At 68.9% G+C, this 57,671-nt stretch carries 27 protein-coding genes and 1 tRNA gene (1 of these 28 running past the window's edge); 13 read left to right on the top strand and 15 right to left on the bottom strand.

Going from position 1 to position 57,671, the window contains the following annotated elements; all coding sequences use genetic code 11:
• The 3 genes from ACFU5M_RS01315 to ACFU5M_RS01305 all read left to right on the top strand — a co-directional run.
• Positions 1–67, top strand: partial view of a hypothetical protein gene (locus ACFU5M_RS01315; protein ID WP_379041948.1) — the final stretch only. Its footprint begins 584 nt before the window's first position; the window shows 67 of its 651 coding nt (coding positions 585–651); its start codon lies off the left edge, out of view; its stop codon occupies positions 65–67.
• Positions 68–119: 52 nt separating this feature from the next.
• Complete coding sequence (locus ACFU5M_RS01310; protein ID WP_379041946.1) at positions 120–1,046, top strand: NAD-dependent epimerase/dehydratase family protein; 927 nt, start codon at positions 120–122, stop codon at positions 1,044–1,046.
• A 211-nt stretch (positions 1,047–1,257) separates the two neighbouring features.
• A complete protein-coding gene (locus ACFU5M_RS01305) occupies positions 1,258–2,715 on the top strand; it encodes a serine/threonine-protein kinase (protein ID WP_379041944.1) in 1,458 nt (485 codons plus the stop codon).
• A gap of 68 nt (positions 2,716–2,783) precedes the next feature.
• On the opposite strand, the gene ACFU5M_RS01300 is transcribed toward ACFU5M_RS01305, so the two are convergent.
• Entirely contained in the window at positions 2,784–3,263 is a 480-nt protein-coding gene (locus tag ACFU5M_RS01300; protein WP_379041942.1) for a winged helix-turn-helix transcriptional regulator, read from the bottom strand.
• Between the two features lie 83 nt (positions 3,264–3,346).
• Here ACFU5M_RS01300 and ACFU5M_RS01295 point away from each other — a divergent pair, with 83 nt between their 5' ends.
• Entirely contained in the window at positions 3,347–4,582 is a 1,236-nt protein-coding gene (locus tag ACFU5M_RS01295; protein ID WP_379041940.1) for an MFS transporter, read from the top strand.
• Positions 4,583–4,676: 94 nt separating this feature from the next.
• On the opposite strand, the gene ACFU5M_RS01290 is transcribed toward ACFU5M_RS01295, so the two are convergent.
• Genes ACFU5M_RS01290 through gmd form a run of 8 tightly spaced genes read right to left on the bottom strand, consistent with a single transcriptional unit; the run spans position 4,677 to position 14,526 of the window.
• Positions 4,677–6,026, bottom strand: a complete 1,350-nt coding sequence (locus ACFU5M_RS01290) for a cytochrome P450 (protein ID WP_379041938.1) — start codon at positions 6,024–6,026, stop codon at positions 4,677–4,679.
• Between the two features lie 11 nt (positions 6,027–6,037).
• Positions 6,038–7,315, bottom strand: a complete 1,278-nt coding sequence (locus ACFU5M_RS01285) for a flavin-containing monooxygenase (protein WP_379041936.1) — start codon at positions 7,313–7,315, stop codon at positions 6,038–6,040.
• Entirely contained in the window at positions 7,312–8,880 is a 1,569-nt protein-coding gene (locus ACFU5M_RS01280) for a glycosyltransferase family 87 protein (RefSeq protein ID WP_379041934.1), read from the bottom strand. The genes ACFU5M_RS01285 and ACFU5M_RS01280 overlap by 4 nt, the downstream gene beginning before the upstream one ends.
• A 55-nt stretch (positions 8,881–8,935) precedes the next feature.
• Positions 8,936–10,114 (bottom strand): nucleotide disphospho-sugar-binding domain-containing protein, encoded by a 1,179-nt coding sequence (locus tag ACFU5M_RS01275; protein ID WP_379041932.1) that lies wholly within the window; start codon positions 10,112–10,114, stop codon positions 8,936–8,938.
• A gap of 4 nt (positions 10,115–10,118) precedes the next feature.
• Complete coding sequence (locus ACFU5M_RS01270; protein WP_379041930.1) at positions 10,119–11,303, bottom strand: class I SAM-dependent methyltransferase; 1,185 nt, start codon at positions 11,301–11,303, stop codon at positions 10,119–10,121.
• Position 11,304: 1 nt separating this feature from the next.
• On the bottom strand, positions 11,305–12,252 hold the full coding sequence (locus ACFU5M_RS01265) for a GDP-mannose 4,6-dehydratase (RefSeq protein ID WP_379041928.1): 948 nt from the start codon (positions 12,250–12,252) through the stop codon (positions 11,305–11,307).
• A gap of 1 nt (position 12,253) precedes the next feature.
• The gene (locus ACFU5M_RS01260; RefSeq protein ID WP_379041926.1) at positions 12,254–13,507 is read right to left on the bottom strand and encodes a class I SAM-dependent methyltransferase; all 1,254 of its coding nucleotides are present in this window, start codon (positions 13,505–13,507) and stop codon (positions 12,254–12,256) included.
• Positions 13,504–14,526: a GDP-mannose 4,6-dehydratase gene (gmd, locus tag ACFU5M_RS01255; protein ID WP_379041924.1), complete on the bottom strand. Its 1,023-nt coding sequence runs from the start codon at positions 14,524–14,526 to the stop codon at positions 13,504–13,506. The genes ACFU5M_RS01260 and gmd overlap by 4 nt, the downstream gene beginning before the upstream one ends.
• 86 nt (positions 14,527–14,612) lie before the next feature.
• On the opposite strand from gmd, the gene ACFU5M_RS01250 reads away from it, so the two are divergent.
• The gene (locus ACFU5M_RS01250; protein ID WP_379041922.1) at positions 14,613–15,371 is read left to right on the top strand and encodes a polyprenol monophosphomannose synthase; all 759 of its coding nucleotides are present in this window, start codon (positions 14,613–14,615) and stop codon (positions 15,369–15,371) included.
• On the opposite strand, the gene ACFU5M_RS01245 is transcribed toward ACFU5M_RS01250, so the two are convergent.
• The 6 genes from ACFU5M_RS01245 to ACFU5M_RS01220 form a co-directional block, all read right to left on the bottom strand.
• Entirely contained in the window at positions 15,349–16,074 is a 726-nt protein-coding gene (locus tag ACFU5M_RS01245) for an NAD-dependent epimerase/dehydratase family protein (protein ID WP_379041920.1), read from the bottom strand. The two genes, ACFU5M_RS01250 and ACFU5M_RS01245, sit on opposite strands and share 23 nt — an antisense overlap.
• A 118-nt stretch (positions 16,075–16,192) precedes the next feature.
• Complete coding sequence (locus tag ACFU5M_RS01240; RefSeq protein WP_040867020.1) at positions 16,193–16,609, bottom strand: hypothetical protein; 417 nt, start codon at positions 16,607–16,609, stop codon at positions 16,193–16,195.
• Between the two features lie 15 nt (positions 16,610–16,624).
• The gene (locus ACFU5M_RS01235; protein WP_379041918.1) at positions 16,625–18,622 is read right to left on the bottom strand and encodes a thioesterase domain-containing protein; all 1,998 of its coding nucleotides are present in this window, start codon (positions 18,620–18,622) and stop codon (positions 16,625–16,627) included.
• Positions 18,619–30,606 carry a thioester reductase domain-containing protein gene (locus ACFU5M_RS01230; protein WP_379041916.1) on the bottom strand — a complete coding sequence of 3,996 codons (11,988 nt, stop codon included), beginning with the start codon at positions 30,604–30,606 and terminating at the stop codon, positions 18,619–18,621. Before ACFU5M_RS01230 ends, ACFU5M_RS01235 begins: the two co-directional genes overlap by 4 nt.
• Complete coding sequence (locus ACFU5M_RS01225; protein WP_379041914.1) at positions 30,603–52,016, bottom strand: SDR family NAD(P)-dependent oxidoreductase; 21,414 nt, start codon at positions 52,014–52,016, stop codon at positions 30,603–30,605. Before ACFU5M_RS01225 ends, ACFU5M_RS01230 begins: the two co-directional genes overlap by 4 nt.
• 171 nt (positions 52,017–52,187) lie before the next feature.
• Positions 52,188–52,544 (bottom strand): winged helix-turn-helix transcriptional regulator, encoded by a 357-nt coding sequence (locus ACFU5M_RS01220; protein ID WP_379041912.1) that lies wholly within the window; start codon positions 52,542–52,544, stop codon positions 52,188–52,190.
• 142 nt (positions 52,545–52,686) lie between these two features.
• Here ACFU5M_RS01220 and ACFU5M_RS01215 point away from each other — a divergent pair, with 142 nt between their 5' ends.
• From ACFU5M_RS01215 to ACFU5M_RS01180, 8 genes are all read left to right on the top strand, one after another.
• On the top strand, positions 52,687–53,556 hold the full coding sequence (locus ACFU5M_RS01215) for an NAD(P)-dependent oxidoreductase (RefSeq protein WP_379041910.1): 870 nt from the start codon (positions 52,687–52,689) through the stop codon (positions 53,554–53,556).
• A gap of 221 nt (positions 53,557–53,777) precedes the next feature.
• Positions 53,778–53,996 carry a DUF2945 domain-containing protein gene (locus ACFU5M_RS01210; RefSeq protein ID WP_379041908.1) on the top strand — a complete coding sequence of 73 codons (219 nt, stop codon included), beginning with the start codon at positions 53,778–53,780 and terminating at the stop codon, positions 53,994–53,996.
• A gap of 19 nt (positions 53,997–54,015) precedes the next feature.
• Positions 54,016–54,345 (top strand): DUF3140 domain-containing protein, encoded by a 330-nt coding sequence (locus ACFU5M_RS01205; protein WP_379041906.1) that lies wholly within the window; start codon positions 54,016–54,018, stop codon positions 54,343–54,345.
• A 701-nt stretch (positions 54,346–55,046) separates the two neighbouring features.
• A tRNA-Leu gene (locus ACFU5M_RS01200) sits at positions 55,047–55,131 on the top strand.
• Positions 55,132–55,240: 109 nt separating this feature from the next.
• On the top strand, positions 55,241–55,699 hold the full coding sequence (locus ACFU5M_RS01195) for a hypothetical protein (RefSeq protein ID WP_379041904.1): 459 nt from the start codon (positions 55,241–55,243) through the stop codon (positions 55,697–55,699).
• A complete protein-coding gene (locus ACFU5M_RS01190) occupies positions 55,696–56,781 on the top strand; it encodes a tyrosine-type recombinase/integrase (RefSeq protein ID WP_379041902.1) in 1,086 nt (361 codons plus the stop codon). The genes ACFU5M_RS01195 and ACFU5M_RS01190 overlap by 4 nt, the downstream gene beginning before the upstream one ends.
• Complete coding sequence (locus ACFU5M_RS01185; RefSeq protein WP_379042127.1) at positions 56,778–57,095, top strand: hypothetical protein; 318 nt, start codon at positions 56,778–56,780, stop codon at positions 57,093–57,095. The genes ACFU5M_RS01190 and ACFU5M_RS01185 overlap by 4 nt, the downstream gene beginning before the upstream one ends.
• Positions 57,077–57,283, top strand: coding sequence for a WGxxGxxG family protein (locus ACFU5M_RS01180; protein WP_379042117.1), 207 nt, complete (start codon positions 57,077–57,079; stop codon positions 57,281–57,283). Before ACFU5M_RS01185 ends, ACFU5M_RS01180 begins: the two co-directional genes overlap by 19 nt.
• Positions 57,284–57,671 lie beyond the last annotated feature (388 nt).

Raw genomic sequence — 57,671 nt, 5'->3', positions numbered from 1 at the left:
CCTGATCGGCTGGGTCGGCTGGGCGGCCTGGATCATCGCCTGCAGCGTCGCGTTGCTGGGCCGGTAGCGCCGATGCGGTGCTCGAGCATCGACACTCTCGTTCGCACTAGGATCTGGTCATGAAGGTCTTCGTCGCGGGATCGACCGGCGCGATCGGACGATATGTCGTCGCGGCATCGGTCGAAGCAGGCCACGAGGTGACGGCATTGGTACGTACCGAGGAGAAAGCGGCCGCGGTGCGCGCTCGAGGGGCGAGACCGGTCACGGCGTCGTTGTTCGATCGAGACCAACTGAGCGCCGCGATCGCCGGGCACGACGCCGTGGTGAACATGGCCAGCGCCCTGCCCTCGGTCGCACAGTTCATGTCCGACCGCGCTTGGCGCAGAAACGAGCATGTTCGCATCGACGGGTCGACGGCCCTGGTCGATGCCGCACTGGCCGCCGGTGTCGACCGGCTGATCCAGGAATCGATCAGCATGATCTACCCGGACAGCGGGTCCGAGTGGATCACCGAGGACGTCCCCGCCGACCGCTACCCCCGCGCCCTGTGCAGCATCGCCGCCGAGGACAACGCCCATCGCCTCACAGCAGCGGGCGGAAGCGGAATCGTGCTGCGCTTCGGTGTCTTCTGCGGCGTCGGCGCCGCCCACAGCGAACAGATGCTGGCCATGGCCCGCCGCCGCATCGCGCCGGTACTGGGCCGCGCCGACGCGTACACCTCCACGATTCACCTGACCGACGCGGCCGCGGCCGTCGTCGCGGCGCTCACCGCCCCAGCGGGCACCTACAACATCGTCGACGACGAACCGCTCACCAAACGCGAGTACGCCACCGCCCTGGCCGCGGCCGCGGGCAAACGGCCCTGGCTGCGTGTCCCCGGCCGGGCCGCGCTGCTCGGCGGTCACCGGCTCACGTCCCTGACCCGATCACTTCGAGTGAGCAACAGCCGCTTTCGTGCCGCCACCTCCTGGTCTCCGCGCTACCCCAGTGCCCGCGAGGCGTGGCTGGCTACCGCCGCTCCTGGCAGGGGCTCGTCCGAGGTGTAGGACCCGCGGGTCGAGCATTCGGCCGCTCCTGAAGCCGCCGCGCCGGAGGGCGGCGCGGGCGTCGACCGGCGGCGCGGCTCCAAGGGTCGTCAGGTCGCCAGGTCGTCACCGGCTCGGTGACGCGGCCCACCGGAGGGCAGCCGGACCTCCGATCCGGAAGCGGATATGCTGCCCTCGGTCCGGGTGGGCTGTATCCAAAGGGGGCCGAAAGATGTTGGGGCAGCACGAGTCGTTCGCCGGCTACCTGATCGAGGGAGTACTCGGGCAAGGCGGTATGGGCACCGTCTATCTGGCCCGCCACCCACGGCTGCCGCGACTGGTGGCGCTCAAACTGCTCAATCGCGCGGTGTCGGAGGACGAAGAACTGCGCAGACGGTTCGAACTGGAAGCCAATGTCGTCGCTCGCCTGGAACACCCGGGAATCGTCGGCGTCTACGATCGCGGCAGCCAGGACGGGCACCTGTGGATCTCCATGCAGTACATCCGCGGCACCGACGCCGCCCGGCTCGACCAGCGGACCACACGCCCGGACCAAGTGCTGCAGATCGTCGGCGATACGGCCAAGGCCCTCGACTACGCGCACGGTCGAGGCGTGCTGCATCGCGACATCAAGCCGGCCAACATCCTGATCGCCGAGGCCGAAGCTGGTCGCGAAAGCCGTGCTCTGCTCACGGATTTCGGTATCGCGCGGTTGCTCGACGCGGATACCAAGCTCACCGCCACCGGGACATTCACCGCCACACTCGCCTATGCCTCACCGGAGCAACTGTCCGGCGAGGCGGTCGATCACCGTGCCGATCAATATTCCCTCGGCTGCACCCTCTACACGATGCTGGCCGGGCAACCGCCCTTCCCCTCGACCAATCCCGGTCAGATCGTCGCGGGACACATCGCCAAGCCGGTACCGCGGCTCAGCGATACCCGTCCCGAGTTGCCACGGCAGCTCGACGACGTGATCGCACGCGCGCTGGCCAAACATCGCGACGAACGATTCGCCGGCTGTGGCGACTTCGCGGCAGCCGCCGTGGCGGCCTTGCGTGGCGACACTGCCCACGTGCCGCCCGCGCCGGCCTTCGTCAACCAGCGCTCCGCCCACTCGGCGACGGCGATCGACCCTTGGCCGCGTTCGGCTCCGACCTTGCTGAACCAGCCTTCGGAGCCCAGGTGGCGCGCCGAGCCGCTGCCCCCGCTGCAACCGCTCACGCCCGTCTACGATCCGGCCCGGCCATCCGGCGTCATCCCCAGGATCGGTGCCGTCGTCGCGTTCGCGTTCGGTCTGGTCACCACCATGATCGTCGCCAACGGAGTGGTCGAGCTGGCAACTCGGCGCACCACGCAATACGGCCGCCCCCAGACGTTGCGTGATGTCGCCCTGGATGTTCTCGCTCCCATGACGATCTGTACCGCGATGTCGCTGCTGCTGCTCGGTGGCTCGATCGCGCTGTTCGCGCGCAAGCGCGCGGGGCGCATCGCGGTGGCACTGGGTACCGGGATCCTCACGCTGGTCGCCTTGGTCGGAATCGGAGCCGGCCTGGTCGGCGACAACCGCCGCAGCGACGTGATCTTCGCCGGCACGATCTTGTCTTTCGCCGGAACGGGACTGCTGTGCACGGTGACCCCTCCGACCGGCCGCTGGCTCGCCGACAAACGTCCCAGGAACCGGCCATGAGTACGACCACCCGAAGGTTCTGGTGACCGCACCGCACAACGGATTCGGCGTAGTCGCGGTGCGGCCCATCACGCGTCGGCCACCGAGGTGTCGTGTGCGCCCACCTTGCGGACGTGGGTGTTCGCCGCGGTGACGGCCTCGCCCTTGTGGTTTTCGGTGCGCAGTGGGGCGACGGGGCGGCCGTCACGGTCGACGAGTGTCGAGTGGGCTTCGTTGTCGGTGAAGGTGTGGCGTTCTCCCCATTGGCGCAATGCCACGACGAGAGTGAAGAGGTCTTGCCCGGCTTCGGTGAGCGCGTAGCTGTGCCGCTTGCCGCCCGGAGCGGTGCTCGTGGTGAGGATGTCGTGGTCGACGAGCCTGCGCAGGCGATCGGCGAGGATGTTGCGGGCGATGCCGAGCCGCTGCTGGAATTCGGTGAAGGTGGCCGCGCCGTCCATGGCGTCGCGCACGATCAGCAGGCTCCACCGGTCGCCCACGAGGTCGACGGTTCGCGCGACCGGGCAGGTGGGATCGGTCCACCCGCGGCCGGAACCGAGCGTCGGGGTCATGAGCATCCTCCAATCAGTTGCAATTCGAAACCATTGTTCCTTATTCTCGAATGGTTGCATATTGCTACTAATTGGGAGGTGTGGTGGCGACAGGAGTCACAAGGTCGCAGCGATTCGTCTTGGCGCTGGTGTGCGCAGTGGCCGTGTCGACGATCTATGCGATACAGCCGGTTCTGGCGGCAGCGGGCACCGGCCTGGGAGTGGCACGCGAGTCGCTGGGCGGACTGGTCGCGGCCGGGCAGGTCGGCTACTTCGCCGGCCTGATCCTGCTGGTCCCGCTCGGAGACGTGGTGAATCGTCGTTGGCTCATCACCGTGCACCTGGTCCTCACCGCCGCGGGAGCCGCGGCCGCGGCCGCGGCCCCGAACGGTGCCGTCGCGGTGACGGGGCTGGCGGTCGCGGGTCTGTTCGCGGTCGTGGTTCAGGTAACTGTCGCCTATGTCGCCGCGGTCTCCGCGCCGAGCGAGCGGGGCCGCAATATCGGCGCCGTCACCTCCGGTGTGGTGATCGGTATCCTCGGCGTCCGGGTCCTCGCCGGCGTCCTGGGCGACACGGTCGGCTGGCGTGCCGTGTACGCGCTGCTCGCCGTGCTCTGCGTGACTCTTGCCCTCATCGTCCGCGCGACACTCGGCCCGGACCGCCCGGCTTCCGGCGCACGGTACGCGCAGGTGCTGGCATCGATGCGGCGGCTCGCGCGCACCGATCGCTTGTTTCTGAGCCGGGGCCTGATCGCGTTCTTCCTCTTCGCGTCCTTCGGAACCCTCTGGAGCGGGCTCGCTCTCCCCCTCGGCACCGACCCGTGGAACCTCGGCACCACGCAGATCGGCCTGTTCGCAGTGGCGGGCCTGGCCGGAGCTCTCGGCGCCGCCCGCGCGGGACGATGGGCCGACGCCGGGCACGCACAAGCGATTACCGGATCCGCACTGGTGGCGCTCACCGCCTCCTGGTTGCTCATCGCGCGGATCGAAACAACGCTGTGGCTGCTCGCCATCGGCATCGTTGTGCTCGATTTCGCCGTCCAGGCAGTACATGTCGGTAGCCAGCACCTGCTGACCACGGCGCATCCGCACCGCGCCAGCAGCGTCATAGGCGCCTACATGGCCTTCTATTCCCTCGGATCCGCCCTCGGCGCGATCACGACCACCTGGGCCTACAGCACCTGGGGTTGGCCGGCCTCCTGCTGGGCCGGCGCGGCCTACTCCCTCTGCGCACTTGTTGTGTGGGGACTGGCGCAGGTCACCGGTATCACCCGGCGCAATGCTGCTGACTCGCCCGGTGCTCGAGCGGAGTGCCGCGACACGGCGGGACTGCCATGCTGACCAGCAGCCATGCGCGCCATCACCGACGCGCCCGAATCGCCCGCCCCCGACCGGCGAAGTGTCCCGAACTCGGCCGACGAGGAGCGGATACCGTTCAGGTCGTCACAGCTTCCGTGACACGGCGGACCGGGCGGATGCGGATGCCGGATTCCGGGCGCAGGTTGACCGAGGCCAGCGGCACCACCGGGTGGGTGTCGTCGAGTTCGAGCCGGAAACGCTGCACCGTCATGGCCAGGATCAGCACCATCTCCGTCATCGACATGTCCTTGCCGAGGCAGATGCGCGGGCCGCCGGAGAACGGGAAGAACGCGAACTTGTGCCGCTCGGCCACGGCCGCGTCGGTGAAACGTTCCGGACGGAAGGCCTCGGGTTCGTCCCACAGCCGCTTGTCGCGATGGATGTAGTACATGCACAACGTGACTCGCGCGCCCGCGGGCACGTGGTAGCCGCCGATTTCGTCATCGGCGATGGGGGTGCGCTCGACGATCCAGGCGGGCGGATACAGCCGCATCGTCTCCTCGATCACCATGCGGCAGTAACTCAGCTGCCCCAGATCCGCGAAGGACGGGGTGCGGTCGCCGAGCACGGCGCGCACCTCCTCGGCCAGCTTCTCCTGGATCTCGGGATGGGTGGCCAGCAGGTAGCACGCCCACGACAGCGCGTTGGCCGGGGACTCGTGACCGGCCACGAGCAGCGTCTTGATCTCGTTGAGCAGATCCTCCTCGCGCATGCCCTGACCGCCTTCGTCGCGGGCGCGCACCAGCGCGGTGAGCACGTCGGTGGTGTCGCCGCCGCGGCGGCGCTCGTCGATGAGATGGCGCACCACGTCATCGAGTTCGCCGACCTTGCGCGCGACCCGGCGAGCCTCCGGTGTCGGGAAGGACTGCGGCAACTTCACCGGCGCGTTCACCCGCTTCATGATGAACGCGAACGCCGCGCGCATCGCGTCGGTCACCTGACTGGTGTCGGTGGACAGATCGAGACCGAACAGGATCCGGCCGGTCACCGCGAGCAGCAGCTTGACGTAGTCGTCGTAGATGTCGCGGAACTGTCCGGCCGCGGTGTCCCAGCCATCCAGCATCGCCGCGGCGCTGCCGGTGATGTCGTCGGCGAAACCTTTGACGTGCGAATGGGAGAACGCTGGGGAGATCAGCTTGCGCTGGGTGCGCCAGTACTCCAGGTTGTTGGTGGTCAACTGCCCGTCGCCGAGCAGGATGCTGAACTCGTCGTAGATCGGGCTCTTGCGGTAATTGGTGTAGTTGTCCTTGAGCACGTACTCGGTCATCGCGGGGTCCGCGACGAGGTAGACGAGCATCGGGCCCGCCTTGACCCGCACGACGTCACCGTAGCCCTCCAGCAGCGCGCCCACCGTCGTCAGCGGGTTCTTCGCGAGTTTCGGCAGCATGCGTCCGGTCTCCACCAGATTCGGCCCGGGTGCTTTCATGGTCCGACCTTTCACTTCAGCAGCTTGGCGTGCTTGCGCAGCTGGTTCACGTAGTCCTGTTTCTCCACCACCAGCGGGTACTGGTCGGCGTGGTAGAGCCGCAACCCGGCATACAGGTCGGGCTGGCGGCCCTGGGTGGCGCGATCGAAACGTTCGACCCGCCGCGGATCGCTCGCCTTGGTCCGCAGGTACTCGGCGACCAGCTCGGCTTGCTTCTCGTAGACATCCCAGTGCGAACCGATCGGCCGCACCATCCCGACGACGAACAGGTCGCGGGCGTGCGGCGGAAAGATGTTGAGGTACAAGCCCGGCCGCAGGCTGTCGCCCGACCAGTTCAAGTGGGTCCGGTCGACGACGGGATAGTTCGGCACGAACCCGGTGGCCAGCACCACCAGATCGACCTTCTCTTCGGTGCCGTCGGCGAAGGTCACCCGGTCGTCGTCGATCGCGGTGACATCCGGTTTGGGCGTGATGTCGCCATGGGTGTAGTGGTGGTGCAGCTGGTCGCCGAGCATCGGGATGACGATGCCCTCGGTGAAATCGGGCACCGGGAGTCCGAACGTGCGGGAGCGGCCGCGCAGATACGAGAACAGCCGCTCGAAGGCACGCTTGCGCAGCGGACGCCACATCTTGCCCTGCAACATGCTGTCGGTCGGGCGGCCCAGCATGTACTTGGGCATGCAGTAGAACCCGCGCCTGCTGCTGTGCAGGGTCAGCGCGGCGTTGACCGCGCAGTCGGACAGGATGTCGGCGGCCGACTGCCCGGCCCCGATCACCAGCACCCGCTTGCCGAGCACCTGTTCGGGATGCCGGTATTCGCTGGAATGCAGTACGGGCACCGTGCCGGAGCCGGGGATGTCGACGCGCCGCGGGGTGCGGTCGTGTCCGGTGGCGACGACGACCCCTGCGTAGCGGCGCTCGGATCCGTCGGCCAGCGTGACCGTCCAGCCGTCCTCCCCCGGTTCGACGCTCCGCACCGAGGTGTTCAACCGGATGCGCGGCCACAGGTCGAAGGCGTCGGCGTAGGAGTGCAGATAGCGCAGCACGAGTTCGTGCCCCGGATAGTCGGGATAGTCCTCGGGCATCGCGAACCCCGAAAACGCTTGCACGCCTTTGGAAGCGATGACGTGCGTGTTGTGGCTGACCGGTGAGTCCGGACGACGTGCGTCCCAGATCCCGCCGATTCCGTCGGCCGCCTCGAGCACCTCGAAATCCAAATCGTGCGCGGCGAACTCGCGCGCGGTCGCCAAACCGGCCGCGCCCGCGCCGATCACGCAATAGGTGCTCATGCCGCGCCGACCCGTTCCGTCTGCGGGGAGTCCTCCCGCGACGGGGCCGGTTCCGGATCGGTGCCCGAACTCGCCCGCCAGGCCACCAGGAAGCAGGCGACGTAGATGAGCGTCTGTGCGACCAGCGTGAACCAGACATTTTCGTTGTAGACCGCGATGATCAGCCAGGCCACGGTCAGCAGGGCGACGGTGCGTTTGCCGCCGCGCATCAGCCCGGCGTGCACCGCCAGCATCCACACCGCGCCGACCGCGATGTACACCCACGGCCCGAACGGAGCGCGGAACGACGCCAGCGTCAGCACCGCCAGCCATATGGCCAGCTGCTCCGCGCGCACCCGTGGCCCTTCGGCCCCCGCGGACAGCCGCCGGTGGATGCGAACGGCGGTGACCGCCACCAGGATCAGCAGCAGCAAGGTGTAGATGTTGGTGATCACCCGTGCGGGCCCGACGGGATCGCCGATGTCCCAGCCCATGATGTTCGCCTTGTACGGCAGCCCGAACGGCGAATAGTTGACCAGTTGGTTGGCTCGCTCCACCAGCACGAACTGGTGGAACTCCCCGCTGGCCAGCCGCTGCCAGGTGCCGTCGGACAGAAATTGCCGCCACGGCTCCCAGCCGAATATCGCCAGCGTGAGCAGGGAATACAGTCCGCAGAACGCGGCGGTCCACACCGCGGGACGCCAGCGGCGCTGGACCAGCAGATAGACCAGCAGGATCGCCGGGGACACCTTGGCGATGATCGCGAACGCCAGCGCCGCGCCGCCGAAGATATTGCGTCGCAGCTGGAACAGGACCATCGCGCCCGCTCCGCCGACATACAGCACCAGCACGTGGATGTTGCCGATCTGCAGGGTCGCCAGGGTCGGCAGGCTGAGCCACACCACCGGGGTCAGTGCCGCCAGCACCGCGCCCTGCCTGCCGCCGATCCAGCGGGCGATGGCGAACATGGCCAACAGCACGATCGCCACATACAGCGAGTAGTACAGCGCGCGCAGCGTGGCGAAGTCGTGGCTGAACAGCAGCAGCAACCGGGGCAGCAGCAGGAACGGCGGCGGGTAGAGGTAGGCGTCGCGATCCTGCGGCGTCACCGCGGGCAGTATCGAATCCGCCTGGGGCGATTCGTAGCGGTGGCGGTCGTAGAGGCCGGCGGGGTCGTGCTCGGCCATGAGCGCGCCGCTGATGTAACCGGACAGGTGGGATTTCTCGACCAGGAAGTCGTCGTCGGCCGACAGTGAGGCGTCCACGTTGTCGGCGTCGAGCATGAACTGCGTCAACCGGGCCAGCACCGCGACCACGAGCAGGATGACCACGCTCCACAGCACCCGCACGACGATCGATCTGGCACGCACCGCCTCTCGCCACTCGGCGGGCACCGCCGGCACGAACAGCACGAACAGCACCGCCGCGCACACGAGGCCGAGTACGGCCGTCACCGGCCCGGGTAGGCCGGTGAGCGAGAGCACGATCATCACGACGGGAACGAGAATGCCGACGACGAACACCGCGTACATCGTGGCGAAGTAGTCGAGCGAACCACGGAACCTGGTCCATGTCCTGGATATCATCTGCAACCTACGGCTTTCGGTTCCCGCGCCGCCCGGTCCGGGCCGCGCGGATGGTCTATCTGGTCGCTGCTGCGGCGCGCTCGGCCAGCAGCGGAACCACCTGGGACACCACCTCGCCCGGGCTGGGCGCGGCGCGCAGGTCGGCGCCGATCTGTTCGGCGGAGGCGCGGAAATCGGGTTCGTGCAGCAGCGTGCGGATCGAGGTGGTGAGTGCTTCGATGTCGCCTTGGCCCGCAGGGGACTCCGCGGCCAGCCCGGCCCCGGTGCGCACCAGGCCGCGGGCGTAGTCGAACTGGTCAAACATCTGCGGCAGCACCAGCTGCGGCAATCCGAACCAGCCCGCGGTGAGGCCGGTGGTCGAGCCGCCGTGGTGCACGAGCAGATCGCAGCTCGGGAGGAACAGGGTGAGCGGGACCTCTTCCACCACCCGGACGTGGTCGGGCAGTGCGCCGACGCTGACCCGGTCGGGCGCCGACAGCGCGACGACGACCTCGGCATCATCGAGGTCGCTCAGCGCCGCGAGGACCGATTCCAGCGGCCGCGGACCGGTCAGGCCGAGCGTGCTGCCGCCCATGCACACCGCGATGCGCTTGCGGCCGTGCTCGTTGCGGTGCCACGGCGGCAGCGCGCCGGTGCCGTTGAACGGGACGTAGCCCAGCGGGGTGCCCGGCGCGGCGTCGGGCGCTTGTAGCCGCGGCGGGCAGATGTCGAGCACGGCGACCGGATCGGCCAGCCGGGTGCCCGCCTCCTCGGCGAGTGCGGCGGTGCGTTCGGCGAAGGGCCCGCCGGTGGGGTCGATGCCCCAGCGGTGAACCAGGACCGGGAGGTCGAGCCGCGCGCCGAGGGCTCGGCCGATGGTGGCCAGCGGGTCGGTGAGGATCACGTCCGCCTGCCAGTCGGCCGCGACCGTGGCGAAGGTGTCGAGATACTGGCGGGCGTGGTTGTGCCAGTTCTGTGCGGCGACCTGCCACAGGCCCTGCCCGCTGGAGTGGTCGCGGTCGGCGAACAGCGGAAGCGGGAACATGCCCGGATTCACCTGGGTGCGCAACTGGTCCATGGGCACGTTCAGCGCGGTCAGCTCGACGGCGTCGAGTCCCGAGCGCAGGGCGGTGGCCGTCACGTCGTTCCGCGAGGCGACCAGCACTTCGTGGCCGGCCAGCCGCAGCGCCCAGCAGAACGGCATCATCGCCAGCAGGTGGCCCGACGAGGGCACCGGCACGACAAGAAACTTCATCCGATCACTCCTTCGGCTTCATCCACTCCATCGGATTGGTGTGCCGAGGCACCCATGATGGAGCCGATTGCTCGGCGTTGCGGCGTTTTTCGATGACCACGATGTTGTGGTAGAAGTGCAGCGCCCCGATCCATTCGTCGAAAGCGCCTGCCGCGCGGCCGGATTCCTTCTCGAATTCCTGGTGGTGCAAGGCGTCCACCAGGGTTTTCAGGTAACCGACGGTGGTGGCCGGATCGTCGGTGGCGGTGCTGCTGCCGCCCCAGCCCGACCAGTAGGAGGTCTGGGTGTCCTCCACCACGTACAGCCCGCCGGGCCGCAGGTGCGCGAACAGTGCCCGGAACGAGGCGATCACGTCACCGCTGATATGGCTGCCGTCGTCGATGATGATGTCGAACGGGCCCAGCGAGCTGCCGAGCTCCTCCAGGAACGCCGGATCGCCCTGATCGCCGCGCAGCGGTTGCAGGCGCGGCTCGGCGATGCCGGACTTGTCGAAGTAGTCCAGTCCGAACACCAGTCCGCGGCGGAAGTACTGCTTCCACATTCGCAGTGACGCGCCGCCGACATCCGGCGCGGTGTATCCGCCGATGCCCAGTTCGAGGATGCGCACCCGACTGTCGCGCAGCGGTGCGAAGTGCCGCTCGTAATGCTCGGTGTACCAGTGCCCGCCCCACTTGTCCGAACCGAAGTGCAGCGACAGCGCGTTGAGGTCGTAGTGCTGCGCGCGGCACGCGGTGACGATGCGGTCGGCGGCGACCGCGGCGGCGTCGCGGGCCAGCCGCCACGGGTCGTCCGGTGCGAAACTGCCCGGCCCCGGCTCGTCCTTGATCGCGATGGCGCGAGTGCCGAGGGCGGCGTCGGGCGGGCCGTAGACCGCGCGCAGCAGCTCCACCAGATCCTGCCGCACCAGCAGCCACGGATCCTCCAGGGTGCCCGGCGCGATCGCGGGCTCGTCGGCGCCGAAGGTGATCAGATAGTCCAGCTGTTTACCCTCGTGGGCCAGCTCGAACACGGCGGTGACCGGTTGTCCCGGCTGGGAGCCGTGGCTCGCGCGCCAGGCGATCTCTTTCAGCACCGCGTCGGCGACGGTCTCGGTGCCGATCTCACCGATCCGTGCGGCGGTCTCCTCGTAGACGCCATCGGCGACGGAGATCAACTGGGCGGCAAGGACATTCTCGTCGTTCAGGGTCACGTCATCCATCCGTTCCGCCGGTGCGCACCGGCTCCGATTCCTGCACCGGGTGCACGCCTTCGGCCACGAGCATGGCCCGCACCATGCCGTGGAAGTCCACCGAAGGTCGCCACCCGGTCCGCTCGCGCAGCCTCGTCGCGTCGCCCACCAGCGGCTGCCTGCTGCGGGTGAGCATCGAGGAGCGTTCGCGGACATGGTCTTTCCAGTCCAGTCCGGCCATGCCGAACGCTGCCGCGCAGAACTGCGCGACCGTATGGTGTTCGCCGGTGCCGACGACGAAGTCGTCGGGCTCATCGAGGGCCAGGATCCGCGTCATCGCCTCGACGTAGTCCGGCGCGTATCCCCAGTCCGCGCCGGCGTCCAACCTGCCCACCTCCAGCACGCCGGTCTCGCCGCGCTGGATCCGCGCGACGGCGCGCACGATCTTGCGGGTGACGAACTTCTCGGCTCGCAAGGGTGATTCGTGGTTGAACATGATGCCCGCGGCCGCGAAGACGCCGCGGGCGCGGTAGGCGCGGCAGGTCAGCAAGCCCGCCGCCTTGGTGACTCCGTAGATCGAGTCCGGTCGCAGCCCGCTGTCCTCGTCGCACACCGCGGCGCCGTCGGAGCCGAAGACATGCGAGGAGGCTGCGTAGAACAGGCGGGTGCCGGTGCGGTGACGATCGATCGCCTCCGCGAAATACTGCACCGGCAGCGTGTTCACCCGGTGGGAGGCGCGGGCCAGCTCGTGTGGGTCGCCGTGGTCGTCCTGCGAGGAGTGCTGCACCGCCGCCAGCAGATACACCTGCGTGGGGCGCTCGGACGCGACCAGCCGCTGCACGGCGCCCGCGTCGGTGATGTCGACCGGGCCGTCGCGGCCGATCCGCAGCACTCGCTCACCGCGTGCGGCGAGCAGGTCCGACAGCAGTCTGCCGTCCTGCCCCGCCGCACCCGTGACGACGATGGTCATCTCACACCACGTCCAGGTCGGGCAGCGGGAACACCAGCCGCCCACCCGCCGCGCGGAAGGCGCTCTCCCGCTCCAGCATCATGGTGCGGAAATGCCAGGGCAGCACGAAGAACTGGTCGGGCGCCATGGCGCGCGCCCGATCCTCCGACACGATCGGGATCGCGCTTCCCGGAGTGAACTTGCCGAACTTGTCGTCGTTGACCTCCGCGATGCACTCCAGGTCCTCCGGACCGATCCCGCAATGCTGCAGCACCACGTTGCCTTTGGTGGAGGCCCCGTAACCGAGCGTGCGCAGACCGGCCTTGCGGGAGCGGTCGAAGAAGTCCCGGACCTGGTCGCGATGCTGGTCGACCCGCTTGGCGAAGTCCACGTACGGCTGCGCGGTGTGCAGTCCGAGCGCGGACTCCTCCTGGCGCATGCGATCCAGCTCGGCGGCATCGGCAGGTGACGGGGCACCCTGCTTGCCCAAGGTGAGCGCGAAGCTGCCGCCGTTGACGGCATTGCGTTCCACCTCGAGCACCACGAAACCGCAGCGCCGCGCCATCCATTCGATCTGGTCGAGGGTGTAGTACTCCAGATGCTCGTGACAGATGGTGTCGTAGGAGGTCGTCGCCAGCATCGCGGGTAGATAACTCTGTTCCAGCACCCAGATGCCGTCGTCGGTGAGGCTGTCGTACACCGCGCGCATGAATTCCAGCGGCTCGGGGACGTCGTAGAACATGGCGATCGAGGTGATCACCTTGGCTCGTCGCCCCTCCAGCGCCGATTCGACCAGTTCGCGGGTGAAGTACCCGGTCACCAGCCGCACGTGCGGCGGATAGAACCGGCGGAATTTCTCCCCCAGCGGGTCGATGCCCACGATCGTCGCCGACTCTTCGGGGTAGGCGCGCAGCAGCGTCGCGTCGTTGCTGCCGATGTCGATCACCACATCATCCGGCGACAACCGCGCCCGCTGCCGGATCCGCGCCACCCGGTGGGCCAGATGGTCGATCATCGATCTATTCAGACCGGAACGGTATCCGTAACCGGGGGAATACATTTCGTCGAAATCGGCCGTGTGGCGCAGCTGTACCAGCCCGCACTCCTCGCCGCCCGCGGGCACACAGCGCACCAACTCCAAGGGGTAGCGCGGCACGTCGGTCGGGTCGGAGGCCGGGAACACCCCGGTCAGCGCCATCGTGCCGAGGTCGACCACCGTCTCGAGCCGGGTGTTCCCGCACACCCGGCAACCCTGCACCGCCACTGTTTGCGTCACACGTTCTCCATATCGTGGGCGACCATCAACTCGACCAGTTCGGTGAAACTCGTCCGGGGCGACCACCCGAGCTTCTCGCGCGCCTTGCTCGGGTCACCGGTGAGATGATGAACCTCGGCGGGCCGGAAATAGGTCGGATCCACCTCGACCAGCACCCGCGAGGTGCGCCGGTCGATCCCTCGCTCCGCCAAACCGGTTCCTTCCCAGATTAATTCGACTCCCGTGGCGGAGAAGGCGGTCTCGCACAACTCGCGCACGCTGTGCGTCTCGCCGGTCGCGATCACGTAGTCGTCGGGTTCGGGCTGTTGCAGCATCAGCCACATCGCCTCGACGTACTCCTTGGCGTATCCCCAGTCCCGGCGGGCGTCCAGATTGCCGATGAACAGCTTGTCCTGTTTGCCCTGCGCGATGCGCACCGCTCCGCGGGTCACCTTGCGCGTAACGAAAACCTCGCCACGCCGGGGTGATTCGTGATTGAACAGGGTGCCGTTGACCGTGTACATCCCGTAGGCCTCGCGGTGGTTCACCGTGATCCAGTACGCGTACAGCTTCGCCACGGCATACGGCGAACGCGGATGGAACGGTGTGTCCTCGCTGAGCGCCACGTCGTGCAGTCCGCCGTACAGCTCCGAGGACGAAGCCTGGTAGAACCGGGTCGCGATGCCGGTTTTGCGGATGGCGTCCAGGATGCGCAGCGTGCCGATCGCGTTGGTCTCGGCGGTGAACTCCGGGATCTGGAACGAGATGTGCACGTGCGACTGCGCGCCCAAATTGTAGATCTCCGCCGGGCGCACGTCCTCCAGAATCCGGTTGAGACTGCTGGAATCCATCAGATCCCCGTAGTGCAGGAACAGCCGGCGTTGGGAATGCGTATCGGGATACAGGTGATCTATGCGGTCTGTATTGAAATTCGACGCACGCCGGATAATCCCGTGCACCTCATATCCTTGCTGCAACAGGAATTCTGTCAGATAAGACCCGTCCTGGCCGGTGATACCGGTTATCAGCGCCTTTCTCATCAAACCTCCAACCCCGAGACTAACCGGTGGCCAAAAAGCGGGCAATACCTATCTTTCGGTCGCCGCCGGTATTAGAATTCGATTGCATGAGCGCGGCCTCCGATAAAACTCTGGTAATGATTCCGACGTACAACGAGCGTCGCAACGTGGGCCCGTTGCTCGCTCAGATCCTGGAACAAGGCACCGATTTCGATGTCCTGTTCGTCGACGACAACTCCCCGGACGGTACCGGAGATCTGCTCGATGACCTGGCGCGACAGTACGCACCCCGCATCCACGTGCTGCACAGGGCAGGGCGCCAAGGCGTCGGCTCCGCGCATCAGGCCGGAATCCGCTGGGCCTACGCGCAGGGATATCGGCACATCATCACGATGGATTCCGATTTCGCGCATCCGCCGTCGTATCTTCCGGCACTGCGTGCCGCTGCGGCCGGTTTCGATGTCGTGGTCGGATCGCGATATCTGAAAGAGGACAGCCTTGCCGACTGGACTCCCTTCCGCAAGATCCTCACCCGGGTCGGGCATTTCCTCACCGTGACACTGCTGCGGATGCCCTACGATGCCACCGGCGCGTTCCGATACTACCGGCTGGACTCCGTTCCGGTGACGGCTTTCGATCGGGTTCGTTCGACCGGATACTCCTTCTTCTTCGAAAGTCTCTACATTCTCGCCGCCAATGGCTTCCGGATCGAGCAGGTGCCGATCCACGTCCTCAACCGCACCGCGGGCGCGTCCAAGATGCGCACCCGCGACGTCGCCACCAGCGTGCGTTTCCTGCTGGTGCTGTGCGCTGAGAAATATTTGCGCCCCAGCAGGCACAGCCTCAATCCGCCTGTGCACCGCTGACCCTCCGCCCGGCCAGCCAGTCGATCACCGCCGCCGCCTCCGGCCAGTCCGGGCCGGTGGCGGTGACCGGGAACTGGTCGTCGACATGATCTTTGGCGAACTCCGATCGTGATCCCACCGCGTCACGCACCTCGGCCAGCGTCACGGTGGTGCGTGCGCCGACCTCACGCAGGCCGGTGTCCTCGAGGTGGGCGGCGATCCAGCCGGCGCACCAGTGCACCGGGGCGAAGCTCTGCCGCGAGCGGCCGCTGGCGAACACCGGACGGTCGGCGGCCATGTCCGCCAGCACACCCTTGCGGTAGTCGCCGCCGTACATCGGGCCGAGCCGCACGACGAGAGTGTCCGGCCCGGAACACAATTGCTCGGCTTCCGCGCGATGGCGGCCGTAGGCCGTGTCCAGTTGGGTACGCGCGGAAATACTGCTGATCTGCACGAATCGGTCCCAGAGCCACCGCTCGCGCAGCAGGCGCGTCTTGTCCACCGTCTCCTGGCGGTCGGCGTCCGGATGATGCTCGGCCCAGTACCTCTTCGACGGGCAGGCGGTATTGATCAGCACGTCGTAGCGACCCGCCGTGCGGTGACGTTCGTGATCGGCACGCCCGACCGCCGCCACCTCCCACCGTCCGCTGCTCTCGAGCGCTTCGACCAGCGCGGCGCCCACATACCCGGCTGCGCCGACCACGGCTACACGTAATCGGCTCACGCGCAGTCCTTTCCGGCATGTGAGCCGGCCGCTACGGGCCTCCGCGGCCGCACGCCGTGCCCGCTTCGGCGCTCGGACCGCCGGCGGCGGACGTATCCCGGTCGTCTGATCGCACCGCTCATGCGCCGTTGCCTTCCAAGGTGTGCGGCAACGGCGCCACCTGCACGATCGGTGGATCGCACTCGTCCCACGGCTTGGTCAGCATGGCGATGAACGTCAGTGGGGTGATCGAGTACACGGTGTGCATGACCCCGATCGGCGTGCGCGTGCAGATGCCCTTCGATACGTGGATGAACTCCTCCGGGCAGTCCGGATCCTCGTGGTCGTCCTTGGTCACCAGCACGCCGTTGCCCTCGACGAACAGCAGGTACTCGACGAAGTGCGGGTGGTAGTGCAGGCCGCGCACTTTGCCGGGGTGCATGTAGATCAGGTTGAACTCCAGCAGGGGTTCGGGCGGGACCCAGGTGAAAATGCCGCCGCGCCCGTCGCGAACGGTGTCGAGGTTGCACGACGGGGTGAGGACTTCGACCTTCATTACTGCATCCCTTCATCAGGCGGATACCGCGTCGGGGCGGACAGCGGCGAGCTTGTCCGCGAGCGAGCCGAGCAGCGCTGCCCGCTGCTCGGTGAGGAAGAAGTGGCCGCCGGGCAGCAGCTCGGTGGAGCGCAGTCCGGGCAGGACGTCGCGCCAGGCCTCCAACTGGGTGACCGCCACCTGGCGATCGTCCCGGCCGCCGAACAGGTGGGCCGGGCACGACGGAGCGGCCGCGGGAGTGAAGCGGTAGTCGTCGAAGATCTCGAAGTCGCTGCGCAAGGCGGGCAGGAACAGTGCCATCACCTCCGGGGTCTCGCGCACCTCCGGCGGGATTCCGCCGTAGTGGCCGACCGCGGCGACGAACTCGTGATCCGGCAGCTCCGACAAGCGCCCCGGCCTGGGCAGGTGCGGGGCCACCGCGCCGCCGAGGAACAGCGCTTGCGGCGCGATCGGATCGGGAAGGCGGCGCGCCACCTCGTAGGCGGCCAGCGCGCCGAGGCTGTGGCCGAAGAAGGCGAACGGGAGATCGGTCAGCGGCAGGACCCTCGTCAGCGCGGCGTCGACGAGGTCGGTGAAGCGGCGGATGGGTGTCTGCGCCAGATGCCGCTGCCGGGCGGGCAGTTCCACCACACACAGCTCCACCCAATCGGGCAGCTCGCGCCGCCACGGCGTGTAGGCGGCGGCTTTACCGCCGGCGAACGGCCAGCAGAACAACCGCAGGCCAGGGGTGCCCGCCGTCTTGCGGTGGATGATCAGTCCACCTGTCTCGGTGCGGCGCGCCGATCTGGGGGCGGCCGCGAGTTTCTCCGAAGCCGGAACGCTCTCGACCGCAGGGCGCGCCGGTTCGATGGCCGGCGATGGTGTCTTCGAGTGCAGCGTGCTGTCGTCGACCGCAGCGCTTTCCGGTTCGAAGGCGGGCGACGGTGCGGCCGAGCGCGGAATGCTCTCGACCACAACGCGTTCCAGATCGAAGGTGGACGACGGTGTCTTCGAGTGCGGAGTGCTGCCGACCGCCGCGCTCTCCGGTCCGAAGGCAGTCGCTAGTGCCCTGGAACTCGGAAAATCCTCGGCAACAGCTGCTGTCGGATGTGCTCCGCCGTACAGGGCACGTAGATCGCCCACCGTCGCGATCCGGGTTACCGGGACATCCAGGGTCGCGAAGAACTTCGATAGTGGCGCCGACGGACCGACCTCGTAGCAGGGGGCGCCCGAGCGCAGTAACACGCGCATGTTCGCCGTCCAGCGCACCGGCGCCGAGATCTGGCGCACCAGGTGCTCGGCGAGGGTTTCGGGCCGGTGGAACTCCCCGGTGTAGTTCGAGGTCACCGCGACCGCGCGCTCGGTACGCATCCGCGGTGCGCAGTCGGCCAGATGTCCGGCGAATTCGTCCTCGATGCCGCGCATCCACCGCGAGTGGAACGGTGCGCTCACCCGCAGTGGGACGAACCGCAACTCCGGTAGACGTCCGGCCAAGACGACGCGCGCTGCCGCGATCGCGTCGCGCGCACCGCTGATGACGAGCTGATCGGTCGAATTGTCGTTGGCCACCTCCACGCCCGCCTCGGCCACCAGCTCCGCCACCCCGCAGCCGGCGATACCCGGCAGGATCAGCGCCGCCATCGCGCCTGCCCCCTCCGGCACCGCGCGCTGCATCAGCGCGCCGCGTGCCCGGACCAGCCGTACCCCGTCGGCGAGTTCGAAGACGCCCGCCGCCACCAGCGCGGCATACTCGCCGAGACTGTGCCCGCCGAAAGCCACGGGCAGCACACCGAATTCGGTCACCAGCACCCGATACGCGGCGATCTCCATGGTCAACACACACGGCTGGGTGTACTCCGTGCGATGCAACCGCGGATCACGCTCGGCACAGATTCGCAGCAGATCCTCGCCCACCGCGGCGCTCGCCTCGGCGAAAGTCGCGCGTGCGAGGGGGTATTCGGCGCAGAAGTCCGCACCCATCCCGGTGCGCTGGGCGCCCTGCCCGGGGAAGACGATCGTGCACTCGGCGCTCAACGCAGCACCTCCGCGGCGGGCTCCGCGCCGCGCGGTGCGGGGATGTATCCCACCTCGGCGCAATGCGCCAGATACACCCGCACCAGGTCCTCGGTGGGCGGACAGTCGATGCCCGCGGCGCCGAGCACCCGCCGGGTGTAGGCGCAGTCGGCGTAGGAGCTCTCCTCGTAGTGGATCGTGCCGAACAGCTCGATGCCGTACTTGAACATCTCCAGGGTCTGGCTGTCGTAGACCTCGTCGGTGCCCAGCCGGTAGATCTGCCGGTCGGTGGCCCTGCGGTGGAATTCCTCCAGCGGCACCAGATCCACCTCGTACCCGGCGCGCTGGACACAGCGGACCACGTCGTAGTAGCGCCGGATATCGGGGTTGGTCAGGTGATAGGTCTCGCGGTAGGTGGGGCGGCGCAGGGCGATGTGCACGATCGCGGCGCTGACGTAGTCGACCGGGGTGATGTCCCAGTGCACCGGCGTCAGCATCGTCTCGCCGGTCTCGATCATCGTCTTGAGGATGTCGTAGTACGCGCCTTTGACGCTGACCTCGGAGAACGGGTACCGGCCGGTGCGGCTGTCGCCCATGATGTTGCCGGGGCGCACGATGTCCCACAGCAACCCGTGCTCGCTCGCCGCGCGGATCAGCTTCTCGGACTCGTATTTCGTCTGCTGATAGGGCAGATGGTCGTAGCCCTGACCCAGTTCGAGATCGCGCTCGGTGAACGGCGGGTTGTTGAAGTTGAGCCGATCGCCCAGCGCGCTGAAGCTCGACACGTACACCAGGTATCTGCCCCGTGAGCGCAGCGCGAATTCCACCGCGCGACGGGTGCCTTCGACGTTGATCGGGGCCAGCGCGTCGTAGAAGGTGACCAAGGTGGTGCGGCCCGCGGCGTGGATGGTCAGATCCACCTCGTCGGCGAGCTTTCGCCAGGTGTCCTCGTCGAGGCCGAGCCGTTCGCAGGCGACGTCGCCGAGCACGGTGGTGACGCGTTCGGCGAAGGCCTGCTCGAGGGTCGCGTCCGGATCGTAGGTGCCCAGGAAGTGCTTGATCCGCTGCTCGGCCGCGGCCACGGTCTTGCCGCGCACCAGGCAGGTCACCCGCACGTCGGTGCGCGTGAGCAGATCGTGCAGCAGCTTGCCGCCGAGCACACCGGTCACGCCGGTGATGAAGACCGACCGCACCGGAATAGGGGCGTCCATGGTCACCGCGGGGATGTCCGGCTGGGTCGCGGTGGCCGTGGTGACGGAGGTGGGACGCGGGGCGTCCTGTGCCGCGCCGCTGATGATGCCCTCGGCCACCAAGTAGTGCGACAAGGACGCGATGGTCGGATACAGCTCGGTCGATTCCGCCGGGATCTTGACGTCGTAGTGCTTCATCAGCCGGTTGAGCATCCGGACGGTGGCCACCGAGTCGAACCCGAAGTCGGTGAAGTCCGCGTCGAGGTCGAGATCGGCCGGATCGGTCTTGGTCAGATCGGCGAAGATGTCGCGGATGTGCTCGACGAGCCGATCGTGTAACGCGCTGTCGAATTCGTCGCCGGCCGGCTCGGTGGCGGCCGATTCCAGGGCGACCGTGGGTGTCTCGACCGGTTCGGTGGGCGCCGGTATGTCTCGGTGCGCCGCTCCGTTCGTGGCGTGTCCGTTGCGGCGCTCTGCCGAGGGCGGCTCGATCTCCCTTGCGACCATCGTTTTCGCGACCAGGTGCGCGGCCGGGTGGGTGCGCCGCTGATAGTCCTCGGGCACGATCCAATACCTGCGCCGCGCGAACGGATAACCGGGCAGGCTCACGATCCGGCCGAACGGCCGCTCGAAGCCTTGTTCCCAGTCCACCGACCATCCGCCGGCCCACAGCTCGGCGACCCGCGGCAGATTGCCCGAGCGCAGCAGTGCGGCCACCTCGGCACGCTCGGCGTCCGATTCGCCGGGCAACTCGTCCAGGTCGCGGTGCGTGCGTGCCACACCGCGGAACACCAGCAAACCTTCGGCCGGGGCGGGGGCGCTCGAATCGGCTGTGCTGTCGAGCAATTCCACGAGTTCGGCCGTGGAGGTGGCCACCACCGCGAGGCGATGCTCGAACGTGGCCCGGCCGACGGCCAGCGTCCACGCCACATCGGGCAGACAAAGCGAATGATCGCGTAACCGGTCGGCGGTGCGGGCGGCCAGCTCCGCGAGCCGGTCGGCGTCGCGCGCGGACAACACCACGATCCTCGGTTGCCCATCTTCGGTGGTCGGCGCGACGGGCTCGGCGTCGGTGAGGATCAGGTGGGCGTTCGAACCCCCCGCACCGAACGAGCTGACGGCGGTGATGCGCGGCTTGCCGTCGGTGGGCCGCGACCAGGGCGTGGGGCGGTCGATGACGTGGAACGGTGACCCCGCGAAGTCGATTCCCGGGTTCGGCGGGTCGCTGTGCAAATTCGGCGCGATGGTGTCGTGGCACAGTTGCAGCAGGGCCTTCACCACCCCCGCCGCGCCCGCCGCCGCTTCCAGATGCCCCACGCTGGATTTCGCCGAGCCGATGCCGCAATAGCCGCGCTCGGCCGTCGAGCGGCGGTAGGCCTTCGTCAGTGCCGCGATCTCGATGGGATCACCCAGTGCGGTGCCGGTGCCGTGGGCTTCCACATAGCCGATGTCGCCCGCGTCGACGCGCGCCGCGGTCAGTGCCCGGCCGATGAGGTCGGTTTGAGCGGCGGGGTTGGGGACGGTGAACCCGTTGGTGCGCCCGCCGTGGTTGAGCGTGCTGCCGCGGATCACGCCGTAGACGCGGTCACCGTCGGCGCGCGCGTGCCGCAGGGGTTTGAGCACAAGAGTGACCACACCCTCGCCCGGCACGTAGCCGTCTCCGCCCGCGCCGAACGACCGGCAGCGGCCGTCGGTGGAAGCCCAGCGGCCGTAACCGAGCAGCAGGTACTTGCCGGGATGGATCGACACGTTCACCCCACCGGCCAGGGCATAGGCCGCTTCGCCGCGGCGCAGGCTCTCACATGCCAGATGCAGTGCGGTCAGCGATGCCGAGCACGCCGTGTCGACCGCGAGACTGGGGCCGCTGAAACCGAAGTGGTACGAGACCCGGTTCGCCACCGCGAAGTAGCCCGAGATCGGCACACCGACGAATGCCTGGTATTCGGCGTATCCCACTCCGGCGAAGACTCCGGCATCGGGCAGGCCGCGGGCCGCGGCGCTGCGGCGCACCCGATCCGGCGAGTAACCCGCGTCTTCCAGGGCCGCCCAGGAGGTTTCGAGGAACAACCGTTGCTGCGGGTCCATCTCCTCGGCGTCTTTGGGGGTGATGCCGAAGAAACGGGCGTCGAATTTGTCCACGTCGTCGAGGAACCCGCCCCAGCGGGCGTAGGTGGTACCAGGTTCGTCAGGGTCCTCGGACAAGTATTCGCGGTGATCCCAGCGCTGCGGCGGGACCTCGACGATGCAGTCGCGGCCGGCGACCAGGTTGGCCCAGAACTCCTCGACATCCCCCGCCATCGGGAACTTGCCCGCCATGCCGATGACGGCGATGTCACCGGAGTCGTGCACGTCGCCGGGGACCGGCTCGGCGGATTCGCCGGCAGTGTGATCGGGCGCGATCGTGTGGGACTCGCCGGGTGCACCGACGGAAACCGGCGGAACGGGGGTCGGCTCGGCGGTGACGGCACCCAAGCGCGGCGCGTGCTCATCGGCGAGATAACCCGCGAGGTCGCGGACGGTCTGGTACTCGAAGAACAGCGTGCTGGGCAGTGGGCCGAAATCGGTTTCCAGCCGGTCGTTCATCTTGCTGATCAGCACCGAGTCGATGCCGTAGTCCTGCAACGGAATGCGGGTGCGGATCCGTTGCGGGTCGAGTCGGCAATACTCGGCGAGCAGACCTTTGAGGTAGGTTTCGGCGGCCTGCCGCGGTGCTGCGGAGCCCGCCGACACAGGTTCGGCGTCATGCGCTGCGAAACCAGGCGCCCGGTGGTCGCCAGTCTGTTGGCGGGAGCTGTCGCCCTGCGGCACATCCGCCACTTCGGCCACGGCCGAGCGTCCTTCGGCGTCTCGACTCGCGTCCGGTACCCAGCACCTTTGCCGGTCGAACTCGTAACCGGGCAGATGAATACGGCGCGCGGTCGGGTCGATCCAGCCCGCGTATGTGACATGCCCACCCTCGACCCACTGCCGCGCCGCCGCTACCGGGTCGTCCAGCACGATGGCGCCGGCCCGGTCCGTGGACGGGGCGTCGATCGTTGCGGTGAAGACTCCGGCCGGACGGTCGCCCTCGGCGAAAGCGGCCAGCCGAGCCGCGATCGCGTCCACCGAATCACCGACCACGGCGAGCCGATGCTCGAATTCGCCGCGCCCGGACGCCAGCGTGCGCGCGATATCCGCCGGCACCAGCTCCGGATGCGCGGCCAGGTGCCTGCGCAGCGACCGTGCCATCCGGGTCAAACTCGTCGCGCTGCGGGCCGAGAGCACCACCGGCTGCGGGCCGCCCGGCACATCGCGGCGGGCTGTAGTCGGCTCCGGTGCGCCGTCGACCACCAAGTGCGCGTTGGTGCCGCTGAAGCCGAAGGAGCTGATCGCGGCTCGCCGTGGTGTGTCGTTCCACGCGCGCAGCTCGGTATTGACGAAGAACGGCGACTCGTCCAATCCGAGCAGCGGGTTCTCCGAAGCGACGTGCAGCGAGGCAGGCAGCTGTCCGGCGCGCATGGCCAGCAGCACTTTGAACAGGCTCGCCATGCCCGCGGCGTGCGAGGCGTGGCCGATGTTCGACTTCACCGAACCCACCGGAATGGCACCGACCGCGCCGGTATAGCGCCGGAAGGCGGCGGTGAGCGCCTCGATCTCGATCGGATCACCCAAACGCGTTCCGGTGCCGTGTGTTTCGACATAGCCGATGGTGGATGGATCGATCCCGTTGTCGCGATACACCGCCAGTTCCAGCTCGGTCTGCGACCGCACGCTCGGCGCGGTGATGCCATTGGTGCGGCCGTCGTGGTTGACGCCGATCCCGCGGATCACTCCGTGGATGGGGTCGCCGTCGCGTTGGGCGGCGGCCAGCGGCTTGAGCACCACCACGCCGACGCCCTCGGCGATCACGAAACCGTCGGCGTCGGCATCGAAGCTCGCGCAGCGGCCACGCGGGGAAAGCATGCCCATCGAGGAGGCGAGCAGGTGGTATTCGGGCGTCACGAACACCGCGACGCCTCCGGCGAGCGCGAGCTCCGACTCCCCCGAGGCGAGGCTGCGGCAGGCCTGATGCACCGCGACCAGCGCCGAGGAACAGGCAGTGTCCAGCCCCAGGCACGGACCGGTGAGATCCAGGTGATAGGCCACCCGGGCGGGCAGAATGGCTGGGCTGTTGCCGGTGAACATGTGGTGGGAACCGGTTGTTGCACGGTTGCGCAGCAGGTTGGCGTAATCCGACCCCGGCGACCCGGCGAATACGCCGCACCGCACACGCCGCAACGACTTCGGATCGATAGCGGCGTCTTCGAGCGCGCGCCAGCTGTGCTCCAGGAACAACCGTTGCTGCGGGTCCATGTAGTCGGCTTCGGCGGGCACCAGGTCGAAGAACGCCGGATCGAACTCCTCGACACCGTCGAGGAACCCGCCCCACTTGGAATAGGTTTTGCCCGATGTCGCCGGGCCCGGCCGGAAGTAGTCGGCGATCGGCCAGCGTGACCCGGGAACCTCGGTCACCGAGTCCCGACCATCGGCGAGATTGCGCCAGAACTGCTCGGGATTCGCCGCGCCGGGGAACTGCCCGGACATGCCGATGATGGCGACGTCCATCGATGCTGACCTCTCGCTGGGCCGCGCGGCCTGCGCAGCGACGGTTCGGGTGCCGGGCGACATAGTCGAGACGGGAACTGCGCGGGCGGGCATATTCGCTGCCGCTGTGCTCGTCGCCGTGGCGCCTTGTTCGGCCAGATGAGCGCTGAGCAGCCGTACCGATGGATGGTCGAACACCACCGTGGGGCGCAGTGCCGAGCCGTAGCGAGCGTTGACCCGGTCGATGATCTTCACCGCGAGAATGGAATCGACCCCGTACTCCGACAGCGGCAAGTCAGGACGCACCTCGCTACGCGCCACACCGAGCCCGTCGGCGACGATCGCGACGAGTTCGGTCTCCAGCTCCGCAGCATTGCCGGGCTGCGAGGATGCGCTCACCGTGGCGAGCCGCGGCGCGGTGACCGAAGATTCGGCCTGCCCACCGGCGGCCGGCTCAGCGGCGACCGCTGAACGATGCCGCGCGGCGGCAGCCGGCTCGGCCGCGAAATGGGATTGCGTGGCGGGAGCTGGTTCGGCTGCCACCCCAGGGTGGAACTGCGCACGGGCGGCGAGGTTCGGGGTGACCTCGAGATAGGGCTGCGTGGCGGTGGCCGGTGCGGCGACAGCGGGCTGAGCAGGCGCGGCGGCGGGTTCAGCGACAGCGAGCCGAGCAGGCGCGTTGGCGCTGACCGCGGCCAGCAGCCGGAAACTCGGCTCCGCGTCCGCGGACAGGCCGGGCCCCCACGCGCGGACTCCGGAGAATCCCGCCGCCGACAGCGCGGCCCGCCATTGCGGCTCGGTCGACAACGGAGAGTGCGGGATACGCGCCTCGGGGTCGCGGTAGGCGTGCCAGCCCTCCAGCAGCCCGAAGGTCAGCGCGAGCACCTCGAGGTCCGTGGTCGCCTCGGTGAACGCGAGCACCCCACCTGGTGCCAATAGCCGCCGGATGTTGCGCAGGGTGTCCTCGATCGACCGCGTGGCGTGCAGGACGTTGGCGCAGAGCACCAGGTCGGCTTCGTGCTCGGGGAACCCTTGCACGACCGGATCGGCTTCGATGTCCAGTACCGCGAAACGCAGGTTCTCGCGCGTGCCGAAGGTGCGCCGTCCGTGCGCGAGGAAACTGTGCGAAACGTCGGTGTAGTGATAGTCGAACGCGATCCCGCGCCCGGCGAGCGTTTCGAGTACGGCATGCGTGGAACCGCCTGTCCCCGCGCCCACTTCCACTATCCGCAGCGGTCGTGTATCACCGGGCCGCTGCGCTACCGCCGACACCAATTCGGCGAGCAGGCCGTTGGTGAAGTCGTAGGCGGCGTTGCCGCGGTATATCGCGCTCACCAATCCGAGGTCGCCTCCGGGGAACAGCACCTCCGTCGCGGACAGTTCCCCGCGCAGTACGCGCGGATACGCGGCCAGACAGGCGTCCAGCAATGCCACGTACGGTTCGGTTTCCGGGAAACGTGCCAGCAGGTCGGCGCGCATCCCGCTGGTGCCGGGTGGCGGGCCGGGGACCACGAGCCGGTCGTCCTGCCACCGCACCAGCCCGTGGCGCCGCAGGATATGCAGGCAGCTGGTGCGCAGACGGGCGAATTCCGGCCGCACACCCAGGCGCGCGTCCACCGATTCCGCGGTCCACTCCCCCGCAGTGAGCCCCATGCCGGTGAGGGTCGCGAACAGCAGCATCGCCGCGTAGCGGCCGAGTTCCGCCTTGCCCGGCTCCACGATGCCCGTACGCCGCAGCGCCGCCTCGAACTGCCGCACCGTAGCGTCGAAACCCGAGCGCGGCGGCGCGATGATCCAGTAATCGGTGCGCTCGAAGGGATAGCCGGGCAACGGGATTCGACGCCGCGGCCCGCCACGTCCACGCCAATCGACCTCGGCGCCCGCGACCCACCGGCGGGCCAGCTCCTCCGCACCGGTCGCCGGGGCGAACAGCGGCGGCTGGGTCTGCGCGTCCACGGTTCCGGTGACCACGGGACCGAGCTGGTCGGTGCGGAACCGGTCGAGCGCGTCGGCCACCTCCACCGGAGACGACGCGACCACCGCGAGACGGTGCGCCAGAGCGGGCCTGCCCACCTGTAAGGTGCGCAACGCGTCGAGGAAGTCGGCGGGATCGAGGGTGCGCAAGTGCCGCGCCATGGTCTCGGCGTAGCGGTGCAGCCGCTCCTGCGTGCGCGCCGACAGCACGAAGACCTCGGACTCGCCCGTCCCGGCCGAAGGGACCCGGTCGTCCACGAATTCCGCGAGCACCACATGGGCGTTGGCGCCGCCCGCGCCGAACGCACTGATGCCCGCGTGCCGCGCCACCGCGACGCCGTCGACGATGCGGCGCGGCCACTCCTCCAATTCCCGTGGCAGGTGGAACGGCACCGAGTTGAACGCGATGGCCGGGTTGACCTGTGCGGCGTGCAACGTCGGCGCGATTCGGCCGTGGCGCATCTGCAGCAGCACCCTGGTCAGGCCCGCGACGCCCGCGGCCGCTTCCGTATGGCCGATGTTCGACTTCGTCGACCCGATGGCGCGGGAGCGGCCGTTGCCGCCGGATCTGCCGAAGGCCGCCGCCAGTCCGGCGATTTCGATCGGATCGCCGAGCGGTGTCCCGGTGCCGTGTGCCTCGAGGTAGTCGATCGCGTCGGGATCGACCCCGGCCGCGCGCAGGGCCTCGCTGATCACCTCGGCTTGCGCGCCGGGATGCGGCACGCTGTATCCGGAGGTCTGCCCGCCGTGGTTGACCGCGCTGCCGAGAATCAGGCCGTGGATGGTGTCGCCGTCGGCGCGAGCGGCCGACAGCGGCTTCAGATACAGCGCGCCGACCCCTTCGCCGGGGACGTAGCCGTCGGCGGCGGCGGCGAAGGGCCGGCACCGGCCGCTGTCGGACATCATGCCCAGGCTGTGCAGCAGCAGGAATTTGTCTTCGTGCAGCAGCAGATTCACCCCGCCCACGATCGCCGCGTCGCATTCGCCGTCGAGCAGGCTGCGCCGCGCCAGATGCAGCGCGGTCAGTGACGCCGAGCACGCGGTGTCCACGGTGAGGCTCGGGCCGCGCAGACCGAGGGTGTAGGAGGTGCGGTTGGCGATGGACGACGGGATGGAGGCCACCGCCACGGGATCGCCTTCGCGGGCGGCCGCCACACCGAGCAGCCGGTAGTCGCTCCAGGTGGCGCCCACGAATACCCCGACGCGGCGTTCCCGCACGGCCGGATCGGTGTGGTGGTAGCCGGCATGCTCCAACGCCGCGTACGCCTGCTGCAGGAACAAACGCTCCTGCGGGTCCAGCAGCGGCGCCTGCACGGGCGGGATCCGGAAGAACCGAGGGTCGAAACCGCCCACGTCACGGAGGAACCCGCCGATCATCGGTGGCGCGCCCGGAGTGTCCCCGGCGGCGGTGAGCCACCAGCGTTCGGCGGGAACGGGGCGCACCGCGTCATGTCCGTCCCGCAGATTTCGCCAGAAATCCTCGATGTTCTCCGCGTCCGGGTAGCGGCCGCTGATGCCGACGATCGCGATGGGCTCCTCGACAGGCGCACGGTGCTCATCGACCGCCACGGGCTCCGCCACAGGGGCGGTGGGTCGGGCTGCCGGTTGTAGTCGTGCCCGCAGTGCTTCGGGCTCGCCCCATAGCGCCGCGAGTTGTGCGCGGTCGAGCGTGGCACACGACAACAGCAGGTCGAGTCCGGTCGCGGAGGGCAGCAATCCGGCACCGGCCCGTCGTAGCGCGGCGATCTGCTCGGCGGGCGGACGCATGCCGCCCTCGCCCCACAGCGGCCAGTTGATGCTGATCGCGCGGCTTCCGGCACGGTCACGCTGTTCGGCGAAGACGTCCAGATAGCGGTTGGCCGCCGCGTAATCCGCTTGCCCGGGATTGCCCAGCACCGCGGAAACCGAGGAGAACAACACGGTCAGGCGGGCCTCCGGCAGCGCCCGTGTCAAGTGTCCGACGCCGTAGACCTTCGGCGCCAGAACGGATTTCGCGTCGTCGCGGCCGGTGCCCGACAGCAATCCGTCGCGCAACCGTCCCGCACCGTGGTAGAGCACGTCGACCGGTCCGAACGTGGCGTGGGCTATCGCGGCGACGCGTTCGGCATCGGCGGCCACCGACACGTCGGCGCGCACGTGCACGGCTTCCGCGCCGAGGTCGCCGAGTTCGGCGAGCAGACCGGCGGCCGCCGCATCGAGCGGACGGCGCGACACCAGGACCAGCCGGGCGCCGTAGTCGGCGGCGAGGCGGCGGGCCAGCTGCTGCCCGATTCCGCCGAATCCTCCGGTGATGACGACCACCGACCCCGCGCGCAGCACCGCGTCGCCGGAACTCGGTGTGGCGTCGGTGAGCAAGCGTGCCCGGCGGATCTGGCGTCGTCCGCCGTGGTAGCGGATCTCTGTGTCGGGGTCGCGTTCATCGATGCCCAGCTCGGCGGCCACGATGTCGCCGAGCGCGCCGGCGGGGTCGCGCTGCACGGCCCGCAGAAGCGGATGCGGCTGCTCGAGCCGCAGCGTGCGTGCCAATCCGCCCAGGAGTGCGCAACTCGATTCCCCCATCGGGGTAGCGGGCGTGAAAGCGAGCACCCGGCGCACCGGTGACTCCGGTACCGCCGCCGCGCGCAGCAAATCGCGCAGCGGCAGGTACACCCGTTCGATCAACGTCCGCGGGTCCGTGGCCGTTTCGGGCCACAGATACAACGCGGCGTCGAAGTGCAGCCGCCGGGCTGCCAGCTGTGTGACCAGCAACTCCATGTGCTGCGAGTTCGCCGGGTCGACAACGAAAGCATCTACACCGGAGAGGAATTCGCTCCCCGGCCGGACCCGGACGACGGTGGCGGCCTCGCTGTGCTGGTAAGGGTGCTCGGCGGTATCGAAGACCAGCAGATCGGCCGGTTCACGCCGCGGATGCGTGGTGGTGTCGGGTTCCCAGTCGAATCCGAAGGTGATCAGGTCGTCCGCCACCGCGGGGGCCGCGCCCGGGTCCGACGGTCGCGGGGCTGTGACCGCTTCCGCTGTCGGTCCGGCTGTGCGCCCACCCGTGACGGATCCTGTTGTGATCATGGTCGGCTCGTCAGGGGCAGTACCGGTGTCGACCTGCGCTCGGGTGTCATGGGGCCGGTAATTCGCGCCGACGGTGTCGGCGAGATGTCCGGCGAGTGCCTCGATGGTCTGGTACTCGAACAGCAGCGTCGGATAGAGCGTCTCGCCGACCCGCGCCTCCAGTTCCGCGGTCAGCCGCAGCAGGCGACCGGAATCAAGGCCGAGCTCATAGAATCCGACATTCGTGGCGATACCGGCGGGATCGGCGCCGAGTTCGCCCGCGACGAGAGCCGCCAGGTCGGCGGTGATGGCCGCACGTGGGTCAGCCGAGCCGACGGCCGCATGGGTGAGGGCGGTTGGTCGCCGAGGGAATTCCGGCTCCGGATGCCCGAGTAACCGCTGAATGTCCGCGCTGCCCCGCACACGCTTGGAGGTCAGTCGATAGCGCACCACCGGCGACCCGTCCCGGTCGTAGAGCACCACATCGGCTTCGAGCAGGTCTGCGCCGTGACCGCCGCCGCGGACCGCGGCCCGTACGAAGACCTCCTCGGGAGTGGCCCGCCAGGCGCGGACGTCACCGAAGTAGATCGGGATGAACGCGCTGTCGTCGTCCACGCCGAGCCGGTGCGGGTCGATGAACGGCACGATCGTGGAGGCATCCAGGAACGTGGGATGCAGCAGGAACCCGGGCAGATACGCGGCCGCCTCGGGGCCGAGACCCAGCGTCGCGGTGACCAAGTCGTCACGACGCTCGAAATGCCCGGTGGCGCGCATGAAGTCGCGGTGCTCGATACCCCGGCTGCCGCTCTGGGCGTACATCTCGGCCATCCCGCGCGCCTGCGACGACGCCCGGAACTGTCCCACCTCGACTCCGGGCGGCTCGGCAGCCGAATCCGAACGCAGCACAACACATTCCGCCACCGGTTCGATTTCCCCGACGGGTACGCCCGCCGTGTCCAGGCGCTGCACGTCGATGGCGATCCGGCCGGTCGGGCGATCGACCCGGAACGCGATGCGCACCGCGCCGTCGTCACCGAGGGCGACCGGGCGCTGGAACAACGCCTCCCGGATCGTCAGGTCGCCGGGCCGGTAGCCCGCGGCCGCCGCCGCACGCAGGATCATGTCGAGATACACCACGCCCGGCAGGATGCGAACCCCGTGCACCCGGTGATCACGCACCACCGGGTCCTCGGCCCGCAGGGTGGTGGCGAAGCTGTCCAGATCGATCCCGCTCATACCAGCGGCTCCACCCGCAGGAATGCCGGAGCGCTCGGCGTCGTCGGGACCACGATCCGCGGCGCGGGCTCCGTCGATGTGCTGGGGACCGTTTTCGGCAGCATGAAGCTCCTCTTGCGGAAGGCGGGTGGATCCAGGGGGCGGCGCGAAGGGCGGTGCCCGTCGGGTGCCTGCTCGATGACGAGGTGGGCGTTGGTGCCGCCGAAGCCGAACGAGCTGACGCCCGCCGCGCGTGGCCTGCCGTCGGTCGGCCGCCACGGGCGCAGCTCCCGGTTGACCCGCAGCGGCGAACCGGTGAACTTGAAACGCGGATTGAGGTTGTCGCAGTGCAGCGACGGCGGCAGCGCCGCATGGTGCACGGCCAGAATCGTCTTGACCGCTCCGGCGATGCCTGCCGCGGACAGCAGATGCCCGATATTGGTTTTCACGCTGCCGACCGCGCACGGCTCCGGGCCGCGCGACCGATCGCCCAGCACGGTCGCCAGCCCCTTCAACTCGATGGGGTCGCCGATCATGGTGCCGGTGCCGTGGGCCTCCAGATAGGACAGCGCGTCCGGCGACATGCCCGCCGCGTCCAGTGCCGCGGTGACCACCTCGATCTGCGCGCGCATGTTCGGGGTGGTGATGCCCATGGTGTGCCCGTCGTTGCCGATCGCCGAGCCGCGCAACACCGCGTAGACCCGATCGCCGTCGGCGAGGGCGTCGTCGAGCCGTTTGAGCAACAGCAGCGCCGCCCCCTCGCCGGGCACGAAACCGTCGGCGTCCTCGGAGAACGTCGCACACCGCCCGTGCGGCGAGAGCACACCCGCCGCCGACAGGGTGACGAACGGCATCTCGTCGAGCAGCACCTCCACACCGCCTGCCAGCGCGGCGTCGACCTCGCCCGTCCGCAGCGCCTGGCAGGCCAGATGCACCGACAACAGCGACGACGAGCACGCGCTGTCGAGTACGACATTGCCCGCGTGCCAGTCGAAGAAGTCGGAGATCCGCGCGGCGATGAAGTTCTGCCCGATGCCGATGACGGTGTGCCGGTCGGGGACCGGAATCCGGTTGAAGTAGTTCGCCGCCCGGCTGCCCGCGTAGACGCCGACCCGCTTGCCGGCCAGCTCGTCGCGGCGGTATCCGGCATCGGTCGTGGCCAGTACCGAGGTTTCGAGCAGCAGCCGCTGCAACGGGTCCATCTGCCAAGCGAGTTCGTCGGTGACGCCGAAATACTCCGGGTCGAACAGATCCATCCCGTCGACGAACCCGCCCCACTTGCTGTTGGTCAGTCCGGGCCCGCCGGTCGGGTGGAAGAATCTGGCGGGATCCCAGCGAGCCGGGTCCACCTCGCGGATGCCGGACGCACCGGCGGCGAGCAGCCGCCAGAATGCCTCGGGAGTGTCGCCGCCCGGCAGCCGGCAGCCGATGCCGATCACGGCGATCGGCTCGGCTGCTCGGCCACGGCGGTCGTCGGCGGCCCAAGTGGCCGTGGTGGGGCGGGACTTCCGGTTTTCCTCGGTCTGTGGCGAATCACTGGGCGTCCGCGGCGGATCAGCAGGCGGATTCGGCGCAGGCGCGAATCGTTCCGGGTACTGCTCGGTCAACAGACCTGCCAGCGCGTCCAGCGTCGGGAATTCCAGCACCAGCGCCGGGTCGAAGGGCTGATCGACGACCTGCTCGATCCGGCGCACGGCCGAGGCGATCAGCACCGAATCCGCGCCGTACTCCTCGAACCGTTTGTCGCCCTCGAAGCGGGCCGGAGACAGCTTCAACTCGTCGGAGAAGATCTGGAGCAGTTCCTGATACGCCGCCGCGGACCCGTTCGCTGCCACGAGCCCGTCTGCGGGCGCCGGCCGGTCCACCGGTGCGGATGACGTCTCCGGCGCGGGTCGGTTTGTGCGCGTCGAAAGACGCAGTGCCGCACCGTGATACGGGAGCACAACTGGTGTGGACAGTCCCAGCGCCATGTCGAGCAGTTCGATCCCCTCCGCGGCAGTCAGCGCCGGAAGGCCGGTGGTTCGGTAGGCCGCGCTGGTGACTTCACCGAACCCGGTGTCGCGGAACGACGGCCAGTTGACCGAGCGGAAATAGTCCCGTCCCGACGCGTGCTGCGCTTCGGCGAATCGGTCCAGATGCGCGTTGGCCATCGCGTAGTCCGACAGACCCACCGCCAAGCCGGGCAGTACCGCCGACACCGACGAGAACAACACGAAGAAGTCCGGACGGTCGGCGGCGAGCACGTCGGCGAGGACTGCCGTGCCCGCCAGCTTGGGTTCGAGCACGGTCGCGATGGCGTGGCCCGTCTTGCGCACGAACGCCGGACTCTCGTTGGAAACATTTCCCGCGCAGTGCAGCACGCCGCCGATCGGGCCCAGTTCGCGCCGCACCCGGTCGAAGAAGCCGGACAGCGCCGTCGCCTCGGTGAGACTGCCGGTATAGGTCCGCACCGCGACGCCGCGATCACGCAACTCGACCAGCCGCCGCACCTTGTCCGCCACTGGCCCGGATTCGGCGGCCACGCGGTCCCATTCCGATTCCGGCGGCAGCGAATCCCGGCCGAGTATCGCCAAGCGACGCGCTCCGCGCCCTACCAGCGCCGCCGCGAATTCCGCGCCGAGGCCGCGCGTCCCGCCGGACACCACATAGGTGCGGTTCGGGTCGACGACGAGACCATCGCGTGCGGACGCATCCGCCAGTTCGACGGCTTCGCGGATCCCGCCGCGATAGCGCACCCGCGGGCAGCCGTCCTCGGTGGCGGCGCACTCCGCACCCACGATCGCCAGCAATCGCACGGGATCGGCGCACACCGCGTCGCGCTCGGCGACCACATGGACGCTCCGCGTGCGCACGTCACGGATTTCCTCGGCGAGCGCGGCGACCAGACCGCCCAGCGGCGCGGATTCCGGGCCGTCGGCGCCGGGGTGACCCGCGGTGACGTGCACCAGCGCGAGCGAACCGGCGCGCGCCTCGATAACACCCTGGAACAGGCCCATTCGGCCGAGGTCGCCGGTGGGACGGCCTGCCGCTGGGGGAGCGAGGTCGCACACGTCGAGCACGCTGTCGGTATCGGGGTAGCGCGCCGCGAGCGCCCGGCCGAGAGCCGCGCCCGCGTCGAAGTCGTCGCGGTTCAGGTCGCCCGGCAGGTCCGACAGCCGAACCAGACGGCCCGGATCGCCCGCTGTGGCGGCGAGCGCCTCCACCAGGTGGTGCGAGGTACGTGCGTCGTACACGACCAAGGTGCGGCGGGCGCGCAGGTCACCGCTGGGCAGCGGAGCTTCCCGCCATACCGGAACCAGCAATCGACGTTCCGCTGACGCGGGTCGGGCGGCAGATGTGGACCATGAGTCCGACTGCGCCATCACGGGCTGCGTGGCGATTCGGTCTGATGAATTCGGCGGCATCGGGTCGCCGGACCCTTGCCCTGACACGGCATGTGGCATCGATTGCGGCGTGAGCTTCTCGCTCGACGCGGACCTCTGATCCAGCACCGGTTGCGACACCGTGACCGGCACGGTCTCGGGCAGCGATGAGCTGTCCGGTCTGGATCCGCCGCGCGTGGGCTGCGCGACGAAATCAGAACCCGGGGCGGACTGCCGGCTCGACGCGGGGGTGGAGTCGGGCACCGGCGCGACGTCCGGAATCCAGTACCGCTCCCGGGCGAAAGGATAGGTCGGGGCGGGAATGCGGCGTCGAGGTCCGGGATCGCGGACGGTGGCCCAATCCATGTCGCCGCCGTTGAGCCAGCGCGCGATCCGGGAGTCCTCCTCCGCGTCCCGGCACGACCTGGCGCCGGGTGCGTCATCGACCCAGGCGCGTACGGCGGCGCGCAGCTGGTCGATGTCGCGGGCGACGAACGCGGCGCGAGCGCTGCCCGCCTGACGGCCCACCTGCATGGTGTAGGCCAGATCGGCGAGGTTCGGTTGTTGCGCGGCGAGGAAACGGTCCAGCGCGGCGACGTACTCCGCCAGCCGCTCGCGGTCGCGCGCCGAGACCGGGACAACCTGCCCGCCACTGAACCGGGTCTGCGGCCTGCGGTCGACGTACTCTTCGATCACCACGTTGGCGTTGGCCCCGCCGGCTCCGAACGAACTCACCGTCGCCCGGCGTGGCCGCGCGGGATCCCCGCCGGGCCACGGCAGCGGCTCGGCCGGAATCCGGAACGGTGTCGCCGCGAAGTCGATGTTCGGGTTGGGCGCGGTGGCGTGCAACGACGGCACGATGGTCCGGTGACGCAGTTGCAGCAGCACCTTGGTCAGCGCCGCGACACCGGCCGCCGCCTCGAGGTGGCCGACATTCGACTTCACCGAGCCGATCGGTAGCTCGGACACACCGCAGCGACCGAAAACTTTCGCCAAACCGGCGATTTCGATCGGATCGCCCAGTGCGGTGCCGGTGCCGTGCGCTTCGATGTAGGACACCGACGCCGGGTCGACCCCACCGGCGCGCAGCGCCGAACGGATCACCGCCGCCTGCACGTCGGGATTGGGCACCGTGAACCCGTTGACGCGACCGCCGTGATTGATCGCGGTGCCCTTGATGACGCCGTAGATGGTGTCGCCGTCGGCTTCGGCGTCGGCCAGCGGCCGCAGCACCATCGCCCCGACGCCCTCACTGGCCACATACCCGTCGCCGCCTGCGCCGAAGGAGCGGCAGCGGCCGTCGGTGGAGGCGAACTGTCCCTGGCTGAGCGCGACGAACTTGTAGGGATGCAGCGACAGATTGACGCCGCCGACCACCGCCAGCCTGCATTCGCCGGTGCGGATGCTCTGGCAGGCCAGGTGCAACGCGGTGAGCGAGGACGAGCACGCCGTGTCCACCGCCATGCTCGGCCCCTGGAAGTCCAGGGCATGCGAGACGCGGTTGGGGATGCTCCAGAACGTCGACCCGGGCAGCGTGCCGCGCCCGAGCCGGGACTCCTCGGCCCCGAACATCTGGTAGGTCCCCCACATGACGCCGACGAACACACCGGCCTGCTCCGAACGCAGGCCGCCACGGGCCAGGTCGGCGCGGGAGTGGCCGGCGTCTTCCAGTGCGGCCCAGGCGGTTTGCAGAAACAGCCGCTCCTGCGGGTCCAGGATCTCCGCCTCACGCGGGGAGATGGCGAAGAACAGCGGATCGAAACAGTCGACGTCGTCGAGGAATCCGCCCCACTTGGTGTAGGAGGTGAACGGGTTGTGCCGGTCGGGAACGAAATAGCGGCTGTGGTCCCAACGCTGCGGTGGGATCTCGGTGACGCAGTCACGTCCCTCGACCAGCACCTGCCAGTACGCGTCGAGTCCGTCCGCGCCCGGGTAGCGGCCGCTGACACCCACGATCGCGATATCCCCTACCGCGTCGAGGTCGCCGCTGTGATTCGAGGCGGTGACCGGGTCGACCACGGTCGGTGTCGCGAACGAGTCGGCCGAGGCGCGTTGATAGACCGGTTGGTGTGCGAGCTGCCTGTTGTCCGCGGGCGGGCGTTCGACGGGGGCCGACGCACCGTGGGTGCCGGGACCGTCGGTGCGTACGGCGAATCCGTTGTCCGCCGCCTGCGGCCGAGTCCGGTCTGGTGGTGTCGAAGCGAGCACGTCGCGCATCGTGGGAGCGGGCGTCCGCGCCGCCGTTCGATCGGAGGAATCGCCATGGCTCTCGATCGACGGCGGCACGAACGGCTCGGTAGCGGATCCGAGCCGCACCAACAGGTCCACCACTGCGCGGGGGGTGGGGTACTCGAAAGCCAGCGTCGCGGGCAGGCGATGACCGCTGGAGCGTGACAGTTCGTCGCGGATCTCGAGGGCCGCGACCGAGTCCAGCCCGAGTTCGTGCAGCGGACGATCCAGGTCGTCACCGGGCGCCAAGCCGAGACAGCGCCGAACCAGGGCTTCCATCTCGGCGGACAGATCGGTTGCCGCGGAAATGTTCGCGACCTGCGCGACCGAATCCAGCAGCACATCCGGCACGTCGACGCCGCCCGTCTCCGGCCGCACGAGCGGCATCACGGTGACCGCCGCCGGTAGCACGGAACCGAGAAGGTGAGCGAGTGTGTCGAAGGCCTGTTCAGGTCGCAGCATGCCGTAACCACGCCGGGCCAGCCGCTGCACGGCGCCGCTGCTGAGCCGCTCGACCATCCCGGTGTCCGCCCATGGGCCCCACGCGATCGACAGCGCGGGCGAGCTGGCCGCATGGCGCGACTCGGCCACACCATCGAGGAAGGCGTTGGCGGCGCCGTAGCCGGACTGGCCGGGCAGACCGACCACTGCCGCGGCCGAGGAGAACAGCAGGAAGAAACGCAAGGCACGATCCGCGGTCAGCTCGTGCAGGTGCCATGCGCCGAACGTCTTCGGCGCGAGGACCCGTCCCACTCGTGTTGCCGTCTGCTCGGCGATCACCCCGTCATCGAGCACCCCCGCCAGATGCACCACGCCCGCCAGCGGAGGCAGCTCGCGGTCGATCCAGTCCAGCGTCGCCGCCACGGCGCCGCGATCGGCCACGTCGAGCGACCGCACCCGGATCCGCGCTCCTCGCCCCCGCAATTCGGCGATGACCGACTCCGCGTGAGCATCGGGTGCCGACCGTCCTGCGAGCACCAGCTCGGGCCGACCTCGGTCGGTGAACCAGCGAGCCAGCCGTAAGCCGACCCCGCCGAGGCCGCCGGTGATCAGCACCGTCTGCCCCGCTCCGGACGCAACCGCCGACTCGCCCGGCGCGGCCTCCGACGGCACGAGCCGCGGCACCCACCGACGCCCCTGACGCAGCGCGAGCTGACGCGGCGCCTCGGGCATGACGAGCGCGTCGACCACCGAGCGAATATCGTCCCGCCGATCGAGATCGAGGACTCGACACCCGATTTCGCGGTGCTCGAGCTGCGCACTGCGGGCGAAGCCCCACAGCGCGGACTGCTCGGCAGCCACCCGATCGGTGGGATCGACCCGTTGCCCGTGCCGGGTGAGCAGCCACACCGTGGGCTCTCCGGCCAGTGCCGCGGCCTGCACGAGATGCAGAGCGCCCACCACCAGACGTTCCGCGGCGACCGGCGCGGGGGCCTCGTCGGCAGTGAGCGCGACCGCCGAGACGATCCCGCGCAACGGTGTCCGTCCGTCGCTCACCGCGCCGAGCAGTGCACGCACCGCCGCGGGCACGCCCAGGTCGACTTCGAACTCGTTGTCGGCACGGAACGCGAAACCGGCTCCGGGCCGGGCGAGTACGCACTCCCCTCCAGCCAGGCGCAGGGTGTCGGCGAGTCCGTCGGTGAAATTCCCGGCCGCGCCGATGATCAGCCAACGCCCGGCCGCCGAGGCGGGTCGCGCCGAGCCGGTCTCCTGCCAGTCGATGCGGTAGACGTCGGTGACGATCCGCTCATCGGCCACATCGGACGGCTGCCCGCCCGAGTGCGGTGTGGGTGTCGGCATCACTCGCAATCCGTTGGCGACCAGCACCGGGCAACCCTCCTCGTCGAGCAGTCGAACATCGGCGACACACAGCTGTGGCGTCTGCTCGACGACGCGCACATGGCCGAATCGAACGGTGCCCGCCGCGACCTGGACGAGCACTTGGTCGATCGCGAACGGCACCCATGTCCGCTCCTCGGTGCGCGGCGCCATCGCCGCGTAGGTGGCTTGGAACGCCGCGTCCAGCAGAACGGGATGCGGCATGCCCGCACCGATATCGGTGTCGGAATCCGACAACGTGACCAGGGCTTCGTGCCTGCCGAAGCGCACGTCGGTGACCCGGCGGAACGCCGGTCCGTAAGGCAGGCCCGCTCGGGCCAGCAGTTCGTAGAACTCCGCTGCGGCGAGGTGATCCGGACAGTTGCCGAGGATGTCCGCCGGGCTGGGACCGTCCGCGATACGGTGCGTTCCGGTGTGCACATGGGCGCGTGCGTGCGTGCCGGAACCTTCGGTCGTCACCTGCACCGCCCACCCGTCGCCGATCGGCTCGAGATTCACCCGCACCGGCTGCGGGCGGGTCAGCGTGAGACCGTGAACGATCACGAGGTCATCGATCGCGACGATGTCACCGGCGAGGAGTTCGCGCGCGGCGTCGGCGATCGTCGCGACGAACCAGGCCCCCGGGACGACGACATCCCGATCGAGGACGTGATCGGCCAGATAGCGCGGGGACTCCGGCCCGAGCACCAGATCGAAAAACCCCGCTCTGTGTGGGTTCGGATACTCCGAACGGCCTTCCTGTTGCGAAACCGGAGCGTTTGCCGGGGGCAGCGAGCGGTTCGTTTGCAACGTGGCAGTACTGCTCGGGGCGTTCGGCGTAGCCGCGGGACGCGTCGGAACAGATGCGGCCGTGCCGGATCCGGGCTCGATCCAATAGCGTTGCCGCTGGAACGGATACGTCGGGGCGAGCACCCGCCGCCGACCGTGCGGCCGGTGCACCTGCTCCCAATCCACCGGCACCCCCGCGACATACAGCTGCCCGAGTGCCGTCATCATCGTCTCGCGATCACCGCGTCCCCGTCGCAGCGACGCGACGAACCTTGCCGAGTCGCCCAGCACTCGCCCGCCGAGCGCGGACAACGTCGGATGCGGGCCGATCTCGAGGAAGTCGCCGATCCCCAACTCGGCCATGGCTCGTATGCCCTGGGCGAACCGCACCGGCTGACGCGCATGGCGTGCCCAGTACTCCGCGGTGAGTTCCCCGGAACGCAGCGGCACCCCGGTGAGGTTCGAGACCAACGGGATCTCGGGGTCGGTCATCCGCACACCGGCGGCCGCCGCCGCGAGATCATCGAGAATCGGATCCATCGCCGCGGAGTGGAAGGCATGCGAGACGGTGAGCTCGGCGGTCCGGATACCGTCGGCCGACAGCTTCTCCCGAAGCGGATCGAGCGCGGATCGCGGTCCGGCGACCACTACCTGTGCCGGTCCGTTGTATCCGGCGATCGATACCGCGGAGTCATACCGTGCGACGAGCGGCGAAATCTGCTCGGCAGGAGCGTCGACAGCCACCATTGCGCCCCCGTCCGGCAGGCGCTGCATCAGCCGCCCACGCGCGGCGACGAGCCGCAAAGCATCCGCCATGGTCATCGCGCCCGCGGCGCAGGCGGCAACGTACTCCCCGACGCTGTGCCCGAGCACCGCCGACGGCGCGATCCCCCATGTCCGCCACAATTCCCACAACGCCCACTCGACGGCGAACAACACCGGCTGAGTGAATACCGTGCTGCGCAGCAGCTCTGGATCGTGATCGCCGTACATGGCGTCGATGAGCCCGATTCCGTGCGCGATCGGCCCCAGCACCGCGTCACACTGCCGCAGGGTGTCGCGGAAGACCGGCTCGGTATCGAACAGCTCGCGTGCCATGCCGGGGTACTGCGATCCCTGCCCGGTGAACAGCAGCGCCACCCTCGCGCGCGCTGTTCGCTCCACCCGGCCGCGGATCAACGTCGGCGGCCGGTCCCGCAGCTCTCGCGCCGCGGCGGTGCCGGTCCCGGCGACCACCGCGAGCCGCTCTTCGAAAGCCGTGCGGGCGGTCGCGGCGGTGTAGGACAGATCGCCGAATGGCATGCTTCCCGAGTCGAGTTCGTCTGCCCAGGTCTGGGCGCTCTCGGCGAGGGCCGTTTCGTCGCGTGCGGAGAGCACGAGCACCTGCGCGGTCGACGATTCCGGTCGTGGCGCGGGCGCCGGGTCGCCCTGCGCCAGGATGACGTGCGCGTTGGTGCCGCTCATCCCGAAGGAGCTGACCCCGATCGCCGGTTCGTGGCCGGTACGCGGCCAGTCCCGCGCTTCGCGTACGACCTCCAGCGGCAGGCCCGCCCAGTCGATCAGCGGGTTCGGTGTGTGGAAGTGCAGGCTCGGCGGGATCCGGTGGCGCTGCAACATGAGCACCGCTTTGATGACTCCCGCGACACCGGCCGCCGCCTCGGTATGCCCGATATTGGTCTTGACCGACCCGATGAGCAGCGGCTGCGTGCGGCCCACCCCGTACACCTCGGCCAGCGCGGTGGCCTCGATCGGATCGCCGAGGGGGGTGCCGGTGCCATGCGTTTCGACATAGTCCACCGCGTCCGGGCGCACGCCCGCCCGCTCCAGCGCGTCGGTGATGACGCGTTGCTGGGCCGGGCCGTTGGGCGCGGTGAGACCGTTGGATCGGCCATCGTGATTCACCGCGACGCCACGCACGACGGCCAGCACCCGATCGCCGCTGCGGCGGGCCTGCGACAGCCGGGTCAGCACCAGCACGCCGCAACCGTCGGCGCGGACGTATCCGTTGGCCTCGGCGTCGAACGCGCGCGACCGTCCGTCGGGCGACAGCGAGGCAAGACGGCAGAAACCGATGGTGGTCTCCGGAGCCAGCTGCAGGTTGACTCCGCCGACCAGCGCCAGATCGCAGCGACCCGCACGCAGCCCGTCCGCGGCCGCCTGCATCGCCACCAGCGACGAGGAGCATGCCGTATCCAACGTCATCGCCGGACCTTGCAGCCCGAGGACGTAGGCCAAGCGACCGGCCGCCACGCTCGGCGCGGAACCGATCACCGAGTAGGCGCCGATCGTCGTCGGCTGGGCGGCCCGCATCGGCGTAGCCGGATACTCGCTGAAACACAGGCCGACGAACACGCCGGTGCGGCTGCCCGCCAGCGTGCCGGGTGCGCGGCCCGAGCGCTCGAGCGCCTCCCAGCTGGTCTCGAGTAACAGGCGTTGCTGCGGGTCCATCGCGCGCGCCTCCGCCGCGCCGATGCCGAAGAACGCGGGGTCGAACTCGTCGACACCGTCGACGAAACCGCCCCAGCGGGTGTACATCGTGCCAAGCGCTGCCTGGTCGGGGTCGTAGTAGGCGTTGATGTCCCAGCGCTGTGGCGGCACCTCGGTGATCGCGTCCCGTCCCTGCCACAGCAGTTCCCAGAAGTCCTCCGGTGTGCGCACCCCGCCGGGGAAACGGCAGCTCATGCCGACGATGACGATCGGATCGTCGTCGGGCTGGTCGCTCTCGGACTCGGTTCGCTCGGACTCGGCTCGGTTCGAGATATGGTGAACGACAGTCTGTTCCGGTGATGACGACACCGAAAGTTGCGGCACGGGCGTGACCGGAGGTTGCGGTGTGGACGTGGCCGCAGGTTGCGGTGTGGACGTGGCCGGAGACTGCGGCACGGACGTGACGGGGAGCTGCGGTGTGGGCGTGACCGGAGGTTGCGGGGGCGTGACCGGAGGTTGCGGCACGGACGTGACCGGAGCCACGTCATCGACGCTTTCGCGCTCACCTGCGCTCGGCGCGTGGGCGCCTTTCCGGTGCAGGAACCGCGCGATGTCGCGCACGGTCGGATAGTCGAAAACCAGGCCAGCTGGCAGCGGCATACCGACCTCGGCGGCGAGAGCGGCGCGCAACTCCATTCCGGTGAGGGAGTCGACACCGGTGTCGTGCAGTGGCACATCCGGATCGAGCTCTCCCGGCCGATCGAGTACTCGCATCGCGACGCGCTGAACGAGCGCTTCCCAGGGGCCGACATCTTCGGACGCCATCCGCGTTCCCGATGCCCTGGTGGTCTCCGGTTCGGTCCGCGGCGGCGCGGCCGCGACGTGGGGTGCGCGGTCGGTATACCACCGTTCCGGCACGAATTCGAAGACGCCGGGAGCAGTGCTGTCGTGCCGCAGGAGATGCGTGAGCGCTGCGGCCGCATCGTCCTCGTACAGCGGTGGCAGACCGCGCCGCACGAGCCGCGCGGTGACGTCGGCCCGGTCGGCGGCCATGCCCACATCGGCGAACGGTCCCCAGCCGATGCTCAGCGCGGGCAGTCCCTCGGCACGCCGACGCCAGGCCAGCGCATCCAAGGCCGCGTTGGCCGCGGCGTAGTTCGCCTGGCCCGGGGTGCCGAGCACACCCGCCACCGACGAGTAGGTGATGAAGAGTTCCAGCGGCTGGTCACGGGTGAGTTCGTCGAGGTGACGCGCTGCGTGGTATTTGGGTCCGAGCACGGTCTGGAACCTGGTCCAGGTCTGCTCGGTCACCACGCCGTCGTCGAGCACTCCCGCGCAGTGGATCACGCCGCGCAGTGGCGCGAACCCGGATTCCGCGATGCCGCGCACCAGTTCCGCGACGGCCGCACGTTCGCCGACATCCGCCTGGCGCGCCGTCACCCGAACTCCGGCGGCGCGCAGCGATTCCAGCAACTGCTCCCCGGCTGCGTCCGGTGCGCGTCTGCCGACCAGCACCAGGTGCCGCGCTCCCCGGTCGGCCAGCCACCGTGCGGCCGCGGCGCCGAGGCCGCCGAATCCTCCGGTCACCAGGTAGGTGCCGTCGGGCAACCGGTCCCCGCGCGCGGCGGAGGTGTCCCTGCCGAGCACGACGACGCGACCAGGATGATTTCGTTGCGACATGGCGCGGAACGCCTCGGCGGCACGGTCGATACCGTGCACCGCGTGCGGCAGTGCGGTCAGTGCACGCTGATCGAACAGGTCCATCACGCCGCGCAGAATCGCGCCGAGCCGCCGCGTGTCGACAGCGGCCGGATCGCACGGCCGATGGTCGACATCGTCGCGCCGATGGACCGTACCGCTTTGCACCGAGTCGACGACGTCGACGAATCGACCGCTCGGGTGCAAGATTTCCGAGGCGTGTGCGGCGAAGCCGTCCTCCAGGGTGTGCACGACGACATCCAGTCCGTGCCCCTCGGTCGCTGCCCGGACGCGTTCGCTCAACCCGTCGCTGTGCCAGGTTTCGATCCGGGTGACCGGAAGTTCCGCGTTCTCCGCCCAGCGACACAGTGCGGCGGGCGCGAACACCTGCGCGCCGGCGTGCGCGGCCAGCTGGATCGCGGCCATGCCGATGCCGTCGGCGGAGGAGTTGACGAGCACGCGGTCCCCCGCGCGCAGATCGCCGAGGTCGAACAGGGCATGCCAGGCGGCGGTGAAGGCGTACGGCACGGTCGCGCCTTCGGCGACGGAGAGGTGATCCGGCAGAGGAGCGACCATGCCCTGGTCGACCGTCACGTGACGAGCGAAGCTGCCGGTTACCAAGGCGACGACACGGTCACCTACCGCGATACTCTCGACACCGACACCGACCGCCGTGATCCGCCCGGCACACTCCGAGCCCAACGGCAGCACGCCGTCCGGATGTATGCCCGATGCCACCCATAGGTCGTGCGCGTTGAGACCGGTCGCGCCGACGGCGATTTCGACTTCGCCCGCCGCCGGTGTGCGGCGCGTGCCGGACGTCGACCGCATCCGGTCGAAGTCGCCGGAGCGGTCCGCGACCAACCGGTACTCGTCGGCGGGCGCGAGGCCGTCGGCGACACGAGCTGTCAGCCAGCGGCCGTCTCGTATCGCGAACTCACCGGTGCGTCCGCTGAGCAAGCCCTCGGCGATCGGCGCGCTGTCGACGGCGGATTCGGTGGACAGATCCAGCAATCGGCACCCGAACTCGGGGTGCTCGGTGGCCAGTGTTCGTCCGAGGCCCCACAGCAGTGCCTGATCGGGATCCGGCCGGTCGGTCGGCGTGACACGCTGGGCGTCCACGGTCAGCAACCACAGCGCGGCAGGCCGGTGCGCCCCCGAGTCAAGTGCGCGGGCCAACCACAGAACGTGTTCGATGCGGGTCTGAGCGGACGCCGACGTCCACGCGAACACGACTCCTTGGAACGGGCGCGCGGTCACCGCCGAGACCATGTCGGCCGGGTGCCCGTCCTCGGGGCGAAAGACCACGGTTTCGACGCCGCGCCCGTCCAGTCCAGCGGCGACGGCAGCACCGATCGGCCCGTCGCCGAGGATCAGCCAGCGACCTGTCGGCTGATCTCGCGCCGGTGTGCCTCTATCGACAGGCACCCAATCCACGTGGTGCAGTAGCCGTGCAAGCCTCGATGATTCGGCGGCAACGGCTGATAGGGCATCTGGTTTCGCGGCCAGCAGGCTCACGCCGTGCAGACTGGCGAGCGGCCGCCCGGACGCCGAGTACAGCGTGGCGTCACCGACGATCACGCGCGTGCCCCGTTCGGTCACCCGCACCCGGCACCGAACGGTCGATTCCGCGACCGCCGTGCTGCCGAAGATTCGGGCACGACCTATCTCGGAGGGCAGATACAACCCTGAGCCTCCGGTGGCGGTCAGCACGATGCTGTGCAGGCAGGCATCGAGCACGATCGGATCGAGCACCGCCGTGCCGCTACCCGGCAAGCGGAACACCGCTTCGGCCTCGGTGTCGCTGATCCGCCGGAACTCGAGGGCGCAACGGTAGTCAGGGCCCAACTCCAGGCCCAGCCGAGCTACGGCGTCGTAGTAAGCGGGCCAGACCCCCGCTTCCGAATCAAGCGCGACACCATCATGCGAGTCGACCGGATCGCTGACCACGGCAGCGAGTTTCGCTCGCGCATAACTGGCCCGGGCGTCGTCGGGGTTGACGACGCGCACGTCGTAGCCGTCCGGACCGGGGTCGAGCACGACCCGCATCACCGCTGCGGCGGTGACCTCCAGTGGCTCGAGCAAACGCAGCTCTGCGACGTCCCACGCCCCGGGTAGCCGCGCGGCGATCTCTTTCAACCGAACACACAACCATGCCGCGGGCACCGTCGGCACCCCATGCAGCCGATGCCCGTCGAACATCTCCGGCGTCAGCCGCAAGGTGCGCGACGAGCCGGTGTCCTCCCGGCGCGGCGTCAGCTCCAGCCAATGCCGTTTTCGCTGGAACGGGTACGTCGGCAGATCGACATGGCGCCACCGTCGACCGGAATACACTGCTGCCCAGTCGATCTCCGCGCCACCGGCAAACCGGCGCGCCAGCTCCACCGAGCCACTCGTCATCTCGATGACCGACCCGCTCGCGGTCACTCCGGAAGCGATATCCTCGAGCGCGCCGCGCAACTGTGCGGCGGTGTCGAAGCTGATCGCCACGCGTTCGCCGAAATGCGTGCGGCCCACCGCGGCGGAGGCGCACAGATCCGCCGATGCCGTCTCGGGGCGGGCGGCCAGCAGAGCGCGATAGCGAGCCGCCAGCTCACGCAGCGCATCGGCGCTCTTCGCCGACAGCACCAGCAAGTGGGGCCCGGAATCGTCAGCGGCACCGGCCTCGGAAGTCCACGGCGCTTCTTCGATCACGACGTGCGCGTTCGTCCCGCTGATCCCGAACGCGCTCACACCAGCCCGCCGCGGTCGCCGCGAACGCTGCCACGGGCGCTGCTCGGCGACCACGCGGACCGCGATCGAATCCCAGTCGATATGCGGGTTGCCCGAACGGAAATGCAGCGAGGCGGGAATACGCTCGTGCCGCATCGACTCGATCACTTTGATGATGTTCGCGATCCCCGCCGCGGCCTGTGTGTGTCCGAGGTTCGACTTCACCGACCCGATCCATAGCGGCGCGGTCTCGGTGCGGCCCTCTCCCAGTACCGAGGCGAGCGCGTTGACCTCGATCGGGTCGCCGAGTGCCGTGCCCGTGCCGTGCGTCTCGACGTACTCGATGTCCCCCGCCTCGACCGACGCGTCCGCCAGCGCCGCACGGATGACCCGTTCCTGCGCCGGTCCGTTCGGCGCGCTCAAACCCTGACTACGACCGTCGGAATTGACCGCCGATCCGCGCACCAGCGCCAGCACCCGATCGCCGTCGCGCTGGGCGTCCGCCAGCCGTTTGAGCACGAGCATGCCCGCGCCGTCACTCCAGACCACGCCGTCGGCACGCGCGTCGAAGCTCTTGCACCGGCCGTCGGCGGCCAGCCCGCGCGCCCGGGCGAAGTAGATGTCGAGCGAGGGCGTGAGCACCACCGTGGCGCCACCGGCCAACGCCAGATCGCATTCGCCGCTGCGCAGGCTGCGCACCGCCGTATGCACCGTTACCAGCGACGACGAGCACGCGGTGTCGATGGTGAGGCTCGGACCGTTCGCGCCGAGGAAATACGACAACCGACCGGAGGCGACGCTGGACAGATTGCCGGTGCCGAACCAGGCGTCGGGCGCGACATCGGCCCGCGCCATCCGTTCGGCGTAATCATTCGACATCAGACCGACGAACACACCGGTCCTGCTGCCCTCCAACCTGCTCGCGGGATAACCGGCGTGTTCCAGCGCCTCCCACGAGGTTTCCAGCAGCAGCCGCTGCTGCGGGTCCAGCATCCGCGCCTCGCCGACGGAGATGCCGAAGAATCCGGCATCGAAATCCTCGACGCCGTCGACGAAACCGCCCCAGCGCGTGTAGGTCTTGCCCTCCGCGTCCGGGTCGGGATCGAAGAACGCGTCCACATCCCAGCGCTGTGCGGGCACCTCGGTCACCGCGTCGGTTTCGGTCGTGAGCAGGCGCCACAAGTCGGCGGGCCCGCCGACGTCGGGGTAACGGCAGCCCATGCCGATGACGGCGATGGCATCGGCGTAATCGTCGGCGACAGCGGCGGTTTCACGATCTGTGAGCTGTGCCACGTTCGAGGTATTAGGTGTAACCGAGAGTTCGGGTGGGTACACCGGGGTCGTGAGCTGCTCGGAGGTGCGCGTGGTCGGTCGCTGTGCGGCCTGTTCCCGTGCCGTGGGTCCGGGCGCGGACTTCGCACCGAGCCGGGCGATCTCCTCGGACACCGCGGCAACGGTCGGATGATCGAACAGCAGGGTCGCCGGAAGTCGCACCCCCAGATCAGCGGAAAGCGCGTTGCGCAGCTCGACGGCCATCATCGAATCCAGCCCGAGTTCCCGCAGCGGCGTGCGATCGGAGACGGATGTGGTGCGGCCGAGCGCCGTCATCGCGTGGGTGCGCACCAGCTCCAGCAGTTCCGCCGGGTCGTGCGGGTCACGGACGTCCCGCGCATCGACTTCAGTGATCGCCTCCGGCTCCGCCGAAACATCCGTCACGGCGGGGAATACGGCAACCACTCCTTCGGCCGACAGCAGCGCGCGCAGAGCTCGAGCGCCATCCTCGGCGGCCAATTCGGCGACGCCGTGACGTACCCACGCCCGTCGGGCCGTCTCGCTCAGCCCTCCGGCCATGCCGGTATCCGCCCACGGGCCCCACGCGATACTCACCGCAGGCAGCCCTTGCGCCGCGCGCAGGCGGGCGAGGGCATCGAGATACGCGTTCGCCGCGGCATAGTTGCCCTGCCCGGCGGTGCCCACCACGGCGCTGACCGACGAGAACAGCACGAACAGATCCAGCGACCGGCCCGCGGTGAGCTCGTGCAGATGCCAAGCGCCGGCGACCTTCCCCGCGAACACCCGATCGATATGACCCGAGGTCTGCTCGATCAACAGGGCGTCATCCAGGACACCCGCGCAATGCACCACCCCGGCCAGCCTCGGAAGCTCATCGCCGAATCGAGCGAGCAGGCGAGACAACGCTTTGCGATCCTCGATGTCGACCACCACGGTCTCGACACGCGCCCCCGCGGCCGCGATACGCGCCATCGCCTGCTCAACTTCCGGGGTCGAGGCACTGCGACCGGCCAGCACGACCGTGCCCGCACCGGCCTCGGACAGGATCCGCGCGGCGGTCGATCCCAGTGCTCCACGCCCGCCGGTGATCAGATACGCACCGCCACGATCCAGCCGAGGCACTGCCCCGAGCTCATCGGAGGGCTGCATCCGCATCGTGTAACGGTGGCGTCCACGCAGAGCGACCGCAGGATCCGCCGCACCGGAGACGATTTCGCGCACCAAGCGGTGGTCGTCGCAGCGCGCATCGCAGGGCAGATCGATCAGGCGGCAGCGCAACTCCGGAAGCTCGGTGCGTGCCACCGCGCCCAGTCCCCACAGCGTTGCGGCGGCCGGGCGCACGGGTTCGCCGGGCAACGCTCCGGTTGCCCCCACGGTCACCAGGTACAGCGGTGCGTCGGCAACGGTCCGAGCCATCCGTTGCACAGCAGTCAGGGCGAATCGCGTTTCCACCCGCGCCGCTTCGGCGCTGTCGTTCGCCTCGGTGTCGGCGAGATAGATCACCGCGCGCTCGTCGCCGGGCCATACGGCCGGGTCGGTCGTACGCTCCAGTGCCACCGCATCGGTGCCCGCGGCGCGCAGGGCGGCGGCGAGCCGGTCGGCCTGCTGCCGAACGCCGATCACCAGTACGGCGGTAGGGCCTCCTCCGCTCGGCGACCCCACGGCGCGCTCCCAGAGGGGGCGGTGCGTGAGGTCGGACATGCGATCTCGATCCTGCGGCTGCCCGGCAGTGCCGGACTCGGCGAACCATACGTCTTCGATATCGCAGACCACCGCGCCGGCGATATCGAAGACAGTGATACGAATCGTGCGACCGGTGCGCTCGGCCAGCGCCCACGCTCTGGCCCCCGCGTTTGCGCTGGACAAACGCAAACGCCCGATGCCGACCGGCAGCCGAGCCGTGTCACCGTCCCTGGACACCAACGCGAGCCCGGTCTGCACCGCCGCATCGAGCAGGCAGGGCAGCCAGGCGTCCGGTTCATCGGCGAGTTCCGCCGGACGCGCCAATTCGGCGAGCACGCGGTCCTCGGCGGACTGCAACCGCGTGACCCAGCGGAATCGCGGGCCGAACGTCAATCCGGAGTCCGCGCAGCGGCGGTAGAAATCTTCGACATCCCACTCGGTGACCATCGCGAGCCGCGCCGCGGAAAGGTCACCGTCGGTGCGCGATTGGACCGAGGCGACTCGAACCGCCGCGGATACCGCGGTGACACTGCCGTTGTCGACGTGGAACCGGACTTCGGTACGGTCCCCCGCGTCGGACACGAACGGCTCGGCCAGTTCCTCCAACGGCACCGGTCGTGCGGCGACGAAATCGATCAGCTCACGGTCGGCGCCTCCGGCCGCGCGCAACGCGCGCAGCGCGAGCTCCGCCGCGGGGACCACCGCACGGTCCCGAAACCGGTGCTCGGCAAGGTATCCGGTGCTCGGCAACGGGCTCGCCATCGGCACGACGACTCGCTCTCGCTCGAAAGGATAAGTGGGCACGCCGTTGCGTCGTCGCGCGTCTCGGGGCACCACCGCGGCCCACTCGATCTCCGCGCCGGCGCAGTACAGCTCGCCCAGACCGGTCAGCAGCACCTCGTCGTCGGTAGCGGTCCGGCGCATACTCGGCACCCACAAGGCATCGGGGTCGATGCGCCGCCCGAATTCCAGCAGCACCGGATGCGGTCCCACCTCGAGGTAGGCGTCCACGCCCGAGTCGGCGGCCGTGCGCACGCCCTCGGCGAAACGGACGGTGCCGCGAGCGTGCGCACGCCAGTACGCGCCGTCCATGGGGCCGTCCCACCGCGCGCCGGTCACGTTCGACACCAGCGGAATCGACGCCGCGCGCGGGGCGGGCACCACCTCGGTGACCAGGGCCTCGAAGCCCGCCAGCATCGGATCCAACAGTGGCGAGTGAAACGCCGTCGTGCCGGGCAGTCGCACCGTGCGGATCGACCGTTCCTCGGCGGCGCGCACCACCCGGTCCACCGCGTCCACCGCTCCGGAGACGACGAACTGCCCGGGGCTGTTGATCGCGGCCACCGACACACTCGCCGCGAGTTCCGCCAACAACGTTTCGAATTCCGCGGGCGCGGCGAAGACCGCCGCCATCACCCCGCGCTGCGTCACCGCTTGCATCAACCGGCCGCGCTCAGCAGCCAGACGCAACCCGGCGTCGAGGTCGAACACCCCCGCCACCGTCGCCGCTACCAGTTCACCGAGGCTGTGGCCCAACACGACATCGGGGCGAATGCCGAACGCCGCCCACAGTTCGGTGCACGCCCATTCGACAGCGAACAGGGCCGGTTGCGCGTACTCGGTGCGCGTCAGCAACTCCTCGTTCGCGTCGAACAGCAGCGACCGCAATCGGATCCCACCCGCAAGGGGGCCGAGCAACTCGTCACAGCGGTCGAGCGCCGCGCGGAAAACCGGATACCTGCGATCGAGTGCCGCGCCCATCCCCGCGTACTGTGCGCCCTGCCCGGTGAACAGCATCGCGACCCGCGGTTTCCCCGAAACCGGGTCGGCGCGACCCGAAGTGCCCGCGAGTTTGCGCGCTGCCTCCTCGGTCGTTCGCGCCACGACCGCGCGCCTGTACACGAAATGCGTGCGTCCCAGCGCCGCGGTGGCGGCGACATCGGCGAGCGGCGCCCCAGGCCGCTCCCACTGCTCCAGGTAGCGGCGCGACAGCGTGTCGAGCGCGGATGGGGTTCGTGCCGAAAGAGCGAGCAGCGCCGGTCCTTCCGGGTCCGCGCGCGGCTGCGGCGCGGGTGCCTGCTCCAGCACCACATGCGCGTTGGTGCCCGCGAAACCGAACGAACTCACACCCGCCAACCGCGTCCGCTGCGTGCGCGGCCAGTTGACATCGCGGGTCGGCAGCTCCAGCGCCGTGCCGTCGAGCGCGATCTTGGGGTTCATCGTGGCGAAATCGTGCTGACGCGGCACCCTTTCGTGCTCGAGTTGCAGCACCACCTTGATCAGCCCGGCGATGCCCGCGGCCGCCTCGAGGTGACCGATCTGCGACTTCACCGATCCGAGCAGGCACACCGATCCGTCCGCCCGCGTCGCACCGAGAACCTGGGACAAAGCCTCGATCTCGATCGGATCGCCCAGCGGCGTGCCGGTGCCGTGCGTCTCCACGTAGCCGATCTGGTCGGCGGTGCACCCGGCGTCGGCGAGCGCGGCGTGCAGCAACTCGCGCTGAGCCGTCGGGTTCGGCGCGGTCAACCCCATGGAACGACCGTCGTGGTTCACGCTCGAGCCGCGGATGAGCGCCCTGATTGCGTCGCCGTCGGCGATCGCCCGCGAAAGCGTCTTCAGGACAACCACCCCCGCGCCCTCCCCGCGCACATACCCGTTCGCGCGAGCATCGAAGGGACGGCAGTGCCCGTCCGGTGAGAGCGCGCCCATGCGTGCCAGCGCCTCCGAGGTGAGTTCGGATTGCAGCAGATTGACCCCGCCCGCCAACGCGACGTCACACTCCCCCGTGCGCAGGCTGCGACACGCCTGATGCACCGCCACCAGCGATGACGAACACGCAGTGTCGATCGCCACCGCGGGACCGCGCAGCCCCAGCACGTAGGACACCCGCCCGGCCACGATGCTCGACATGGTCCCGGTGAGCGTGTGCGCGTCCACCGAACTCACCCAGTCCGGAGTGATCGTGCGCTGGTACTCCTGCCAGCTGACGCCCAGGAAGACCCCGGTGCGGGCCGCGGCCGGGCTGTCCGGCACCAATGCGGCGTCTTCCATCGCCTCCCAAGCGACTTCGAGCGCCAGCCTCTGTTGCGGATCCATCGAGGCCGCTTCGCGCGGCGCGATCCCGAGGAACTCGGCATCGATGGCGTCGATGGGACCGGTCAGCAGGCCCGCCCGCCGCCGAGCTCGCCGAGGCGCGGAATCGGCTATGGTCCAACGGTGTTCCGGCGCTTCGACGATCGCGGCGCGGCCCGAGGACAGCAGTTCCCAGTACTGCTGCGGGGTTTCGGCACCGCCGGGAAAGCGGCAGCCGATACCCACGATGGCGATCGGCTCGCGCTGCGGCCGCGCCTCCAACTCCTGAATCCGGCGAAGCGCCCGCGTCAGCAAGACCCGTAGGTCATACCCATCATCCGACATCTGCGCTGCCACCCACATCTTGCAAAGTTGTGACGTGGAACATACGACGGGCCCGGCTACGCGTCAATTACACAGGGTGTGCACAAAAGTAACTAAAGTTACCGACTAGTAGCTTGATCTTCCGCTGAAGGATGTTGCCCGAGTGAAACATTCACTTTCGAAGGATCCTCCTCAGAGCTGCTCGTGCACCCGAGGCGCCCCGATGCGATCGATGCGGTCGCGTCCCCAGGCGCCCAGCGGCTCCAACGCGGCGTTGAGCGCGACGCCGATATCGGTCAGCCGGTACTCCACGCGCGGCGGCACTTCGCGGTAGACGGTTCTGCTGACGATGCCGTCCTCCTCCAGCTCCCGCAGCTGCTGGATCAGCATCTTCTCCGAGACTCCCGGCAGCCCCTTGCGCAGCTCGCCGAAGCGCCGCACCCCGTGATTCTCCAGCTCCCAGAGAATCAGCGCCTTCCACTTGCCGCCGACCACATCCATCGCGGCATCGATGCCGCAGAAGTACGGTCCCGATCGCTTCGTACCCACCGTCCACCTCGCTACCTGCTCACAAACCACTTGGTAAGTACCGGACAAAATAGTAGGTACTTGCCCTTGTCTCAGGCAACGAGCACGATTGGTCACAGCGCGCTGACCAGGACATTTCTCGATCCAAGGAGCTGAACCCGCAATGGCGGAGACCACGAAGACCCCGGTGACCATCTTGGGACTCGGCGCAATGGGCCAAGCGTTGGCCGCGACTCTCCTGAAAGCCGGCGTGCCGACAACCGTGTGGAACCGCACCCCCGGCAAAGACGCCGAACTCCTCGCGTCCGGAGCCGTCACCGCCGCGACCGTCGCCGAGGCGATCGGCGCCGACGGCCCGATCATCGCCGTACTGCTCGACCATGCCTCGGTGCACGCCACCCTCGACCCGGTCGCCGACCGACTGGCCGGACGGCAGCTGATCAACCTGACCAGCACCGCTCCCGAGGAGGCTCGCGAACTCGCCGCCTGGGCCGCCGGATATGACTGCGCCTACCTCGACGGCGGAATCATGGCGGTGCCGCCCATGATCGGCCAACCCGGCGCGTCCATCCTCTACAGCGGCTCCCGGGCAGTCTTCGACGCGCACCGCGAAACCCTCGAATTGCTCGCTGCCGCGGAGTACTTCGGCGAAGACGCGGGCTTCGCCTCGACCTACGACTTCGCCCTGCTCGCAACCATGTACGCCATGTTCGGCGGATTCCTGCACGGTGCGGCCATGATGCGCTCCGTGGGCGTTCCGGCGGCCGAATTCGGCCGGCGAGCCGCCGCGTGGGTCACCGCGATGGCCCAGTCCTTGCCACACCAAGGCGACGTCATCGACACCGCCGCCTACACCGATCCCGTCCAATCCATCGCATTCCACAAAGCCGCACTCGACGCGATCAACCGTGCCAGTCGCGACGCGAACGTCGCCCTCGACTTCGTCGCGCCCATGAAGACCGTCCTCGACCGCCAGGTAGCCGACGGCCGCGGTGCGCTGGGGTTCGAACGGACTTTTGAAGAACTCCTCTGACCTACCGCTTTACCGGGGTTGTCGAATTGCTCGGCTGCGGCGTGTGGCCATCTCGCGGCACGCCGAGCAACCGCACCGCCTACCGTCCTGATACAACCGGATTCCGCCGCCCCGCCCCGGCCGATATCGAATCGATGCAGCACCGCTTCGGCTATCGGTTTCCGGTGCCGTCGCGCGGGTAACACGTGCACGTCGTAAACGGGAAAGGTAAGGATTCGACCATGAGCAAACGATCATTCGACAAAGGCGACGAAGTCGAATGGAACAGCCACGGAAGTACCGCAAAAGGCCAGGTAGAAGAGGTGATAACGTCCGATACCGAGGCGGCGGGCCGGACCGTCCGGGCATCCGAAGACGATCCGCAGTACCGGGTGCGCAGTGCGAAAAGCGGCCGTGACGCCGTGCACAAACCCGAGGCGCTACGTCGGAAGAACGATTGACATAGCAAACGGAGCCGCCATGACCACGGACAAGAAAGACACGCGCGCGGAATTCGACAAAGTCGTCAACATGACGGCAAAAGAACTACGCCGGTGGCTCGACACCGACGAATCCAAGTCCGTAGGACAGAAACCGGAAGACGGCGGCGAGTCGACCGGGCACGTCAGCGGACGTCGCATCGTGGACATCCTCGAGAAGACCGAACCAACCGACGATGATTACGCGCATATGCGCAAAGTCGTCGGCTATGCGCACCGCCATCTCGAGCAGCGACCTTCCGGCGAAATCGAGAACAGCAAGTGGCGATACTCGCTGATGAACTGGGGCCACGATCCGATGAAAAGCTGACGGCAGGCACACCGGTAACCGGCGCATCCCCCGGACGCGCCCGGCCGACGGGTCGGTCCGAATACAGCGTGCCGGAAGCGAGCCAGCCAGCACCCAGGTCGCTTCGAGGCCGGGCCTACGAGTCCCCACCCCCGCCGTGGCAGTCGAGAACGGGGAGCGTAGAAGGACCGGGTGTCCTCGTCGAGTGCACACGCGACCCCGACGTGGGTCGGTACGCACTTCATCGAGGCACACGCAGATTCCACAAGGCGATCACGTGGTCGGCAAGGCCGATTCCCAAGCGGTGCCCATCCGGCGCGAAGGCGACCGGCCGCATCGATCCACCGGTCTCCGTCGGCCGGCACAGTGGGCGCGACCGCGCTATCGCTTGCCGAGGTTCCACGGTTGCGCGGTGTCGACGGTCACCGTTGACACCGCTGGTGGCCAGCTATCGGCCGTTCGCCGAGTGCCGGCCGCCGAACTCACCGCAGACCTGACCAAGCGGCGCGCGTGAACCCTGCGACATTGTAGGCAAGTGCTCGAGGCAGCGGCGCAGGAAGCCCCACCCGCACCCGACCGCCCTCGCCGACTCGCTTCCGAGCCGGCCGCAAACGTTACGTCAACCCCCCACCCGCACGTCTCCCCTTCTCGCTCGACAAAGCGCAGGTCCAGCCGCGATTTGGTCCACGCGGAGTGATCCGATAATCTTGCTGAGCACACCGGTCCGGGTGGCGGAATGGCAGACGCGCTAGCTTGAGGTGCTAGTGCCCTTTATCGGGCGTGGGGGTTCAAGTCCCCCTCCGGACACAAAAACGTGGCAAATATGCCTCAGAAATCGGGTCCGGGCGCAGCCTGGACACCCTCTTCCGAATTCCCGGCGCGACCTGCGGTTTTACCCCTTCGGGGGGTGAAAAGTGTGACCGATGACACACTGATTCCGGTCGTTCCCTCCTTCGCTGCGGCCACCGCCAGCAGTGGCCTTGACACCATGTCCCGCGTGCCCGGGCTTCCGCTGGGCAAGGTCGAGCAACCGCCGCGGCGGACGGCGGTGCACAGCATCCGTCCCGTCGATTCCAACGGCCATGTCGTCGACAAGACCGTTCTCACGGCGCTGGACTGGCGTCCTGGTGACCAGTTGTCGTGGCGGATCACAGGCGGGTTGATCGTGATCACCCGCCCCGGCTACGGCCACCGCGGCGTCACCAAGCATGGGCACCTGCCCCTGCCTGCGGCGATCCGTCGCGGCGCGGGTATCCGCGTCCACGACCGGGTCCTGCTGGCCGCCGACCCCGAGCACGCTCTGCTGGTGGTGTATCCGGCGCATGTGCTCGATCAGATCCTCGCGCATCGCTTCGCCGAGGGAGCCCACGCATGAGCGCGCGCACCGACGCCGACGTCGCCACGGTGCAGATGATGATGGAGCGGTTCGGGCTCACCCTGGCCGATCTATCGGCAGGGACCGGATCCGCCCGTGTAGTGCCGACTTTCGCCGAGTACATCCCGCAGGTGCTGGCCTCCATGCCGGAGGGGGCGACCCGGGAGCACTACGGGACGTATTGGAGCAAGATCCTCGCCCAGCCCGGATGGGGCGCACGGCGCCTGGACGAGCCGACGACCGCGGATCTGCAGGGGTTGTGCGAGGCGATCCGCGCGCAGCGGGTGATCCGCCGCAGCGACCGCGGGGGACGCGATGTGGTCCGCCATGTCATCGACGTGTTGCGGCGGCTGTACAAGCACGCCGAGGACAACCGGGTGATCGACTCGCGCGACAACCCTGCGGTCCGGTTGACCAAGCCGAAGCGCACGCGCTCGAATCGTCGTGCGTTGCAAAGCGATCTGCTGGCGCAGATCGTGCATGTGGCGGCGACCACGGGCAACGACCCTGAGCTGGATACGTTGTTGCTGCGGCTGCACACCGAGACCGGGTGCCGCCGCGGCGGGGCGCTGGGGCTGCGGCCGCAGGATCTGGATCCGGTGCAGTCGCTGGTGCTGCTGCGGGAGAAGGGCGGCACGCAGTTGTGGCAGCCGGTCTCCCCCACCTTGATGCGCGCGTTGTGCCGCCACGGCGAACAGCGCGGCGCGGCACCGAACGAGCAGCTGCTGCGCGCTCGCAACGGAAAACCCATCACCCGCCGCCGCTACAACGGACTGTTCGAACGCCTCGGCCAGCACCTGCCCTGGGTACACACCCACGGCATCTCCATTCACTGGCTGCGCCACACCACCACGACGTGGGTCGAACGCCACTACGGCCCGGCCGTAGCGAGCGAGTTCGCCCGCCACAGCCACAACGGCAGCGGCACCACCGGCATCTACACCACCGCCACCATCAACGAAGTCGCCGCCACCATCGCTCACCTCACCGGCGAACCGCATCCCTTGGCCACAACACCACCCAGCTCGAATCGGGCCCGGAGCGGTTCGGCCAACATCCCTGCCCTGGAGGGCACACGATGACCACCAGTCTTGATTCCGCCGAGGCAGCCTCGAACAACTCGTCCGATCGGCCGGAAGAATTCGTGGTCGAATCCGGACGATGGTGGTCTCGTCGCGGGGACCGGGTGGTGCCGACAGATCTGGCACGGCGTGTCGCGCTGGCCGAGAAGCAGTTGTTGTTCCATGCCTGCCCCGGAAACGATCATGTCGTGTTTCCGATCTTTCCCGCCGGGTACCGCCGGGGGGTCAACGAGCGAAAGGGAGTGATGCATATGCGCAAGACCATCGCGATCCCCTTGACAGCCCTGATCCTCACATTCGGCGGAGTCGGATAGTCGAAGCGACCCCTGCTGCTGCGACCACACAGACAGCCCAAGAAACCCGCGTCGAGGACGACCACAGTGACAAGACCGGCCTGTGGGGCCTACTCGGTCTCCTCGGCCTCGCCGGCCTCGCCGGACTCGCTCGCCGCAGAGACAACCGCACAAGCCCCACCACCGGAGCCCGCCCTCGCCAGCCCTGAGGCAGTAATCGGCCAAGGATCCCTGTCACGCGATAGGGGTTCCTTGGCCGGAACCTGCCAGCGCAACGAGCCAGCGGACTTTCGAATCCGTCTCTCCGGCTCCGCGCGAACCCACGCTCCCACCTACGGTGAGAATCGCAGCCGACGAGGTGCTCGCCGCCTCCCCTGCCCAGTCGCTGCTGATCCACATCAAGAGCAACGACCGTCATCGCCGCCGATCGCTCAATTCTCCATCCCTGCCCTGACTGCGGCCAGCGCCTGCCAGGCGATCTCGGGGTGCTCGGTCTCGGCCGGGTCGCCGAGGAACGGGTCGAGCACGACGGTGTGCGCGCCGAGTAGGCGGAGCTCGGCGAGGTCGGCGAGGATCTGGTCGATCGATCCTTCGCCG

This window comes from Nocardia sp. NPDC057455 (genome assembly GCF_042802775.1).
GTDB lineage: Bacteria > Actinomycetota > Actinomycetes > Mycobacteriales > Mycobacteriaceae > Nocardia.
This window is presented reverse-complemented; position numbering and strand designations above follow the sequence as displayed.

Excerpts from the sequence above, each read along its gene's own strand:
- ACFU5M_RS01310 (WP_379041946.1), top strand. The coding sequence starts at position 120 with ATGAAGGTCTTCGTCGCGGGATCGACCGGCGCGATCGGACGATATGTC.
- ACFU5M_RS01305 (WP_379041944.1), top strand. The coding sequence starts at position 1,258 with ATGTTGGGGCAGCACGAGTCGTTCGCCGGCTACCTGATCGAGGGAGTA.
- ACFU5M_RS01300 (WP_379041942.1), bottom strand. The coding sequence starts at position 3,263 with ATGACCCCGACGCTCGGTTCCGGCCGCGGGTGGACCGATCCCACCTGC.
- ACFU5M_RS01290 (WP_379041938.1), bottom strand. The coding sequence starts at position 6,026 with ATGAAAGCACCCGGGCCGAATCTGGTGGAGACCGGACGCATGCTGCCG.
- ACFU5M_RS01285 (WP_379041936.1), bottom strand. The coding sequence starts at position 7,315 with ATGAGCACCTATTGCGTGATCGGCGCGGGCGCGGCCGGTTTGGCGACC.
- ACFU5M_RS01280 (WP_379041934.1), bottom strand. The coding sequence starts at position 8,880 with ATGATATCCAGGACATGGACCAGGTTCCGTGGTTCGCTCGACTACTTC.
- ACFU5M_RS01275 (WP_379041932.1), bottom strand. The coding sequence starts at position 10,114 with ATGAAGTTTCTTGTCGTGCCGGTGCCCTCGTCGGGCCACCTGCTGGCG.
- ACFU5M_RS01265 (WP_379041928.1), bottom strand. The coding sequence starts at position 12,252 with ATGACCATCGTCGTCACGGGTGCGGCGGGGCAGGACGGCAGACTGCTG.
- gmd (WP_379041924.1), bottom strand. The coding sequence starts at position 14,526 with ATGAGAAAGGCGCTGATAACCGGTATCACCGGCCAGGACGGGTCTTAT.
- ACFU5M_RS01250 (WP_379041922.1), top strand. The coding sequence starts at position 14,613 with ATGAGCGCGGCCTCCGATAAAACTCTGGTAATGATTCCGACGTACAAC.
- ACFU5M_RS01240 (WP_040867020.1), bottom strand. The coding sequence starts at position 16,609 with ATGAAGGTCGAAGTCCTCACCCCGTCGTGCAACCTCGACACCGTTCGC.
- ACFU5M_RS01230 (WP_379041916.1), bottom strand. The coding sequence starts at position 30,606 with ATGAGCGGGATCGATCTGGACAGCTTCGCCACCACCCTGCGGGCCGAG.
- ACFU5M_RS01225 (WP_379041914.1), bottom strand. The coding sequence starts at position 52,016 with ATGTCGGATGATGGGTATGACCTACGGGTCTTGCTGACGCGGGCGCTT.
- ACFU5M_RS01215 (WP_379041910.1), top strand. The coding sequence starts at position 52,687 with ATGGCGGAGACCACGAAGACCCCGGTGACCATCTTGGGACTCGGCGCA.
- ACFU5M_RS01210 (WP_379041908.1), top strand. The coding sequence starts at position 53,778 with ATGAGCAAACGATCATTCGACAAAGGCGACGAAGTCGAATGGAACAGC.
- ACFU5M_RS01205 (WP_379041906.1), top strand. The coding sequence starts at position 54,016 with ATGACCACGGACAAGAAAGACACGCGCGCGGAATTCGACAAAGTCGTC.
- ACFU5M_RS01190 (WP_379041902.1), top strand. The coding sequence starts at position 55,696 with ATGAGCGCGCGCACCGACGCCGACGTCGCCACGGTGCAGATGATGATG.
- ACFU5M_RS01185 (WP_379042127.1), top strand. The coding sequence starts at position 56,778 with ATGACCACCAGTCTTGATTCCGCCGAGGCAGCCTCGAACAACTCGTCC.